Origin of the sequence: Microbacterium sp. cf332, assembly GCF_900102175.1 — a bacterium.
In the GTDB taxonomy this organism is placed as follows: Bacteria; Actinomycetota; Actinomycetes; order Actinomycetales; family Microbacteriaceae; genus Microbacterium.
In genome coordinates, this window is the sequence record NZ_FNKN01000001.1 from 683,018 (window position 1) to 740,062 (window position 57,045).

Here is a 57,045-nt window from a genome sequence, read left to right on the forward strand (position 1 = left end):
GCTCGCCGCCGGCTCGAAGGCCGATCAGTACCTGGGCCTCGGGGCCAACGAGCACGTCGTGGCGATCGTGCCGCTCACCGGCGAGCCGCCGGTCGCGGTGGGAACAGCGCAGGGCGTCGTCAAGCGCGTCTCGGCCAGCGAGCTCGCCCCGGGCAAGCCCGACGCCGAGATCATCTCGTTGAAGCCCGGCGACCGTGTCGTCGGAGCGGCTCCGGCCGCGGACGGCAGCGAGCTCGTCTTCGTCACCTCCGACGCTCAGCTCCTGCGCTTCGACGCTGCGGCCGTGCGGCCGCAGGGACGCGCCGCGGGAGGTATGGCAGGGGTGCGCGTGACCGACGGAGAGCGCGTCGTCGCGTTCACGGCCGTCGCCGCATCCGACGACACCGTCGTGGTGACGATCGCCGGATCGACGCAGTCGCTCGCGGGAGCGGATGCCGGCAGCGGCAAGGTGTCTGCGTTCGCGGAGTTCCCCCCGAAGGGGCGGGCGACCGGCGGTGTCCGCGCGCAACGCTTCCTGCGCGGCGAGGACACGCTGACGCTCGCCTGGGTCGGCGACTCACCGCGTGCCGTGGGCCCCGACGGCGCCACGCGCGCTCTGCCCGAGGCGGGCGCGAAACGCGACGCGTCGGGACAGCCCCTCGAGGGCGTCATCGGCGCCATCGGCACCGTCGTCGGCTAGCCCGGGGGCATGCCGTATTCCGGAGCACGGCGCCGGCCTCGGAAGCTCGGCCGGGAACTCCCCCGAGCTCGCGTCATCCCCGGCGTCCGCGTCATCCCCCGAGCTTCGTGCGTGCCTCCGCGTCGTCGTGGCCGCGACGCCGGGCGGGTCAGGCGTCGATTGCCTCGCGCGAGAGCCGGTCGCTCGACGTGACGATGAAGTCGCGACGCGGGGCGACCTCGTTGCCCATCAGCAGCTCGAATACGGCGTTCGCGGCGTCGGCGTCTTCGACGCGGACGCGGCGAAGCGTGCGGCCCGCCCGGTCCATCGTCGTGGTCGCGAGCTGATCGGCGTCCATCTCGCCGAGGCCCTTGTACCGCTGCACGGGCTCCTGCCACTTGCGCCCCGATTTGCGGAGCTTTGCGAGCAGGCCGTGCAACTCACCCTCGGAATACGTGTAGATGGTCTCGTTCGGCTTCGAACCGGGGTTCATCACGACGACGCGGTGAAGCGGGGGCACCGCGGCGAAGACGCGACCCTCTTCGATCAGGGGGCGCATGTACCGGAAGAAGAGCGTCAGCAGGAGCGTGCGGATGTGGGCGCCGTCGACGTCGGCGTCGCTCATCAGGATGACCTTGCCGTAGCGCGCGGCGCTGAGATCGAACGAGCGTCCCGATCCGGCGCCGATGACCTGGATGATCGCGGCGCACTCGGCGTTCGAGAGCATGTCGCTCACCGACGCCTTCTGCACGTTGAGGATCTTGCCGCGGATGGGGAGCAACGCCTGGTACTCGCTGTTCCGCGCGTGCTTAGCGGTGCCCAGCGCCGAATCGCCCTCGACGATGAACAGCTCCGACTCGGCGACGTCGTTGCTTCGGCAGTCCGCGAGCTTCGCGGGCAACGACGACGACTCGAGAGCGGTCTTTCGCCGCTGCGTCTCTTTGTGGGTGCGCGCCGAGATGCGCGCCTTCATCTCGGAGACGACCTTCTCGAGCAGCTGACCCGTCTGCGCCTTGTCGTCGCGCCGGGTGGACGCGAACAACGCGCCCATCTCTCGGTTCACGACGGACGCGACGATCTGTCGCACCGCCGGCGTGCCGAGGATCTCCTTCGTCTGCCCCTCGAACTGCGGCTCGGGAAGACGCACCGTGAGCACGGCGGTGAGACCGGCGAGGATGTCGTCCTTCTCGAGCTTGTCGTTGCCGACCTTCAGCCGCCGCGCGTTCTGCTCGACCTGGCTGCGAACGACCTTCATGAGGCCCTGCTCGAAGCCCTGCTGGTGCGTGCCGCCCTTGGGCGTCGCGATGATGTTGACGAACGACCGTGTGACCGTCTCGTAGCTGGTCCCCCACCGCAGCGCGATATCGACCTCGCACGTGCGCTCGACCTCGGTGGGCACCATCGCGCCGTTCGCCTGCAGCACCGGCACCGTCTCGGTGAACGTGCCGTCGCCGGTCAGGCGCCAGGTGTCGGTGATCGGCGCGTCGGGCGCGAGGAACTCCGCGAACTCCGAGATGCCGCCGTCGAAGCGATAGGTCGTCTCGACCCGCTCCTCGCCCCGGTCGTCGGCGATGACGATCTCGAGCCCCGGAACGAGGAAGGCGGTCTGCCGAGCGCGCTGCACGAGTTCGTCGAGGTGGAACGCGGCATCCTTCGTGAAGATCTGCCGATCGGCCCAGTAGCGGATGCGGGTGCCGCTCGTGCCCCGCGGTGCCTTGCCGACGATGCGCAGCTCGGACGAGCGCTCGAACGGGGTGAACTCGGAGTCGGGCGTGTCTCCGGCGAAGAGCCCGGGCTCGCCGCGGTGGAAGGACATCGCGTAGGTCTTGCCCGCGCGGTCGACCTCGACGTCGAGGCGCTCGGACAGCGCGTTGACGACCGAGGCGCCGACGCCGTGCAGGCCTCCGGACGCGGCGTAGGAGCCGCCGCCGAACTTGCCTCCCGCGTGCAGCTTGGTGAACACGACCTCGACGCCCGTCAGACCCGTGCGGGGCTCGACGTCGACGGGGATGCCGCGGGCGCGGTCGCGTACCTCGACGCTGCCGTCGGCGTGCAGGACGATGTCGATGCGGCTGCCGAACCCGCCGAGGGCCTCGTCGACGGAATTGTCGATGATCTCCCACAGGCAGTGCATCAGACCCCGGGAGTCGGTCGAGCCGATGTACATGCCGGGACGTTTGCGGACGGCCTCGAGCCCTTCGAGCACCTGGAGGTGGTGGGCGGAATACTCAGCTGTCACGATCTCCAAGCGTATCCGGCGCCACCGACACGACGGGGAGGACACACGCTCCTCGTCATGACCGCACGCCTCGTGCGGGCGCTGAGCGTACGCGTAGAGCGAAATGATCGTCAAATGGGGCATACCCCGGGCTGGTCATGGTTGTATCGAAGGCACTCAGTTGCACGACCCGATCGACCGAGGAGGCACCCGTCATGACCACGAACACTTCCGAGAGCACCGCCGTCCTCGATCACCGCCTGACCGCGGCCGATCGCTGCGATTCGTGCGGCGCCCAGGCCTACATCGCCGCCGAGGTCAACGGCAGCGAGCTTCTCTTCTGCGCCCACCACGGTCGCAAGTACGAGGAGAAGCTCCGCGCCGTGGCCACGAGCTGGCACGACGAGACCTCGCGTCTCGTCGCCGCGGGCTGAACCAGCGGCTTCACGACGAAAGCCCCGAGCATCGCGCTCGGGGCTTTCGCGTTGCCGCGGATGCGTCTCAGAAGCCGACGGCGGCCTGGTAGACGGGCAGCAGTCCCGTACGCACGCCCGAGGCGGACGGCTTGGGCTGGAAGACGCTCGAGTTGTGGTTGCCCTCGATGACGACGGGGCCGTTCGGCGTGATCGCGAGATCCCAACCGACGTAGGGCGCCTCGGGGGTGCGGCGGGCCAGAGACTCCGTCAGCGCCAGCACCTGATCGAACAGCGGCACCGTGAAGCCCACGATCGGGGTGCCCGTGACCGGATGCTCGCGATAGACGTTGGAGTTCTTGTCGACGCCCGGGTACAGCGCCACACCGTGCTCGTCGAGCATCGTGAACATGCCGCCCGAGGCGAAGTTGTCGATGACGTCGCCGTTCCCGATGCGAAGCACACCGGCGAGGAGGCGGACGTCGCCCTCCGGGGTGAGGAACGTGATCATCCGCACCGTGTTGACGCTGTCTGGGTACAGCGACGCCATGTCGGGGTGCTGCACGATGAACTCGTCGACGATCGATTGGCCGGCAGCGGTCGCCTCGGCGCGGAAGGCCGCGGCATCCGTCACGTTCTCGTGCAGGGTGATCCCGCCGCCGCCGTGGCCGTCGAGCGGCTTGGCGAGGACCTTGGGGTGGCGCTCGAGGAAGGCGCCGAGCTCCACGTCGTCGACGTCGCGCAGGTCGAGCGTCTCGCGACCGAGCAGGTCGGCGTACTCACGGGCGAACCGGCGCTTGTCCTCGAGCTTGGCGCGCCCCTCGGGCGTGTTGTGCATGCGCGTGATCCGGAACGACTTGGGATGCGTCATCCACGTGGCCCGCTCGCGGGCGTTGAGCAGGCGGATGTCCCACACGGCGTAGTCGCGGAACCCCATGTCGTACTTGACGGAACACCACAGCATGTCGGCGACGATGACCGGCAGCGGCGCCTTCGACACCTTCTGCACCTGTCGACCGAACTCGACGAGATTGCCGACCCGCACGTTGCGGGCGCGGTCGAGGAGGTAGCCCAGCCGGACGCGTGATCGACCCATTGCTCGTTTCTCCGTGTTCTCCGTGGTGGGGGTGGCGGAGCGACCGCTCAGAAGCGCATCGCGGCGCGGTAGCGCGGCAGCAGTCCGCGCCGGATCCCCGACACCGACGGCTTCGATTGGAACACACCGGTGTTGTGGTTGCCCTCGATGACGACGGGACGTTCCGGCGTGATCGCGACGTCCCAGCCGATGTAGGGCATCTCGGGAACCCGCCGCGCGAGGCGGTCGACGAGCTCGAGCACCTCGGGATACAACGGCACCTGGTAGCCCGTGATGGCGACGCCGGTGATGGGATGCGTCTCGAAGGGATGCCCCTCCTCATCGCTCGCCGCGTGCAGCGCACGACCGTCCGCGTCGAGCATCGTGTACATGCCGCCGTTGGAGAAGTTGTCGATGACGCCGCCGTTGCCGACCTTCAGCACCGCTGCGAGGACGTGCACGACGTCGTCGGGATCGCGGTAGGTCACGACGCGCAGCGAGTTGACGCTGCCCGGGTACAGACGAGCCATCTCGGGGTGCTGCTCGAGCACCTCTTCGACGAGCGTCTCCCCCGTGCGCAGCAGCTCCTCGCGGAACGCCGCCGTGTCGCCGACGGTCGCGACGTCGCGCATCGTGATGCCGTTGCCCCCGACACCGCCGGGGTTCTTGGTGATGACCCGTTCGCGCCCCTCGAGGAATGCCGCGAGCGCCGCCACGTCGGTCGCCGTGACGTCGAGCCAGGCGCGACCGAGCTCGTCGCCGAAACGGTGTGCGAACTGCAGCTTGTCGTCGAAGACGCCGCGGATCGAGTCGTCGTTCAGGCGACGCGAGAGATGGAACGACTTCGGGTCGGTCATGTACGTCCGACGTTCGCGACCACGGAGGATGCGGAAGTCCCACTCCGAGTAGTTCTCGAAGGTCGTCTCGTAGCGGACCGCACACCACGCCATGTCGGCGGCGACCCACCAGACGGGAGCCTTCGACAGCGTCGCGGACTGGCGCGCGAACTGCATCACTCGCTCGCGGTCGAAGGAGGTGACGCGGCGGACGAAGAAGCGCGCACGGCGATAGAGCCGGTTCACCGCCCCCACGTCAGGCCTCGCGGATGACGCCGAGCGGCGTCGACTGGTGACCTTGGCCCAGCGGGTTGTCGCGCAGGATGCGCACCAGCCGCTGCTCCCCGGCCCTGTCGAGCGTCGAGCCGAGGATGTTGCCGCCGATGTCGTTGATGTCGACCACCGCCACCTCGGCGCCACCACCGAGCTGAGCCTTGATGCTCGACGCGACGCCGCCGGGGTCGGCGGGACCGAGGACGACCGCCTTGTTGTACGGCGGGATCGTCCCCGACGTCGGGCCGTCGATCGCCCGCGCCTTGTCGCCCGCCACGCGGTAGAAGTCGCCGCGCCGGCCGAGCACCTTGGTGACGGCGCTGACGGCCGCCGCCAAGAGGATGCGCGGGGTGCCGCACTCGCGCAGCGCCATCTCCATCGTCTCGGGCATGCCCAGACCGATGCCGTAGGGCGTGCGCGTGACGTACTTCGACAGGAGACGCGCCAGCGGGCGCACCCGGATCTCGTCGAGGGTGAACGAGCGACCCTGCGTGATCGCGACGATCTTCTCGGTGACGAACAGCAGGTCGCCCGGCTGGACGACGGCCGCGGCGTACTCCGAGATGATGCTCCCGAGATCGTCGCCGGGCATCACCACGCGCGTGCGGATCGGGATACGCGCATATGCGGTGCCGTCGACGACGACCTCGAGGGCCTTGCCCTCGTTCGCGGCGGCGGTCACTCGAGGTAGTCCCGAAGCGACTGCGACCGCGACGGGTGGCGCAGCTTGGCCATCGTCTTGGACTCGATCTGGCGGATGCGCTCGCGCGTGACGCCGAACGTGTCGCCGATCTGGTCGAGCGTCTTCGGCTGACCGTCGCCGAGGCCGAACCGCATCCGGATGACACCCGCCTCGCGCTCGCTGAGCGAGTCGAGCAGCGACTCGAGCTGACGCTGCAGCATGGTGAACCCGACGGCGTCGGCGGGCACGACGGCCTCGGTGTCCTCGATGAGATCACCGAACTCGCTGTCGCCGTCCTCGCCCAGGGGCGTGTGCAGCGAGATCGGCTCGCGGCCGTACTTCTGCACCTCGATGACTTTCTCGGGGGTCATGTCGAGTTCGCGGCTCAGCTCTTCCGGCGTGGGCTCACGGCCCAGATCCTGCAGCATCTGGCGCTGCACACGCGCGAGCTTGTTGATGACCTCGACCATGTGCACCGGGATGCGGATGGTGCGGGCCTGGTCGGCCATCGCACGCGTGATCGCCTGCCGGATCCACCACGTCGCGTAGGTCGAGAACTTGAAGCCCTTGGTGTAATCGAACTTCTCGACGGCGCGGATCAGACCGAGGTTGCCCTCCTGGATGAGGTCCAGGAACTGCATGCCACGACCGGTGTAGCGCTTGGCGAGCGAGACGACCAGACGCAGGTTGGCACCGAGCAGGTGGCTCTTGGCGCGCTGGCCGTCGCGAGCGACCCACTGCAGATCGAGTCCGAGCTGGTTCGACTTCTCGGCGGCCGTCATGTGCGACAGCTTCTCCTCGGCGAACAGACCCGCCTCGATGCGCATCGCCAGCTCGACCTCTTCGGCGGCGTTGAGCAGGGGCACCTTGCCGATCTGCTTGAGGTAGTCCTTGACCGGGTCGGCCGTCGCTCCGGTGATCTGCGTCGAGTAGACCGGGACGTCCTCCTCGTCGCTCGAGGAGATGACGATGGCGCCGGTCGGTAGCGGCTCGGCTGCCACCGGCTTCTTCGACTCGTCCTCGTCCTCGTCGTCGTCGGCCTTCACGGCGTCGCCCGCGGGAGCGGCGTCGTCGTCCGCAGTGTCGGCGGCGTCGACCTCGACGTCGTCATCGACGTCCTCGTCGTCCATCTCCTCGTCGTCGGCCTTCGCCTTCGCCTTGGAGGCCTTGGCCGGGGCGGCCTTCTTCGCGGTGGTCTTCTTCGCGGGCGCCTTCTTCGCGGCGCTCTTGGGCGCGGCGGCCTTGGCGCCGGTGGCGGGCGCGTCGTCGACGAGTTCGGTGTCCTCGCTCGCGCGGGTGCGGGTGGTCTTCGTGCCTGACGTCACGGTTAGCCTCTCACCGGCGCGAACGCACCGGGTTCTCGGACACTAGTAAGACCCTTGTCAAGTCCCCGCCTCTCGAACGAACGAGGTGCACAGGATCGACAACGGGTCAGGTCCTTCATTGTCTCATATCTCGTGCGCTGTTCCTGCGCAAGCATTCATTCCTATGAGAACGCCGACGGCGCGCGTCGCATTCCCCCGGCGGTCGGAGGGCGAGGGGCGGGAGGGGCGCCGGGCTCAGGCCCGGCCGCGCTTGTCGTCGTCGCCCGGGGGACGCGAGGCGAGGAAGCGCTCGAGCTCGGCCGCGAGCTCGTCCGCGCTCGGAAGATCACCCGTATGGATGATGGGCTGCCCGAGGGCCGATCCCGCCATGTACGAGTCGTAGCGCTCCTCGAGCGTGTGCAGCATCGTCGTCAGCTCCTCGCTGCCCGACACCTGGTCCTGGACCTTCTCGAGGTAGTCGCGGTTCTCGTTGCGGAGCGTGTCGCTGTCGAAGACCAGACCCGTCGCGACGCTCAGGCTGTCGAGACCGGCGATCGCCGCGGCGGGGTACTCGGTGTCGCCCAGGTAGTGCGGCACGAGCAGCGCGAATCCGGCGACACGGGCATCCGCCTCGGCGAGACGGAGCTCGAGCAGGTGCCCGGCCGTCGCGGGGATCTGCGTGCGGGGCTGCCAGACCGAGTGCGCCGCGGTCAGCTCCGAGCGCGTCCCGCTGACGGTCGCGCCGATCGGACGGGTGTGCGGTACCGGCATCGGGATGGCGTGCACCCACGTGATCGAGGCGACCTGCATGCCCTCGGCGAGACCCACGACCGTCTCGGCGAACGCCTCCCACGCGAAGTCGGGCTCGTACCCCGCCAGCAGGACGAACGGCTGCCCGAGCGAATCGTGCGCGAGCGACAGCTCGAGCCGGGGAGCGCGATAGTCGGTCAGATGGTCTTCGTCGAAGGTGACGACAGGCCGACGTGCGCGGTAGTCGAAGAGGACGTCGTTGTCGAACGCGACGACCGCGGTGGGGTCCAGCTCGCCGCGGAAGTACTCCACGATGCGGGTCACGGCACCGCCCGCGTCGGTGAACCCGGTCAGCGCGATGACGAGCGGCAGCCCGGCCGGGACGGGCGGCGACCCGGCGGCACGTGCGTAGAGCGGTCCGGACAGTGGCATGTCACAACTCTACGAGCCCCTCCCCCTCGCGGACGCGGCTCGCCCCTCGCTGACAGCGAACGCCGACGGCGGGCGAACCTAGGATGGGAGGATGCCGTTCCCCGAGATCGCGCACAGCAGCGCGCCCGTCACCGAATCCGACGCCGACGCCCTGGTCCTCGCCCTGCCGCCGCTCGACGAGCAGTCCGCACCCGCCGACTGGCCGGGTCTTCGCGAGATGCTGGCGGCCGTCGGCTTCACCGGCGCGCGGGGATCCGTGCACCGCCTCTTCCTGCCCGCCGTCGCTGCCGCACCCGTCATCGTCGTCGGCACAGGCGACGCCCCCGACGACCACGCACTGCGGGATGCCGCCGGCGCCGCCGTGCGCGTCACGACCGGGTTCTCTTCGCTCGCCGTCGCCGCCCCTCTCGCCCCCGAGTCATGGCGGGCGCTCGCGGAGGGCGCCGTCATCGGCGGATATCGCTTCGCGGGATACAAGGGCGGGACCCCCAAGACACGGGCGGAGCGGATCACCGTGCACACCTCCGCGGCACCGTCCGCAGACGAGGTGGCGGGGGTGGCGGCAGTGGGACGCTCGCTCGCGCTGGTCAAGGATCTCGTGAGCACCCCGGCCGAATGGCTGTCGCCCGCCGACCTCGCGGAACGCGCCGTGGAGGCCGTCGCCGGGCTCCCCATCGAGATCGAGGTGCTCGACGAGGCCGAACTGGAGCGCCAGGGCTTCGGCGGCGTCCTCGGGGTCGGGCAGGGCTCGGACCGCCCGCCGCGCGTGGTCCGGGTGGACTACTCCCCCGCCGGTGCGGATCGCCACGTCGCGCTGGTCGGCAAGGGCATCACCTTCGACACCGGTGGCCTCTCGCTCAAGCCCGCGGCCAGCATGGTCGGCATGAAATACGACATGGCCGGTGCCGCGACAGTGCTCGCCGTGGTCCAGGCGGCCGCCGCGCTTGCGCTTCCGACGCGCGTCTCGGCCTGGCTCTGCGTCGCCGACAACATGCCGTCGGGGCGCGCGACGCGGCCGGGCGACGTCCTGCGGATGCTCGACGGCACGACGGTGGAGGTGCTCAACACCGATGCCGAGGGCCGTCTCGTCCTGGCGGACGGCATCGTCGCCGCGAGCCGGACGCAGCCCGACGCCATCATCGACGTCGCCACGCTCACCGGTGCCGTCATCGTCGCTCTCGGGCACCGTCACACCGGCGTCATGGGCGATGACGACGCGGTGTCGGAGTATCTCGCCGCGGCCGGTCGCGCCGGGGAGGCGGCCTGGCAGCTCCCGCTGCCTGCGCACATGGCCGACGAGCTCGATTCGCCCATCGCGGACATGCAGAACGCCAAGATCGGCGACCCCTCGGGCGGCTCCCTCTTCGCGGGCCTCTTCCTCCAGCGCTTCGTCGGTCGTTCCGGCGACGGCGACGATGCGCCGCGCATCCCGTGGATACACCTGGACATCGCCGGCTCCGGCACGACCAAGACGCCGTTCGGCGGCACCGACAAGGGCCCCACGGCAGCCACGGTGCGCTCCCTCGTCGAGTACCTGCGGGGTTCGCAGCGATGACCGACCACGACGTCGACCTGGTCGTCCTCGGTGGCGGCAGCGGCGGCTACGCGGCTGCGTTGCGCGCGGCGGAACTCGGATCCTCGGTCGTGCTGATCGAGAAGGACAAGGTGGGCGGGACCTGTCTGCATCGCGGCTGCATCCCCACCAAGGCACTGCTGCACTCCGCCGAGGTCGCCGACAGCGTGCGCGCGTCCCAGCACGTGGGCGTGCGCGCCGCGTTCGAGGGCATCGAGGTCGCAGCGGTGCACGCCTACCGCGAGGGGATCGTCGCCAAGAAGCACAAGGGTCTCGAGGGGCTCCTCGCCGCCCGCCGGATCACCGTCGTGAGCGGAGCCGGCCGGCTCCTCGACGACGGTCGGGTCGCCGTCGGCGACGACCGCTACCGCGGGACGAACGTGATCCTCGCGACGGGGTCCTACAGTCGCTCGCTCCCCGGTCTCGAGCTCGACGACCGCGTCATCACGAGCGAGCAGGCGCTCGCGCTGCCCGTGGTGCCCCGACACGCCGTGATCCTCGGCGGAGGCGTCATCGGCGTCGAGTTCGCCAGCATCTGGCGATCGTTCGGCGCCGAGGTGACGGTGATCGAGGCACTCGACCGCCTGCTCCCGACCGAGGACACCGCGATGAGCAAGGCCATCGGACGCGCGTTCCGCAAGCGTGGCATCACCGCGCGGACCGGTGTGCGCTTCGCGGGAGCCGAGAGCCACGCCGACGGCGTGCGCGTGTCGCTGGAGGACGGGAGCGTCCTCGACGCGGACGTGCTGCTCGTCGCCGTCGGTCGCGGGCCCGCGACCGCAGATCTCGGGTTCGAGGCCGCGGGCGTCGAGCTCGACCGCGGATTCGTCCGCGTCGACGAGCGGCTGCGCACGACCCGCGACCACGTCTGGGCCGTCGGCGACATCGTGCCCGGGCTGCAGCTCGCACACCGCAGCTTCCAACAGGGGATCTTCGTGGCGGAGGAGATCGCCGGCCTGCGGCCCACGGTCGTCCCCGACAGCCTCGTACCCCGGGTGACCTACAGCAGCCCGGAGGTCGCCTCCGTCGGGTTGACCGAGGACCAGGCGCGAGCCGCCCACGGCGATGCGATCGTCGTGCGGGAGTACAACCTCGCCGGCAACGGCAAGAGCGAGATCCTCGGGACCGCCGGCCTCGTGAAGGTCGTGCGCCGTCTCGACGGCCCGATCATCGGGGTCCATCTGGTGGGCGATCGTGTCGGCGAGCTCATCACCGAAGGACAGCTCGCGGTCGGCTGGGAGGCCCACCCCGAGGACATCGCACCACTCATCCACGCCCATCCGACGCAGAGCGAAGCTCTCGGAGAAGCATTCCTGGCGCTGGCGGGCAAACCGCTGCATGCGCTCTGACCGGTCGACCGATGCAGATCAGTAAGCTAGACGGACATCGGCATTTCTTGAAGGAGACAGATTCATGAGCACTTCCGTGGTCCTCCCCGCGCTCGGAGAGAGCGTCACCGAGGGTACGGTGACCCGCTGGCTCAAGAAGGTCGGTGACACCATCCAGGAAGACGAAGGTCTTCTCGAGATCTCGACCGACAAGGTGGACACGGAGATCCCGTCGCCCGTGAGCGGCGTCATCGAAGAGATCCTCGTCCAGGAGGACGAGACCGTCGAGGTCGGCGCCGTCCTGGCGAAGATCGGCGATGGATCGGGCGCGCCCTCCAGCGACGCCCCGTCCGAGCAGGCTCCGGCCGAGGAGGCCGCCGCGCCCGCGCAGGAGGCCCCGGCCGCCGAGGCCCCCGCCGCCCCCGCACCCCAGCAGTCGGCGCCCGCCGCATCCGGCGACGCGAAGGACGTCGTGCTCCCCGAGCTCGGCGAGAGCGTCACCGAGGGCACGGTCACCCGCTGGCTCAAGCAGATCGGCGACGATGTCGCGGTCGACGAGCCCCTCCTCGAGATCTCGACCGACAAGGTCGACACCGAGATCCCCGCGCCCTTCGCCGGCACGCTCGTCGAGATCCTGGTGCAGGAGGACGAGACCGTCGAGGTCGGGTCCGCGCTCGCCCGCATCGGCTCGGGCGCTCCTGCCGCTGCCGAGGCCCCCGCGGCGCCGGCTCCCGCAGCCGAGGCTCCCGCGCCCCCGGCTCCCGCAGCCGAGGAGCCCGCACCGGCTCCCGAGGCTCCGGCAGCGGCTCCCGCCCCCGCGCAGCAGTCGGCTCCCGCCCCGGCGCAGCAGTCGGCTCCCGCCGGCGACTCCACCGCCTCCTCCGACAACGACGGTGTGACCTACGTCACCCCGCTCGTGCGTCGTCTCGCGCAGCAGCAGGGCGTCGACCTCGCGTCGGTCACCGGCACGGGCGTCGGCGGTCGCATCCGCAAGGAGGACGTCCTGAAGGCCGCCGAGGCCGCTTCGGCGCAGCCGACCGCCGCGGCCCCCGCCGAGGCCCCTGCGGCACCCGCCGCGGTCGAGGTCTCGGAGCTCCGCGGTACGCGCGCCCCTATGTCGCGTCTGCGCAAGGTTCTCGCCAAGCGCGCCGTCGAGTCGATGCAGCAGACCGCTCAGCTGACGACCGTGGTCGAGGTGGACGTCACCAAGCTGTCGTCGTTCCGCGACAAGGTCAAGGTCGAGTTCAACGAGAAGACGGGCGCGAAGCTGTCGTTCCTGCCCTTCTTCGCGCTGGCCGCCGCCGAGGCACTGCAGACCTTCCCGATCGTCAACTCGACGGTCGACGGCGAGGAGATCGTCTACCCCGCGAGCGAGAACATCTCGATCGCGGTCGACACGGAGCGCGGTCTGCTCACGCCGGTCCTGCGCGACGCGGGCTCGAAGAACCTGGCTCAGATCGCGCAGGACATCGCCGACCTGGCCGCTCGGACGCGCGACAACAAGCTGAAGCCCGACGAGCTCGCCGGCGGCACGTTCACGATCACCAACACGGGTTCGCGCGGCGCGCTGTTCGACACCCCGGTCGTGTTCCTCCCGCAGTCCGCCATCCTCGGCACCGGCATCGTCTACAAGCGCCCCGGCGTCGTGACCGTGGACGGCAAGGAGGCGATCTCGGTGCGCTCGTACGTGTACCTCGCCCTCTCGTACGACCACCGCACGATCGACGGCGCGGATGCCGCACGCTTCCTGAGCGCCATGAAGGCCCGCCTCGAAGGCGCCCAGTTCGAGGGGCAGCTCGGCTACTGACCGACTGAGGCCTCCGCCTCATCACGGCTGGTCCGCGACGTCGTACACGTCGCGGACCAGCCGTTCGTCGTCGTGGGCGACGATCACGACGATCTGGTCCGCGTATCGACCGGCGGAGTCCGAGACGCGCACCACACGGACGCCGCCGAGGTCGTCGACGAGCGTGACCTCGCGCGACGCCGCGACGGTCGCCGCCCCCTTCGGGAGCGGGGCATCGGGACGCTCCAGCACGGCGGCCCGGCACGCCCCCTCCGTGCTCGAGAGGCAGCTCGCGAGTTCGTCGAGGAGGTGCCGGTCGGCCCGCGACCCATCACTCTCGTCGGCGTCCGACATCATCTCGGGATCGTCGTGCGAGACGGTGTCTCCGACTTCGACGGGAGTCTCGGCGCGCTCACCGCGGTCGAGCTCGTCACCTCCCCCGGCGTCGTCGGCTCGCGGCGTGCCGGCGATGACACGGCCGCCCGTGGCGCTCGGGGACGGGGCCGGCGCACCGTCCGGCCAGAGGAGGCCCAGACCGAGCGTGACCGCCAGCGCGGACCCCGCCACGACGATCAGGCGCCGCCGGGGATGCGACGAGGAGCGATCGACCGAGCTCCGCGTGGCCGGCGCGGGCGCCCGGTCGGGCGCCCGGCGTTCGCGTCGGCGGACCACGTGCGCGGCGACGGCTGCGAACGCGCGCGATGCCATGGGCCGCGTCCGGGCGAGACCAGCTGTCACCCGAGCGAGGATGTCCGCATCGACGAGCCCGTGCACCGCGGTGCGCGCGGCGTCCGCCACGGCCCCGCGGGCGGCGTCATCCTCTCCGGCTGGCTGGACCGCCGTGCGAGTCCCCCGACCCGTCGGCGTCGGAGACGCGCTGTCGAGCGGGGCCGGCGTCGCGACTGCGAACAGCTCGTCCTCGAGCGTCGGAACCGCGAACGGGAGCGTTGCCGTGTCGTCGACCGCGGCGACGGCCAGCGCGCGCAGATCGGGTGCGATCGCCGTGTCGGGGATGCGTTCGAGGAGTCGGATGGTCGATCGGCCCCACGACCGATCACCCACGGGTACGAGAACGGGTCGGCCGGCCGTGGTCAGCCACCACTCGCCCTCGCCCCATTGCGCATCCGCAGCCTCGACGCAGCCGCGCAGCGCGCTCACGGCGAGCGTGACCGCCTGGCCGGGCGAGAGGTCCAATGCCGCCTCCCCGCCGCACAGTCTCGCGGTCAGTCGCGGGAGCGCCACGATGGTCCTGCCGTCGACGCGGTCGAGGTCGGTGGCCGCGAGCAGATGACCGTCGGGATCCGCTCGCCACACCCCGGGCGGCAGATCGTCGGCGACGACCCGGTAGGAACGAGCCGACGGCCCCGGGACGAGCTCGCCCGCGAACGGCGCTTCGGGCGGTCCGACGGTCCGGAGCGCGGCGGGCGTCGAGGGGGTGCCGGTGCGGTGCATCCTCCCAGTGTCGCGAGCGTCGTCGAGCCGCATCCGTGAGTGAACGCGCGGGTGTGCACACCGGGCGTCGCGACGTCGCTGTGCAGGCGGAGCGGTGCGGCCGAAAAGGTAGGCTGTGAGCATGTCGTCCCGCAGCACCGCACCCGAGAAGCGCCCCGGATTCTTCTCCCAGCTCCGCTCCCTCTTCACCTTCACGAAGGAGTACTACAGCTGGCTCCCCTGGCTGCTCATCGCGATCGTCGTCGTCGGCGTCGGTCTCGGCGTGCTCGTGGGCTTCCTCATTCCGCCCGGCGCGATCTGGAGCATCATCCTGTGGGGTGTCACGGGTCTGCTCTTCGGCGTCCTGGGCGCCATGATCACGATGACCCGGCTCGCGACGCGCGCGATGTACAAGCGCATCGACGGGATGCCCGGCGCGACAGGCCACATCATCTCGACCAACCTCGGCCGCCGGTGGCAGGCGTCCGAGATGCCGGTCGGTGTCAACCCGAAGACCCAGGAGGCGGTCTACCGCGCCGTCGGCCGCGGTGGCGTCGTCATCATCGGCGAGGGCGCCCGCGGGCGTCTCACCCGACTCATCAACGACGAACGGGGCAAGGTCAAGCGCGTCGCGTCCGGCGTCCCCGTCCACGTGCTCTACGTGGGCCACGGCGACGACGAGGTCCCGATCGCCAAGCTCGCCCCCACGATCAAGGCGCTGCCGAAGGCTATCGACCGCACGACGATGGCCGCCGTCATCAAGCGCATCGAGTCCGTCTCGCAGTCGGTGACATCGTTGCCGATCCCGAAGGGCGTCGACCCGATGAAGGCCCGGGCGCAGCGCCCGCGCTGATCCCCCGCTCTCCGTCAGGCGCGGACGAGGATCGTTCCCGCAGCCTTGTCGTGCAGTCCTCGCTGGTCGGGGTCGAACACGACCGCCGGCAGCACCAGCACGAGCAGCAGCGTGCGGACGATCGGACGCCACAGACCGGTCCAGCCGCCGTGCACCAGCTCGAGGCGCAGTCCGACGATGCGGTGGCCGGGACTGCCGGCGATCACCGGGATGAAGACGACCTGCAATGCCGCGAACACCGTGATGGGCGCGAACTGCGACAGGCCGGCCTCGCCCGGGAGGGCGAACTGGTCGAAACCGAAGAACGCGGTGGCGATCAGGGTGGCGGCTGCGTAGTCGATCGCCAGCGCCGCGATTCGGCGCCCGAGACGGCCGACGCTTCCCGGACCCCGTTCGGGCCTTCCCAACCGCTCGCCGGGGTAGGTGTTCTCACGCAGGGATTCGGGCACCTCCCCAGCCTAAGCGGGGGCCGCTCCGTAACATCCCGGAAACATCCGAGATACTGCCGAGCAACTGGATGCCGATAGGTTCGAAGAGGCCCGGACCATCTCGGGCTGTTCCTCACCCGATCTTGGAGACTCCATGTTCAAAGATTCTTCCGAGGTGCTCAAGTTCATCCAGGACGAGGACGTCAAGTTCCTCGACATCCGTTTCACGGATCTCCCCGGTGTGCAGCAGCACTTCAACATCCCGGCCTCGACCGTCGACGAGGAGTTCTTCACGGTCGGTCAGCTCTTCGACGGCTCGTCGATTCGCGGCTTCGCGAACATCCACGAGTCCGACATGCAGCTGATCCCGGACGTCTCGACGGCATATCTCGACCCGTTCCGCGAGGCGAAGACGCTGGTCATGATCTTCGACATCTACAACCCGCGCAACGGCGAGATCTACGCGAAGGACCCCCGCCAGGTCGCGAAGAAGGCTGAGAAGTACCTCGCCTCGACCGGAATCGCCGACACCGCGTTCTTCGCGCCCGAGGCGGAGTTCTACATCTTCGACGACGTCCGCTACGAGGTGAAGCAGAACTCGAGCTTCTACTCGGTCGACTCCGAAGAAGGCGCGTGGAACACCGGCCGCGTCGAAGAGGGCGGGAACCTCGCGAACAAGACCCCGTACAAGGGTGGCTACTTCCCCGTCTCGCCTGTCGACAAGACGGCGGACCTGCGCGACGACATCTCGCTCAAGCTCATCGAGTCGGGCCTCGTGCTCGAGCGCGCCCACCACGAGGTCGGCACCGGTGGACAGCAGGAGATCAACTACCGCTTCGACACCATGGTGCACTCGGCGGACGACATCCTGAAGTTCAAGTACATCGTCAAGAACACGGCGGAGCTGTGGGGCAAGGTCGCGACCTTCATGCCCAAGCCCCTCTTCGGCGACAATGGCTCGGGCATGCACACCCACCAGTCGCTGTGGCTGAACGGCGAGCCCCTCTTCTACGACGAGAAGGGCTACGGCGGTCTGTCCGACATCGCGCGCTGGTACATCGGCGGTCTGCTCAAGCACGCTGCCGCCGTGCTCGCGTTCACGAACCCCACGCTGAACTCGTACAAGCGTCTGGTCAAGGGCTACGAGGCCCCGGTGAACCTCGTCTACTCGGCCGGCAACCGCTCGGCGGCCATCCGCATCCCGATCACGGGCACCAACCCGAAGGCCAAGCGCATCGAGTTCCGCGCTCCCGACGCGTCGGGCAACCCGTACCTCGCGTTCGCCGCGCAGATGATGGCGGGCCTCGATGGCATCAAGAACCGCATCGAGCCGCACGAGCCGGTCGACAAGGACCTGTACGAGCTGCCGCCCGAGGAGGCCCGGAACATCCCGCAGGTTCCGAACTCGCTGCTCGACTCGCTCGAGGCACTGCGCAATGACCACGAGTTCCTGCTGGCCGGCGGCGTGTTCACGCCCGAGCTGATCGAGACCTGGATCGAGTACAAGATCGAGAACGAGATCCAGCCGATCAACGCCCGTCCTCACCCCTACGAGTACGAGCTGTACTTCGGCGTCTGACTTCTGGACCACGACGAGCCCCGTCGCTCCCCTCTCGCGAGGGGGTCGGCGGGGCTCCGTCGTGCGGGGTTCCGCCCGTCTGCCGCGCTCGGGGGCTTGCGAGCGCAGCAGCCCGCGGGGATGCTGATGGCGTGGATCTCCGCGACATCCCCGGGCCGTTCTACCACGGCACCAAGGCCGCGCTGCGCGTGGGCGAGCTCGTGAGACCGGGCTGCCCCTCGAATTACCGCCCGGAGATCACCATGAACCACGTCTACTTCACGGCGGTGAAGGATGGTGCCGGGCTCGCGGCCGAGATCGCGCCCGTCGATGGTGAGCCGCACGTCTACGTCGTCGAGCCGCTGGGGACCTTCGAGGACGATCCCAACGTCACGGACAAGAAGTTCCCCGGCAATCCGACACGCTCCTACCGCAGCTCGGCTCCCCTGCGCATTGTCGGAGAGGTCTCGGACTGGACGCGCCTCTCCGCCGAGGCGCGCGAGACGTGGCGGGCGCGGCTGACGCGGATGTCGGCGGAGCGGGCAGGGATCATCAACTGACGAGCGTCACTCCGCGAGGCGCACGACCTCGGCGATGACTCGCGGATGCGCGAGGATGCGGAAGTGGCCGCCGGTCTCGAGCCGGACGTTCCGGGCACCGGCGAGTTCGCTGCCACCCGGGATGTGCGGGTCGAACGTGCCGTAGACCGAGACGATCCGCTCGTTCGGCGCGAGCTCCCGCGACAGGGCCCGGATGCCGGGGTCGTTCGGCGAGAATGCCCGCAACGCGGGTGTCAGCATGAGCCGTCCGTAGAACGATCCGGCGAACGGACTCGCGACCGCCACCATGCCGCGGATGCGCCCACCGGCCTCCGTGTCCGCCATGACCTGTTTGCCGACCAGCCCGCCCTTGCTGTGCGCGGCGACGACGACGTCGGACAGGCCGTGCTCCCGCAGGTAGGCGGTGACGTGACGCGCCGCACGAGGCACGGGCCAGCGGTTGCGGCCGAGGGCGGCGATCACGTGCACCGGATGCCCCCGGCCGTGCAGCTCGGTGATCAGCGGCTGAAGGAACCGCCAGGTCTCGTAGATGCCGGGCAGCACCACGATGGGCACGCCGTCACCCGTGACGAAGTCCTCGGGGTCGGTACGGGAGACGAAGGCACGGACCTGCCAGATCACCGCGTAGGTGTAGTCGGCGACCCACCATGCGGCCTCCCGGAGCAGGCGCCGGATCACGACTCCCGCTCCCGCCCCGGTGCCCTCCCGGCGGGGTCGCCGACCGGGGCCGAGAAGGAGAGGATGCCGCATGCCACGGCCCCCGGGTCGGTGCGCGCCGCGTGGTGCGGCGCCCCCGGCACCACCAGCGGCGCCCGGCGCGACGTCCGTGCCGCGAGGCGGTCGACCCGGGCCTGCTCGGCCACCAGATCTCGGGATCCCCAGATGATGAGCGATGCCGCTCCGAGGCGGGCCACGCGTTCTTCGATCGGATACGCGAGCATGTGTCGCACCTGCGCCAAGAACCACGGGACGCCGGTGCGAAGGTAGTCGGCGATGACGCGCGCGTTGGTCCGGGGCGGCTCGCGCAGGCCGTCCCGTGCCAGCGCGAGGGCCTGCGCGATGAGGCTGCGCCGATGATCGTCCACGACGGGTCCGATCAGCGCGACAGCGTGCACCGAGGACGGATGCCGCAACGCGCACTCGACGGCCCACTGGGCTCCCATCGAGTGCCCGACGAGCACTACGGGCCGCTCGGACAGCTGCCTGAGGAGGACGGCGACGGAATCCGCCATCTGCCGCACCGTGAGGTCCCGCCGCGGCGACGGCAGCCCTGCGAACCCCGGAAGGTCGAGGCTGTGGACCCGCGCCGATGCGGCGAGCACCGGCTGCAGACGACGGAAGGAGCGGTGCGACATCCCCACGCCGTGCAGCAGGACGACGGTGGCGTCGGCATCGTCCGGGCCGGATGACCACACCCGGAACGACAGGTCGCCGACGGACGTCCGAACCGGTCGGGGTTCGGCCCGGGGAAGCCCGTGCGGCGTCGTGAGCGTCACGGCCTCAGGCTATGACCCCGCTGCGGCGGAGATAGGCGACTTGACTTCGCGTCGACCGTCGTGACGGCATCCCCGGCGCGACCCCGTGACGCGGGATCAGTGCGCTCCGGCCTCGTCGGCGTGCTGCGGATCGCCGTTCCGCAGACGCCGGATCACCGTCAGGACGCCGACGATGACGAGCCCCGCAAGCAGTCCCGCCACCGCGGAGACGGCGGTCTCCCCGATCCACGCGACGACTCCCCCAGCGGGCTCGAGCGCATGCTCGATGCCGTGCAGCAGGTCGAGGGTGAAGGCCACGCCGACCTCCCCGAGGTTCGCGAGCACGAGGTGACCGCCGACCCACAGCATCGCGACCGTGCCGACGACACTGATGACGCGGAACACCGCAGGCATCGACCGGACGATGCGGGTGCCGGTGTGGCGAACCCGCGAGGACGGGCTCTTCGCCATCCGCAGCCCGATGTCGTCGATCTTGACGAGCAGGGCGACGGCGCCGTAGACGACGCCCGTCATCAGCAGCGCGATGACCGCGAGCACGGCGAGCGTCTGCCAGATGCCCATACCGTCGTCGAGGTTCGACAGGGAGATGAGCATGATCTCGGCCGACAGGATGAGATCCGTGCGCACGGCCCCCAGCACGAGCTTCTTCTCGTCGCGCGGCCCGTCGTCACCGGCTCCGTGGTGCACGCCGAACCACTCGAGCACCTTCTCCGCGCCCTCGTAGCAGAGGAACAACCCGCCGAGGATCAGGAGGAAGGGCAGGACGACGGGCGCGAACGCGGTCAGCAGCAGGGCGACCGGGATGATGATCAGGAACTTGTTGGCGATCGAGCCCAGCGCGATCTTCGCCACGACGGGCAGCTCGCGCGCGGGAGTGATGCCCTGAACGTACTGCGGGGTGACCGCCGCGTCGTCGATGACGACGCCCGCGGACTTCGCGGATGCGCGCAGCGCCGCGCTCAGGATGTCGTCGACGACAGCCAGCAGACCAACCGACATGTTTCCCCTTAGCCGTAGAAGAGCTTCTCGAACACGCGTCGGGCTTGGCGCGCGGCGCGCATCCAATCCTCCTCCACGGCGGTCGCGGAACGTGCCGGATAGCCCAGCAGACGACCGATCCCGTCGAGGCGCCCGCGATCGGTCGGCAGGACGTCGCTCGTCTGGCCCGACAGCAGCGTGTTGGCCGAGCGCAGCCGGCTGGCCAGCCGCCAGGCCGCGGCGAGCTTGTCGGCTGCCTCCCCCGGGATGAGCTCGGCCGAGACCGCCGCCTGCAGCGCTCCGACGGTCGAGGTGGTCCGCAGGCCCGGCACCCGGTGGCCGTGCTCGAGCTGCACGAGCTGGACGAGCCACTCGACGTCGCTGAGCCCGCCGGGGCCGAGCTTGAGGTGACGCGATCGATCTTGTCCCTGCGGCAGCCGCTCGTTCTCGACGCGCGCCTTGATGCGGCGGATCTCGCGCAGACCCTGCGGGTCGGCCGTGACGGGGTACCGCAGGTCGTCGGCGAGCGCGAGAAACCGCGTGATGAGCGACACGCTCCCGGCGACGCCGCGGGCCCGCAGGAGCGCTTGCGCCTCCCAGGAGAGCGACCAGCGGCGGTAGTACTCGGCGTACGAGTCGAGCGAGCGCACGAGGGGGCCGTTCCGTCCCTCGGGGCGCAGCCCGGCATCGAGCTCGAGCGGCAGTCGGTGGTCTTCGGAGTACCGCCGGATCCCCTGCACGAGAGCGAGCGCGAGCTCTTGGGCCCGCTGCGCGGGAACGCCGTTGGCGTCGTAGACGTAGATGATGTCGGCGTCCGAGCCGAAGCCGAGCTCGGCGCCGCCGAAGCGGCCCATCGCGATGACCGAGAAATCGAGACGCTCGTCCTCGGGCGGGACGATCTCGCGACGGACCGCGCGCAGCGTCGCCTGGATGGTCACCTCGGTGATGGTCGTCAGCCCCTCGGCGAGCTGTTCGATCGACAGCTCCCCCACCACCGCCGCCATCGCCAGGCGCAGGAGCTCGCGTCGGCGCAGCGCGCGCACCGCCGACATGGCGTCGTCGATCGACGCGTGGCGGGTCTGGATCGCCCGCGCCTCCTCCTGGAGGACGATGCCGGGCCGGGGTCGCAGCTGATCGTCGGAGTCGAGCCAGGCGATGGACTCGGGGATCCACTCCATCAGCTCGCCGACGTATCGCGAACCCGAGAGCAGCCGGGTCAGGCTCTCGGCCGCTCCCGACGAGTCGCGGAGCATCCGGAGGAACCAGGGCGTGTTCCCGAGTCTCTCGCTGACGCGCCGGAAGGCGAGCAGCCCGTAGTCGGGATCGACGCCGTCGGCGAACCAGCGGATCATGACGGGCATCAGGTGTCGCTGGATGACCGCCTTGCGGCTGAGCCCGCTCGTCAGCGCCCCCATGTGGCGCAGCGCGCCCGCGGGGTCGCGGAACCCGATGGCGGCCAGGCGCGCCTTCGCCTGCTCCGGCGAGAGGGTGTGCTCATCGGCCGGGAGCGCGGCGACCGCCGACAGCAGCGGCCGGTAGAAGAGCCGTACGTGGATCTCGCGCACCTCGCGCTTGATCTCCTCCCACGCCGCGACGACGCGGTCGCCGCCGTCGCCGACACGGGACGATCGAGCGAGGGTGCGCAGCGAGGCGCCGTCCTCGGGCATGAGGTGGGTGCGCCGCAGCTCGCGCAGCTGCAGACGGTGCTCCATGACGCGCAGCCGCCGGTAGTCCAGCGCGAAGCGCGCGGCATCCTCCCGGCCGATGTACCCCTCGGACACGAGCGCGTCGAGGGCGTCGAGCGTGGACCGCTCCCGGATGCGCTCGTCCGACGCCCCGTGCACGAGTTGCAGCAGCTGCACGGTGAACTCGATGTCGCGGATGCCACCCGGCCCCAGCTTGAGCTGGCGGGCGACCTCGCCCGACGGGATGTGGTCGGTCACGCGCTCGCGCATCCGCTGCACGCTCTCGACGAAGTTGTCGCGCGCCGAGCTCGCCCACACCTTCGGCTGCACCGCCTCGACGTACTGCTCGCCGAGCTCGACGTCGCCCGCCAGCGGCCGGGCCTTCAGCAGAGCCTGGAACTCCCAGCTCTTCGCCCACCGGTCGTAGTAGGCGATGTGCGATTCGAGCGTGCGGACGAGGGCACCCTGCTTCCCCTCGGGACGCAGGTTCGGATCGACCTCCCAGAGGGGGGGCTCGATCTCGACCTCGGAGATGCCGCGCATCGTCTGGATCGCGAGTCGCGTCGCGATCTCGATCGCGCGGGCCTCCGGCGCAGCGGCGTCGTCGGCCGTCCCGCCGACGAAGATGACGTCGACGTCGCTCACGTAGTTGAGCTCGCGCGCCCCGGACTTGCCCATGCCGATGATGGCGAGCCGGGTCGCGGCGACCGCCTCGCGGTCGAAACGCCCGGCGCCGGGCACCCCGGCCACGAGCCGGCTGCGCGCGACTGCGAGCGAGGCCTCGAGGGCGGCTCCCGCGGCGTCGGCGAGGGCGGCCGCGACGGCGTGGAGCACGAGCGTCGGATCGGACGACGAGAGGTCGAACCGCGCGATCCGCGCCAGCATGCGGCGGTACCGGACCCGAAGCGCGACCCAGGCCTCGTCGCCCGATCCGGTGGCGAAGCCGTCACGCGCGCCGACCGCCTCGAGCATCGACGTGGCGAGCTCGTCGCGGGTCGGGAGCCCGTCGCCCTCCGACGCGAGGTCGGCCAGTTCCGCCGGGTGGCGGAGGTAGAAGTCGGCGAGCCCCGTCGAGGCGCCGAGGACCGTCCACACCGCTTCCGGCCGACGGCGCAGGGCGTCACCGACGACGGATGCATCCCGGCGGGCGATGCGCAACAGTGCGGCGACCGCGCCGTCGGGGTCGGCAGCGACCTCGGCCGCACCCACCAGCTCGTCGCGGTCGACACCCGTCAGCTCCGCGAGCTCGACGAGGTCGGCATCCGCCCGCCCGAGATCGTCGAACCCCGCTCGCGCCAGCCCCGTCAGTCCGGTCGAACGAAGTGACCGGGTCATGGCGTCAGAGCATCTCCAGGTTGCTCTTGAGCTCGAACGGCGTCACCTGGGCGCGGTAGTTCTGCCACTCGCGACGCTTGTTGAGCAGGACGTAGTTGAAGACCTGCTCGCCCAGGGTCTCGGCGACGAGCTCGGACTCCTCCATGTACTCGAGGGCGTGGTCGAGGCTCGCGGGCAGCGGCGCGTAGCCGAGGGCGCGACGCTCGGAGTCCGTCAGCGACCAGACGTTGTCCTCGGCCTCGGCGGGCAGCTCGTATCCCTCCTCGATGCCCTTGAGCCCGGCAGCGAGCAGCAGCGCGTACGCGAGGTACGGGTTGGCCGCCGAGTCGAGGGCGCGGTACTCGACGCGCGACGACTGGCTCTTGTTGGGCTTGTACATCGGCACGCGCACGAGGGCCGAGCGGTTGTTGTGGCCCCAGGTGATAAAGCTCGGGGCCTCGTCGCCGCCCCACAGCCGCTTGTACGAGTTGACGAACTGGTTCGTCACGGCCGAGATCTCGTTCGCGTGGCGCAGGAGGCCGGCGATGAAGTGCCGGCCGGTCTGCGACAGCTGGTACTGGCCGCCCTCCTCGTAGAACGCGTTCACGTCGCCCTCGAAGAGCGACATGTGCGTGTGCATGCCGCTTCCCGGGTGGCCGCTGAGGGGCTTCGGCATGAAGGTCGCGTACACGCCCTGCTCGATCGCCACCTCCTTGATGACCGTGCGGAAGGTCATGATGTTGTCGGCTGTGGCGAGGGCGTCCGCGTAGCGCAGGTCGATCTCGTTCTGGCCGGGACCGCCCTCGTGGTGGCTGTACTCGACGGAGATGCCCAGGTCTTCGAGCATCCGCACCGAGCGACGTCGGAAGTCGTGCGCCGTGCCGCCGGGGACGTTGTCGAAGTAGCCGGCCGAGTCGACCGGCTCGGGCCCGTCGGGCCCGTAGGACGACGACTTCAGCAGGTAGAACTCGATCTCAGGGTGCGTGTAGAAGGTGAAGCCCGCGTCGGCCGCCTTCGCGAGCGTGCGCTTGAGGACGTGGCGCGGATCGGCGACCGCGGGCTGACCGTCGGGCGTCGTGATGTCGCAGAACATCCGGGCGGTCGGGTCGATCTCACCGCGCCAGGGCAGCAGCTGGAACGTCGACGGATCGGGATGGGCCAGCAGGTCGGACTCGTAGCTGCGGGTCAGCCCTTCGATGGCCGAGCCGTCGAAGCCGAGCCCCTCGGCGAACGCCCCCTCGACCTCGGCCGGCGCGATGGCCACCGATTTGAGGGTTCCGATCACATCGGTGAACCAGAGCCGGACGAACTTGACGCCCCGCTCCTCGATCGTTCGCAGTACGAAGTCCCGCTGCTTGTCCATCGCGTCCTCTCCGAGACAGGGTCGGTTCCAGACTACTGGCGGCGAGCGTCCTCCGACGGCGGCGTGCCCCAGTCGTCCTCCTGGGCTTCGTCCTCGCGCCAGGCCTGCGCGCGATCCGCCATGAGCTGCGGAGCCCGCGCCGCCTCGTCGGCGGAGCGGAACGGGCCGGCTCGGTCGGCCCCCGGGGACTGCTTGCCGTGCTCCACCTCGTGCGTCACGAGGTTGTACCAGAACTCGCCGTCGGCATCGGGCATGATCGCTCCTGACTTGCGCCTGCGCCGGCGCTCAGCCCGAGCCTAATCGGCGGGGCGGACGGTCGATAGGCTGGGTCGCATGAGTGCGAGTGCGACGCGGGCCGTCGGGGTGGACATCGGGGGAACCGGGATCAAGGGAGCCGTCGTCGACCTGTCGACGGGCGACCTGCTGACCGACCGCATCAAGGTCGCGACGCCGAAGGGCGCCGTACCCGAAGACGTGCTGGACGCCGTCAAGGTCGTGCTCGACCGGCTCGAGGTGACCGACGCGGGCGACGTGCCGCTGGGAGTCGCGTTCCCCGCGATCGTCAAGAACGGACGCACGCTCTCAGCCGCGAACGTCGCCGACACCTGGATCGACTTCGAGGCGGAGCGCTTCTTCGAGAAGGGCCTCGGGCGTCAGATCCATTTCGCCAACGACGCGGACGTCGCCGGTGTCGCCGAGCTGCGCTACGGCGCCGCTCGCGACCGCGACGGCCTGGTGATCCTGACGACGCTCGGCACCGGCATCGGCTCGGCCATGATCTACAACGGCGTGCTCATCCCGAACTCCGAGCTCGGTCACGTCCACCGCGCCAAGCACGGCAAGGATGCCGAGGCGTGGGCCGCGTACTCGGCGATGGAGCGCGACGAGCTCGACTGGGCCGAGTGGGCCGAGCGGCTGCAGTGGTACTACAGCCACATCGAGTTCCTCTTCTCCCCCGACCTGTTCGTGGTGGGGGGCGGCGTCTCGAAGCACGCCGACAAGTTCCTGCCCCTGCTCGACCTGAAGACGCCCATCGTGCCCGCCGTCCACCGCAACAACGCCGGCATCATCGGCGCGGCCGCGCTCGCGCTCGCGGGCGAACGTCCCGGTGTCCTGGACGAGACCACGGAGGACCTCGCCGGCACCACGGCGCACTGACGGCGCGTCGGTCGAGCGCCGTCGGATATGGGGGCGAATGGGCCGGCCTGTACGCCGGGTTCTGTGGCGCAACATGTAGGCCCTGTATGGCTTTTGCGACTGAGTAATGTTCTTCCCGGTCAGCGGCCAGGATCTGACGATGGGGGTACCAGTGTGCTGACGGCGTCTGCGGGCACTTCTGCGGACTCTTTGCGGACTGCGTTGCCGCCAGGAACCGCCAAGATGAGACCCCCGCCGGCAGATCACTTAGGCCCTGCTTTCGGATTGCGTGCCGGCCGGCCTCGCCGCAGCATCTAGTTCGCCCGAGGGAGGGGGTTTCCGCGCTCCATCCCTTGCCCTCTGTAGCTCAGTGGATAGAGCAGCGGTCTTCTAAGCCGCTGGTCGCAGGTTTGAACCCCGTCAGAGGGACTGTAACGAGCGAAGAGCGCCGCGCGCACGACGCACACGCGCACACTGGCTCGAAGAGGCGCTAACGTGCGGGGGTGGAGACTTTCCTCAGAGGACTCGCCATCGTTGCAGATGTGCTGACAGTGATGGCCGCTATCGTCACCTTTGCGACCGTTTTCTCTTACTGGCGCAGCAGGCCACGCCTTGAGTTTCAATCCTTGCCAAGTAACCGTCCATATCCCCCACAAAACACTTTCGTGAACGTCAGCAATCGCGGCACAGGACGGCCGGTCCGACACATCTCAATCGGCTGGGCTTGCCTAGACGCCGATGGGAGAGCCATCCACGGGACCGGGGCGGATCCATGGATAGATGAACTTGCTCCACGTCGCGAAGCCTTGATCGAGATAAACCAAACGCCAGTTTTCGGCGCCATCCCTTCCCCCACGCGTTACGAGATCCGTCTCGAAGGTGATGACGCCGGGGCGCTGTGCGAGATTTACGTCGCTGGTTCGCTGGTGACCTGGCGGCGTCATCGGCACTTCGTCTGGTGGACCTATGCCGATCGCATGGCCGGCCACGCCCCATCAGTTCTTTCCGGGAAGCGGATTTCGGCCCACTACGACGCAGTCGTCAACGGTCAGCAGACAGCCAAGTCGCAAGCCGAATTAACCTGACGGGTTTGCTGCCCTACCTTTTCACGGCGGGCACAGCATAACGAGCGCGTCGGCGAGTTCGGTGGTTGGTCATCATGGGAGGATGCTTGTGACCACAGGAAAACGGAGGTGCGTGTTCTGCGGGGCAGGCGAACCCACCAAGGAACATGTGCTTCGGCGGAAGTTCCAGGATCTTCTGAAGTCCAAGCCGGAAACCATCACGTTTACGTCAAATCGGACGACGGCGTTCGGAAACCGAGAGCTGGACTTCCGCTCTCATAGAGGTAAACCGTTCGACTGGCAAGTAAGAGCTGCTTGTGGCGCCTGTAACAACGGTTGGATGAACGCGCTCGAAAACGCCGTCGAAGACGATCTCCTCGCCATGGTCGAGGGGCGGCACCGGGTCATACCCCCCGACCGCGCACGGACGCTAGGGAGATGGGCGCTCAAGACCGCGCTGATCCGTCAACTCATGAACGGCACGAGTATCGCAGATTGGACGACGCCCCGGTTTCATGAGATCTACCAAGACGATCTCAGCGGACCCGTTTGGGTGGCTGTCGGCTCGGTTCCCGACTCGACCAAGTGGCCCCAAATGCCCTCGGCTGTGTACTACCAGCGCGATGCCTTCGGCGAATTTCGAGTGCTTCACAGCACCACTCTGATGAAGCGACTCGTGGTCCACTCCGCGATGGCGCTCGACCGCGGCGGACCACCTACGAGATACCCGGAACTTGGTTCGCTTCACAGCGAAGGCCACCATCGGAATATGTTGCGGTCTCTCGTGCCGTCGGCGTCCTCGACCACATGGCCGATCGAGCCGCCCCTGTCAGACTGGCGGTACGCGGTCAACATCACGCCCCACCTGTTGTTGGCATCCGGATTGGTCTCGCTCAGCGAGGCGACCTTCGTATAGCCGACAGCGACCCGGTAACGTCATATGGACAAGCTGTACCGCATCCCCGCCAGCGGCAGCGGGTCGTGATCGGGTCAGCGTCGAGTGGCTCATCGCTCATCGACGCACGAAACGCAGTGTGCACCGCGCCATTGACGACGGCGCAGCTGACGAGCAAAAGCAGCCGACTTTCTGGCCTTGGCGGGTTTCCCACGTCATCGGCATGCCGCGGGCCCGCCAGTACTCAATGGCTCGACGTTTCCGCATCAGAATCACCTCGCTGACGGGTCGCGTTAGGCCGGACAGTCCGCTCCGGTCACGGGGCACACATCGACAGACCACGCACGTTCGCTGAGGAACTGCAGGAGCGATACAGCGGCCGAGTAAGAGGTATTGACGATGCGGCCAACGGGAATCACTGTGACCTCAGACGCCCCCTCTCGCCGCGCGGCCATTACTACGCCCTCGGCTTTCGACCCGGTGGTCCATGCATCGTCCAGAACCACGAGGTGCCGTCCCTCGAGACTTCCTACGTTCACGAAACCCACAGAGTCGGGATCGCACTCGCGTCCGATCTCGTAGCGACGTTCCGTCTCCACCCGCTCCCAGCTAGCAGGAGCGAACTGAGCGACCCGTTCAAACGGATGCGACCCCTCTCTCGGGTGCCCGGACGGCACGACCGCTACCGCCGTCGGCTCACTCTGCGACACCGCGCTGAGGCACTCGCTGTGATGATAGCTGAAAGACCACATCAGCGCCTGGAGATTGCGGAGCGCAGGAGTCTGACCGCTCGGACGCGCCGCATCCTTATACGCTCGCAGCTCCAGCCTGAACTGCGTGTTGTAGATCGCGTAGGCCAACGGCAGGACTCTGGCGGCCTCGCCACCTCGCATCGTCCACTCGCGGCACTTGTAGCACATGCCGTCTTCAGCACCCGAGCAGCGGGGGCACGTGATTCCCGCGATCTTGACGGGATTATGAATACGTGCGCCGAGCTCCGTGAGTGCTTGCCGACGAACCGTGAGGTTCACATCGAGGCGCTTCGCCTCAAGCAAACGCCAGCTCCGACGGGCCAGCTGTCAGCCGTGTGGATGCGAGGTTCGCCGCCTCATCGGCAGACCCGAACTCCTGCGCGAGACACCTGCTCACCATGTCCCGCCCCCAGCTCGTTCCTGAAGCGACGCTCTCATGCAGCAATACATGATGACCGTGATGTACTGCTGCCTGAGCCTGGTGGCGCGTGCCACTTGCCTCAGCCGCCTCCACGATGATTGTGATGCCGCTAAGTCCGCTCATGGTGACGTTGCGCATTGGAAAGGTCTGCTTCGTAGGCGGGCTCCCCGGCCAGAACTGTGTGAGAATCTCACCGCCGCGAGTGCGGATTCGCTCGAGAAGAGGCGCGTTCTCCCGAGGATAGATCTGCCCGGCACCGTGACCGAGCACCGCCACCGTCCGCCCACCCACTCGAAGCGCCGCCTCATGAGCCGCCGTGTCGATACCCCTCGCGAGTCCCGAGGCGATGGTTACTCCCTGAGCCGCAAGTGTGGCGCTCAGCTCCGAAGCCATCTGGACGGCACGGGGGCTTGCATTGCGAGACCCGACGACCGCCACCGTGCACTCGTCCGCCGCACGGGTACCGGTTCCGAAAAGCACCAGCGGGTAGTCGTACACGTTCCGCAGTGACTCCGGATAGTCCGGACTAGACGAGAACATCACCCTGATACCCGATGCCCGCCATCCCTCGATCTCGGTCGAGATGGCTTCGAGGGCGGACGGGTCGACCTCGATGAGACCGGTGATGCGACTGAAGTACACACCTGTCGGCAGCTCACCGTCTTCGAGCCGAGCCCGCAGATCCTTCGGCCGCATCTTCGTGACATCCGCTGTTCCGCGGAGGAGGGCGACGATCGCCGCTTCCTCCCGAGAGTCGTGAAGAGGCATGTTGCCCATATTAGGCAACCGGGTCAGACATTCATACGGAGCCACGACGACGCGCGGGAGCATCACACTCGGTCCCGCCCACCCTCGTGGGCTGACCACCCCGTCGGCAGAACGTCGCGGCGCCAGGGGCGAATGATGCTCCGCGAGCGACCCACTCTCCGTGCCGGTTCTCGGTAGGTCAGCTCCTTCATCACTCGTGCAGGGGATGCTCTGACTCCAGTTACTCGTCCAGACGCTCGAAGGTGTCGCGCGGGCACCGTGCTCACGGGGAAGACCGCTCGACGAGCTCAGCACCCGCAGCCGTCAGCCTGCGCTGCATCGCAGGGCGATCCTGGATCACGGCCTTCACCTTCGCAGCGAGAGCGTCGCCCTCGCCAGCGTCGTGCAGTCTCCCGATTTCGCGGAGATCCTCCTCGGGCATCTGAAACCACTCCTCCCCCTAGATCCGGCTCGCGACCTCATGGCCGCGGTAGGCCCAGCTCTCGGCACGGGCCGCGACGGCCCGGCAACGGCGATTGATGTCGGCGATCATGACGAAATCGCGGGACTCCGCGTAGTGCGCGACGACTGCGGCGGACGCCTCGGAGAGTGTGATGTTGCTGTCGATCCCTGCCTGCCACGCCATCTCGGTAGTGAGGCCGGGGTCGTGACGGTTGTCACACCCCATGATTACGACGAACAACGAACGGATCTCCTCGATACTCACGACGCCTCCCTCCGAGCAAGAGCCTCCAGCTCGGCGATGCCCTGCATCTGCTCTCGTTCGCTTCGTGCGTTTCTGGCCAGGATGGTCCGAGCCTTCTCATCGGCGTTGGTGACGCGGCCTGGCCGTCCCGCGCCGGCTCTGCGTATCCAGTTCCGATGGGTAGCCGCCCAGTCGACCTTGCGCCCCCTCTGCCCGGGCTGAGCGATCCAGTAGTCCGTGAACTTCGCATGCTCCGCCTTCTGATCGACACCAGGGAACTGCGCTCGCAGACGCTCGACCTCTTCTGTCGCCGGCATCCACCCGTCAGGCAGTCGAGTTCCCCTACTGAGTGATCCTCTGGATGATCTCTGGTGATCTCTTCTGCTACCGCTGGCGTCTGGGTAGGTCCGTGCTCTGAGCGGGTTAGGTCGACGCTGTCGGCCTTATTGGCTACGCGCCTAGTTGGCTCCTGGCCTACTTGGCTACGGGCGGTAAAGGCGTGGTTGACGGTGATGAGATCCGACGACCGATAGCCGCCAGCACCAGACCGCCGTTCGCGGACGATCGCTCCGACCTTCTCGAGCTCACGGAGAGCTCGCAGAACATAGTCCGTCGACGCACCCAACATGGTGGCCAGGGTCGCCTGGGACACGAATACGAATGTCTGGTGCGAACGGTCGTCAGTTCGGAAGCAGAGAGCTGCTAGAACCGTCCTCTCGCGCATCTTCAGGTCGCCAAGCCCGTAGGCCCACTCCGCATCGTGAAACCCCATCACCGGTTCCACCTGACCAAAGCCAAGACTCGATCCGCGACGGCCGCGGCTGTCACTTTGTCGAGACGAGAGGAATCAGGCAGATCGAGATGGACCGCGACAGTCTTTCCTCTCTCGAAAATGGGGTCGACGATGTCCTCGGCGCGGTCCACCGCCGCATCTGCCTCCTCGAATCCCGGCGTCGACATTGCGCGTTCGGTCCCCCATTCGGGACGTTCCGCCTCCACGACATCGCGATGAGCAGCACCGAGCACATCCGCCAGCCAGAAGCCTTCGGATCGCCCGAGTTCCCGCGTGAGAAGGGAACTCGCGATGAACATCCGACTTCGGTGATAGTCCCCGATCTTCCCAACATAATCACCACTCGCCGCGACGCGTACGGTGACCACCTGGCACGCATAGGCGCAGACAACTCCATCGCCACGGGCGTCATGCTCCTCGCCACGGAACTCGATCCAGACCTCCCCATCGCTCAGCGGGCCCCGTATGACCCTCACCGCCCACTCCGGAACTGCAGAGCGAGGCAGGACAGGCACTGGCACCGCACCAACCCCGCCCGCCCCATCGTCAGGTCGCGAAAGATCCCGCTCCTGGCTCAGCTCCGCCTCCAGATGCTCAGCCTAGGTGGGCCGCCGGCTGACCGCGCCCCTCGCCCTGACGATCTCATTCCCGTAGATGGTCGCCCATTCACGCAGAGCCTCCCGCACCTCGTCCGGTTCCCGGGACGCGTCGGCGTTCTGATCGTTCCTGCGGCCCCTGCTTTCACTCTGGCGAGAGCCATGCCCACAGTTCCTTGATGCGCAGACACAGCCTCCACGGTCGGGCGCAGCGTGTCGTCGTGGATGTCGACATAGATCTGGGTCGTCGCCGGCGACGCGTGACCGAGTAGACGCTGAACGGTGAAGGTGTCTTGCTCGACGTTGTACGCAATCGTCGCGAACCGACGCCGAAGCATGTGCATTGTGACACCGGCCGGCAGAAGGTGGTTCACCCGCTTGCCGAGGTAGTGCGGGCTGATGTGTCCGTTGTAGTCCCCGGGGAACAGGAATCCGGCGCCTCTGACTCGGATCGCCCGAGCGAGGTCGGCCGGCACCAGCACGATCCGCTCCATAGAGCCCTTCCCACGCACGCGGAGCGAGTGCTCCTCATCGCGCTCCCGCAGGTCCGTGCTGTGCAGCCCCGCGACCTCCGCATAACGGAGCCCGAGGTCCGCCGCTCGAGCCGCGCAGCTCACCGACGCGACAGGGACGAGCATGCACGCCCTCCGGCACTACTACGCGAGCCTGCTGATCCGGTACGGCGAGTCGGTGAAGACCGTGCAGGGGCGTCTCGGGCACAAGTCCGCGGCAGAGACGCTGGACACCTATGGCCACATGTGGGCAGACTCCGACGACCGCACGCGCGAGACCGTGGACAGCGTTCTCGCGCGTGCGGTCTCCTCGCGGACCGCGGACGGCACGAACGCCTGAAAGGGCAGATCAGAGGCGATAAGGCGAATGGGCCGGCCTGTACGCCGGGTTCTGTCCGGGGGCGTGAGCCCCGTGGACGGCCATCTCTCTCGGCGACACGTTGCCGTGCCGCTCCAGCGGTCTACCCGGGGACTCGGCGGACCGCGTCTGCATCCCCTGTCTGACCTTGCTCCGGACGAGGTTTACCGTGCGGGCCGTGTCACCACGACCCCGGTGGTCTCTTACACCACCCTTTCACCCTTACCGGCGCGGACGCCGGCGGTCTGCTTTCTGTGGCACTATCTCGCGGATCACTCCGGGTGGGCGTTACCCACCGTCCTGTCCTGTGGAGCCCGGACGTTCCTCGGTGCGGTCTCCCGCCACGCGACCGTCCAGCCGACCCATTCGCCCGTCGAGTCTACCGGCGGGTCGCCCATCCTCCGTCGTCAGCTCTTGTCGGCCGACTCCGCGATGCGCACGTCGAGCAGGAAGTCCAGCGGGAACGAGCCGAACAGCAGGCGTCCGGCGGCATCGGCCGCATCGCCGACTGCCTCAGCCGCGGCCTCGGCCTGATCGGCGGGGACGTGGACGATGATCTCGTCGTGCAAGAAGAACGCCAGGTGCGCGCGCCCCGTCACGGGGTGGTCGCCGACGGCCGGGAATCCGACGAGCCGCCGACGGAGATCGGCGAGCCAGGCGAGCGCCCATTCGGCGGCCGTCCCCTGCACGACGAAGTTGCGGGTGAAGCGGCCGCGCTCCCGCGCCCGCGACCGGGCGAGCGAGCTCACGGCGTCGGAGGCCTCGGACTCGGCGGCATCCGCCTGCAGGTCGCGCCAGGCGGCGGAGGGCGCGGGGCTCGTGCGGCCCAGCAGGGTCCGGACGGATCCGCCCTCCTCGCCCACCCGCGCCGCGTCGTCGACGAGCGCCATGGCCCGCGGGTACGCCCGCCGCAGGGTCGGCACCAGACGGCCGCTGTCTCCGGTCGTGGCACCGTACATCGCCCCGAGCAGTGCCATCTTCGCCTCCTGCCGCGAGGGCACGGTGCCCCGGGCGACGATGCCCTCGTAGAGGTCGCGCCCGCGTGCCGCCTCCGCGAGGGCGAGGTCGCCGGACATGGCGGCGAGGATGCGGGGTTCGAGCTGCGCCACGTCGGCCACGACGAGGCGCCACCCGTCGTCGGCACGGACGGCGGGACGCAGCATCCGGGGCAGCTGCAGAGCTCCCCCACCGGACGATGCCCACCGCCCGGTGACGACGCCGCCGGGCACGTACACCGGACGGAAACGGTCGGCCGGGATCCACTCGTCCATCCAGGCCCAGCCGTTGGCGCTGAGCAGACGCATGGCGCGCTTGTACGCGAGCAGCGGTTCGATGACGGGATGCTCGTGCCGCCGGAGCTCCCACTTGCTCGTCGACTCGACGAGAACACCCACGCGATGCAACGAGCGCAGCAGACGCGGCTGCGAGTCGAGGCTGGCGGCGGGATCGGCGAGCTCGACGCGTACGGCCTCGGCCAGCTCGCCCACCCGGCTCGGCAGCTCGCCGGGTCGGGGCCGCGGCCCGAGGATGCCGGCGAGGATCGCGTCGTGCGTGTCGCGGCTCCAGGGCACGCCTGCATGATGCAGCTCCACCGCCACGAGCGCCCCCGCCGATTCCGCCGCCGTCAGCAGACGCAGCCTGCCGGGATCGGCGGATCCGCGGATCGCCTCGACCTGGCGCGCGTACTCGGCCACCGTCGCGTCGAGGTCGTGCGGGATCGCGTCGGGTGCGGGCTCGAGCGCGAACAGCGCATCACTGTCATCGGCGGGGGCGGCGGACGCCGCGTCCCAGACCGTCGCGGAGCGGAGCCCCGTGGCGTCGGCGACCAGCGAGCTGTCACGCAGGATCGCGTGGCAGAGGCGGACGTCGTGGCAGCGCGCGATCCGGACACCGGCGGCGAGCACGTCGTGGTACCAGGCCGTCGTGTCGGACCAGATCCAGCGCGTGTCGGGATCGTCGGCGAGCTCGGCCGCGAGTCGCTCGCGGGCGATCGTGCGTCGTTCGAGCACCGCTCCGCCGGCGTCGACGACCGCGACGTCGACCGCACCGTCGCTCCGACGCCCGACTGCGCGCCACGGGGCGCGCGCGTCGGTCATCGCCCGGTCACAGGCCGGATTCGTCGGTGCGCACCAGGATGCAGCCGCACTGCGGGCACGTGACGACGTCGTCGTCCGCGGCCCGCGCGATCGTGCTCAGATCGGTCCCCGACAGCTCCATGTTGCAGCCGCCGCACGTGCGCCGCTGCAGGAGGCCCGCGCCCGGCGAACGCTCGGCGAGGGCGTCGTAGCGGGCCAGGAGGTCGGCCGGGATCCGGGCGGCCACGGCAGCGCGATCGCGGGTGGCCGCGTCGAGGCGGGACTGCGCGTCGGCGACGGCTGCCTTTCCCTCGGCGCTGAGCCGTCCGCCCTCGTCGTTGACCTCGGCGATGAGGGCCTGCTGCGCGGAGATCGCCGCCTCCGCGATCTCCAGACGCTCCATGGCCTCGAGCTGACCGTCCTCAAGCTCGCTCTTGCGACGGGCCAGAGACGCGATCTCGTGCTCGAGCCCCTGAGCGTCCTTCGGGTTGGCGGTCGACGCGAGCCGCTCGACATCGCGGGCGGAGCGCGCGTCGACCACGGCGACGTCGGAGGCGATGCGCTTGAGCTCGGCCTCGATGTCGTCACGGGTGCCGAGCAGGCCCGTCAGTTCGACGGACAGCGCCTGGCGCCGTGCGAGCAGCTCGTTCACGCGCGCGGCCTGAGCCGGATTGCGCTTCGCCGCCTCCGCACCGCGCGCCTGCGCGTCGAGACGGGCGATGTCGAGCAGCAGCAGCTGATCTGCGGGGGTGGCTTTCATGTGGGCCCAGAGAGACTCGAACTCCCGACTCCCTCGGTGTAAACGAGGTGCTCTAACCAACTGAGCTATAGGCCCCCGCTCTCAGTGTACGAGAGCGCCGACTCGTCCGAGCGTGGGTAGGCTGTCGTGCGGTGCTTGTGCGCGCCCGACAACGCCCGCGCACTGCCCGTGGTGATTACCTGGCACGATCTGCCATACGAGAAAGGTCGCCCGTGACTGTCAACGATCAAGACCCCTACTCCCAGGACGCCCTGGACAGCGACCCGGAAGAGACCGGTGAATGGCAGGAGTCGCTGCGCCAGCTGGTCGACGCGAAGGGCTCGGGTCGCGGTCGCGAGATCATGCTGAGTCTGCTGCAGGCGTCGCACGAGCTGCAGCTGAACGTCCCGCAGGTGCCGGTGACGGACTACATCAACACCATCGCGCCCGAGAACGAGCCGGAGTTCCCGGGTGACGAGGAGCTCGAGCGCCGGTATCGCCGGTGGATCCGCTGGAACGCGGCCGTCACGGTGCACCGCGCGCAGCGCCCCGGCATCGGCGTCGGCGGTCACATCTCCACGTACGCCTCCTCGGCATCCCTCTACGAAGTCGGCTTCAACCACTTCTTCCGCGGCCCCGACCACGCGTCGGGCGGCGACCAGATCTTCATCCAGGGCCACGCGTCGCCGGGCATCTACGCGCGCTCGTACCTCGAGGGTCGTCTGAGCGAGAGCCAGCTCGACGGATTCCGCCAGGAGGCGTCGAAGGCGCCCGACGGCATCCCGTCGTACCCGCACCCGCGCCTCATGCCCGACTACTGGCAGTTCCCCACGGTCTCGATGGGCCTCGGCCCGATCAACGCCATCTACCAGGCGATGAACAACAAGTACCTGACCAACCGGGGCATCAAGGACCTCTCCGACTCGCACGTCTGGGCCTTCCTCGGCGACGGCGAGATGGACGAGGTCGAGAGCCGCGGTCAGCTGCAGGTCGCGGCGAACGAGGGACTCGACAACCTCACCTTCGTGATCAACTGCAACCTCCAGCGGCTCGACGGCCCGGTGCGCGGCAACGGCAAGATCGTCCAGGAGCTCGAGGCCTACTTCCGCGGTGCCGGCTGGAACGTCATCAAGGTCGTCTGGGGCCGCGGGTGGGACGAGCTGCTGTCGCAGGACGACGACGGCGCGCTCGTCCGCCTCATGAACACCACGCCGGACGGCGACTTCCAGACCTACCGCGCCGAGGACGGCGCCTTCATCCGCGAGCACTTCTTCGGGCGCGACGAGCGCACCGCGTCGCTCGTCAAGGACTGGTCGGACGATGACATCTGGGGCAAGCTGCGCCGCGGCGGCCTCGACTACCAGAAGGTCTACGCCGCGTACAAGCAGGCGATGGAGCACAAGGGACAGCCGACCGTCATCCTCGCGAAGACGATCAAGGGCTACGGTCTCGGTCACCACTTCGAGGGCCGCAACGCGACCCACCAGATGAAGAAGATGACGCTCGAGAACCTCAAGCAGTTCCGCGACTCGATGCGCATCCCCATCACCGACGCGCAGCTCGAGGAGAACCCCTACCTGCCGCCGTACTACCACCCCGGCGCCGACGACGAGACGATCCGCTACATGCTGGACCGCCGTCGCGACCTGGGCGGCTTCCTGCCCCAGCGCCGCACGGAGCACGCGCCTCTCACGCTCCCGGGCGACGAGTCGTACGCGCTGCCGAAGAAGGGCTCCGGCACGCAGGAGATCGCCACCACCATGGCGTTCGTCCGCCTGCTCAAGGACCTGCTGCGTTCGAAGGACTTCGGCCACCGGATCGTGCCGATCATCCCCGACGAGGCCCGCACGTTCGGCATGGACGCCTACTTCCCGACCGCGAAGATCTACAACCCGCACGGCCAGAACTACACCTCGGTCGACCGCGAGCTGCTCCTGGCGTACAAGGAGAGCCCGCAGGGTCAGATCCTGCACGTCGGCATCAACGAGGCCGGCGCCCTCGCCGCGTTCACCGCGGTGGGCACCTCGTACGCGACCCACGGCGAGCCGCTCATCCCCGTCTACGTCTTCTACTCGATGTTCGGGTTCCAGCGCACGGGTGACGCTCAGTGGGCGGCGGGCGACCAGATGGCGCGCGGCTTCATCATGGGCGCGACCGCGGGTCGCACCACGCTGACGGGCGAGGGCCTGCAGCACGCCGACGGACACTCGCACCTCCTCGCGTCGACGAACCCGGCCACGGTCTCGTACGACCCCGCGTACGGGTACGAGATCGCGCACATCGTCCGCTCGGGCATCGAGCGCATGTACGGCGGCAACCACCCGGATCCGAACGTCATGTACTACATCACGCTCTACAACGAGCCCCTGGTGCAGCCCAAGGAGCCCGAGGATGTCGACGTCGAGGGCATCGTCCGCGGCATCCACCGCGTCAGCGTCGGCGAGGGCGACGGCCCTCGTGCCCAGCTGCTCGCGTCCGGCGTCGGTGTGCCGTGGGCGTACGAGGCCCAGAAGCTCCTCAAGGAGGACTGGGGCGTGATCGCCGACGTGTGGTCGGTCACGAGCTGGACCGAGTTGCGCCGCGACGGCCTGACGGCCGACGAGCACAACTTCCTGCACCCGACCGAGGAGCCGCGCACCGCGTTCGTCACCGAGAAGCTCAACGACTCCGAGGGTCCGGTCGTCGCCGTCAGCGACTTCATGCACGCCGTGCAGGACCAAATCCGACCGTGGGTGCCCCGTCGCTTCGCAACGCTGGGCGCGGAGGGCTTCGGCTTCTCCGACACGCGTCCCGCTGCGCGCCGGTTCTTCAAGATCGACGGACCCTCGATCGTCGTCCGGACGCTGCAGGCGCTGGCCGAGGACGGTGTCGTCGACCGCGGTCTGTCGGCGCAGGCGATCGAGCGCTACCGCCTGCACGACGTGACCGCAGGAACGAGCGGAAACGCGGGCGGCGAGAGCTGACACGTCGGTGACCGACGACAGCTCGAAGGCGGAGACGCTCGCGTGGCTCCGCCGGATCTCGGGTGATCTGGCGACGGCCACGATCAATCGGCTCGAGGAGACGCTGCCCTGGTACGCCGAGATGCCGCCTGCGCGCCGGTCCTCCGTGGGACTGGTCGCGCAGGCGGGCATCACCTCGTTCATCCAGTGGTACGAGGATCCGACCTCGACGCCGCGGATCGCCGCCGACATCTTCGCGGCGGCGCCGCGCGAGCTGCTGCGGAGCGTGAGCCTGACGCAGACGCTGCAGCTCGTCCGCGTGACGGTCGAGGTCACGGAGGAACGCGTCGCCCACCGTGGTGACGACGTGCGCGAGGCGATCCTGAAGTACTCGCGCGACGTCGCCTTCGCCGCCGCCGACGTCTACGCGCGGGCGGCCGAGGCTCGCGGACTCTGGGACGCCCGTCTCGAGGCCCTGGTCGTCGATTCGATCCTCACGGGCGAGACCGACGAGGAGCTGCCGAGCCGCATCGCTGCCCTCGGCTGGCACGGCCACGGCGCAGTCGCGGTCCTGGTGGGAACCGCGCCCCCGCAGTTCGACGTCGACCAGCTGCGTCGCGCGGCACGGAAGATGGGCGTCGACGTGCTCGTCGGCGTGCAAGGGCTGCGTCTCGTGCTGGTGATCGGGCGCGCCGAGCTGCCGGGGCGCATCGAGCCCGTGCCGGAGCTGACCTTCCTCGAGATCGCCGCGCGCCTCGAGCCCGGCTTCGGCGCCGGGCATCTCGTGCTGGGGCCCACGGTGCCGGCGCTCGTCGACGCGAGCCAGAGTGCTCGCGCAGCTCTCGCCGGATTCGCCGTCGCCGGCGCGTGGCGGCACGCCCCGCGCCCGGTCGACGCCGACGACCTGCTGCCCGAGCGCGCCCTTGCGGGCGATCCGGTCGCGAAGGCGACCCTCGTCGAACGGATCTACCGGCCGCTCCTCGCCCACTCGGCAGACCTCGTGGCCACCCTCTGGAGCTACCTCGACAACGGGCGCTCGCTCGAGGCCACCGCCCGCGAGCTGTTCGTCCATCCCAACACCGTGCGCTACCGCCTCAAGCGCGTCTCGGACGTCATCGGATGGGATGCCACCGGACCCCGCGAGGCGCTCATCCTCCAGACGGCGCTGATCCTGGGCTCGATCGGCAACGACCTCACCCGACGCCGCAGCCCCCAGTCACGCCGCGGCTGACGAGCCTCGCGGCGGGTCGGCCCCCTCTCACCCGCTCCGTCGGCTGTACGGTCGACACAAAGGTTCACCGCATTGTTGTGACGTTGTCGCCAGCGGACGAACTGCTGAACTTGGAAGGATGTAACAGTGATCATCGCCGTGTTCCCCGGGCAGGGTTCCCAGACCCCCGGCTTCCTCGCCCCGTGGCTCGAGCTGGACGGAGCGCGAGAGCGCCTCGAACGATTCTCCGACCTCGCAGAGGTCGACCTCGTCGCCGCGGGCACCGAGTGGGATGCCGATCGCATCCGCGACACCGCGGTCGCGCAGCCCCTCATCGTCGCGGCGAGCCTGCTCTCGTACGACGCGCTCAGCCGCACCGGCGCGCGCCCCGCCGGCGTCGCTGGACACTCGGTCGGCGAGATCGCGGCCCTCGCCGCGGCGAATGTCCTCGACACCGACGACGCACTGCGTCTGGTCGGCCTGCGCGGGCGGGCGATGGCGGATGCCGCGACCCGCGAGCAGACCGGCATGAGCGCTGTCATCGGCGGCGACCAGGATGCCGTCGTGGCGCGGCTCGACGAGCTCGGCCTCACCCCTGCGAACTACAACGGCGGCGGACAGATCGTCGCCGCCGGGGCGCTCGAGGCTCTCGCCGGGCTGGCAGCCGAGCCCGTCACGGGTACCCGCGTCATCCCCCTGCAGGTGGCAGGCGCCTTCCACACCCGGTACATGGCGCCCGCTGTCGAGGTGCTCACGAGCGCGGCCGCCGACACCGAGGTACGCGACCCCGAGGCGACCCTCTGGTCGAACCGCGACGGCGCCGTCGTGTCCGACGGGCGCGACGCGCTCGACCGGCTCGTGGCACAGGTCGCCTCCCCCGTGCGCTGGGACCTGTGCATGGCGTCCTTCGCCGAGCACGCGGTGACGGGGATCATCGAGTTCGCACCCGCGGGCACCCTCGTGGGCCTCGCGAAGCGGGCGCTGCGCGGCGTTCCCGCGGTCGCCGTGAAGACCCCCGACGACCTCCTCGCCGCATCCGCTCTCATCTCCGGAGGTGCCGCATGACCGCCGCCATCCGCCAGGCCACGGGCCCGGCTCACACCCGCATCTACGCCTACGGCGCCGCCCGCGGCGAGAACGCGGTGCCGAACGACGACCTCATCGGCCCGATCGACTCGAGTGACGAGTGGATCCGTCAGCGCACCGGCATCGTGACGCGCGTGCGCGCCGACAAGGACACCACAGTCATCGACCTCGCCGCCGACGCCGTCGCCGAGGCGATCGCGCGCAGCGGCGTGCCGGCCGACCAGGTGGACGCGGTCATCGTCTCGACGATCTCGAACCCGAAGCAGACGCCCTCGGTGTCCGCCATCGTCGCCGACCGCGTCGGCGCGAACCCCGCGGCGGCGTACGACGTGAACGCGGCGTGCGCAGGCTTCTCATACGGCGTCACGCAGGCCGACGCGCTCGTCCGCGCGGGAGCGGCCCGCTACGTCGCGGTCGTGGGCGCCGAGAAGCTCAGCGACATCGTCGACCCGACTGATCGGACGATCTCGTTCCTGCTCGGAGACGGCGCCGGCGCGGTCATCGTCGGACCCAGCGACACCCCCGGCATCGGCCCGACGGTGTGGGGCTCGGACGGATCGAAGGCGGACGCCGTCGGCATGAACCACACGCTCGTGGAGTTCCGCGACGGCACCGCACCCTGGCCCACGCTTCGTCAGGAGGGCCCCACGGTCTTCCGGTGGGCGGTCTGGGAGATGGTCAAGGTCGCGCGACGCGCGATCGAAGAGGCCGGCATCCAGGCGACGGATCTGGCCGCCTTCATCCCCCATCAGGCCAACATGCGCATCATCGACGAGTTCGCGAAGCAGCTCGGTCTGCCCGAGAGCGTCGCGATCGGTCGCGACATCGAGACGACCGGCAACACGTCCGCCGCGTCCATCCCGCTCGCGACCCACCGCCTGCTCGAGGAGCAGCCCGAGCTCAGCGGCGGCCTCGCCCTGCAGATCGGCTTCGGTGCCGGTCTCGTGTTCGGCGCGCAGGTCGTCGTCCTTCCCTGATCCGGCGAGCCCCCGCACCTAGACTGAACAGCGGCCCGCGTCCGGGTCGGTCCAGAGATAACAAGGAGAATCCCATGGCATTCAGCAACGACGAGGTCCTCGCAGGACTCGCCGAGCTCATCACCGACGAGACCGGCATCTCGGCCGACGAGGTCGCCCTGGAGAAGTCGTTCACCGACGACCTCGACATCGACTCCATCTCGATGATGACGATCGTCGTCAACGCCGAGGAGAAGTTCAGCGTCACCATCCCCGACGAAGAGGTCAAGAACCTCAAGACCGTCGGCGACGCCGTCACCTACATCACGTCCAACCAGGCGTAACCCGCACCGGCGGGGGCGCACGCCCCCGCCGGGGTTCCACCGAGGAGATCCATGAGCACCCCGCGTATCGTCGTCACCGGCATCGGCGCGTCATCGCCCCTGGGCGGCACGGCGCCCGAGAGCTGGGAGGGCCTGCTGGCCGGCCGATCCGGCTCCCGCACACTCGAGCACGAGTGGATCGAGAAGTATCAGATCCCGGTCCACTTCGCCGCTGAGGCGATCGTGCGTCCCGAGAGCGTGCTCGAGCGTCCCGTCGCCAAGCGCCTCGATCCGGCCTCGCAGTTCGCGATGGTCGCCGCGATGGAGGCCTGGGCGGATGCCGGCAGCCCCGATGTCGACCCCGAGCGCCTCGGCGTCGACTTCGCGACCGGCATCGGCGGCGTGTGGACGCTCCTCGACGCGTGGGACACCCTGCGCGAGAAGGGTCCGCGCCGGGTGCTCCCGATGACGGTGCCGATGCTCATGCCCAACGCGGCCGCCGGCAACCTCTCGCTGCACTTCCGCGCCCGGGCGTTCGCGCGCACCGTGGCCAGCGCGTGCGCGTCGAGCACCGAGTCGATCGTCAACGCGATCGAGCACCTGCAGGACGGCCTGGCCGACATCGTCATCGCGGGCGGCACCGAATCGGCCATCCACCCCATCACGATGGCGTCGTTCGCGTCGATGCAGGCGCTGTCGCGTCGAAACGACGACCCCGCGACCGCATCGCGTCCGACGAGCGTCGACCGCGACGGCTTCGTCATGGGCGAGGGTGCGGGTGTGCTCATCCTCGAGACGGAGGAGCACGCTCGGGCTCGCGGCGCCAAGATCTACGCCTACGCCGTCGGCGGCGGCGTCACCGCAGACTCGTACCACATCACCGCGAACGATCCCGAGGGCGCGGGTGCCTCCCGCGCCGTCCGCGCAGCGCTCGAGCAGGCCGACGCCTCTCCCGACGAGGTCGCGCACATCAACGCGCACGCCACGTCGACGCCGGTGGGCGACCCGAACGAGTACCAGGCGCTGCGCAGCGTCTTCGGCGACCGGGTCGACGAGATCCCGGTCTCGGCGACGAAGGCGTCCACCGGTCACCTGCTCGGCGGCACCGGAGCGCTCGAGGCGATCTTCACGATCCTGGCGCTCCGCGAGCGCATCGCGCCGCCGACCATCAACATCACCGAGCAGGACCCCGCTGTCCCGTTCCGGGTGTCGGGCGAGACGCAGAGCCTCGGCGAGGGCGACCTGCTCGCCATCAGCAACTCGTTCGGTTTCGGCGGCCACAACGCCGTCGTGGCGTTCCGATCGGCCTGATCGACGCACGCGGCACGAAGGAACCCCCGGGGACGTCCCCGGGGGTTCTGTTCTTTCTTCGGTCAGCCGGTGCCTACGTGCTCTCGTCCCCCGGGATCGCGCCACCGGGGTCCGGTACGGACGCACGCATCGGCTGAGGCCAGTGCGGTGGCGGCGTCAGCCCACCTTGTGCAGCCAGACCACTGCGGCGTCATCACCCGCGTGGCGGAACGGCTCGAGCTCCTCGTCCCAGGCCGCGCCCAACGCGACGTCGAGCTCGCGCTGCAGCTCGCGCACATCGCCCGCCGCGATCTCCATCGCGTATCGGATGCGATCCTCGGCGATGACGACGTTGCCGGAGGCATCCGTCTGCGCGTAATGGATGCCGAGACTCGGGGTGTGCATCCACCGCCCGCCGTCGCTTCGCGGCGTCGGGTCTTCGGAGACCTCGAAGCGAAGGTGCTCCCACCCGCGGATGGCGGTCGCGAGGGCTGCGCCCGTACCCGCCGGGCCCTCCCAGTAGAACTCCGCGCGGCGGCTGCCGTCGAGCACCGGCTGGTCGTCCCAGTCGAAGCTGACGGCGCGTCCGAGAGCGCGTCCTGCCGCCCACTCGAGGTGCGGGCACAACGCGCGCGGCGCGGAGTGGATGAAGATCACTCCACGCGCTTGTGGTGTCGCCATGACTTCTCCGTTTCATCAGGTACGTCTTCCCCTACGACCTGTGACCGGATGCCGGCGATTGTTCGGTTATGGCGTCGATTATCGCCTACGAAGCTGAAGAATCACAAGCGTGTCACGGTTTCGCATCCGAGCCGCTGTCAAGCGGGTTATGCGCGCCTGCGGAGACGGCCATCGTGGGCGGGGACGAAAGGATGCATCATGACCGACAGCACTCCCCACCACCGCGATGCCGACGACGCCCACGCCGATGACGGTGCCCCCACCGATGCCGTGAGCGACGAAGTAAAGACCGACGCTGCTCTCGCGGAGACCGACCTGGCCGGGTCGGACGACGACCCCGACCTGCCCGAGGAGCCCGCCCTCACGCACCCGTGACCGCGGCGCCCGGACCTGCGCGAATGGCCGCCCGCGGGCGGCCATTCGTCGTGTAGGGCGGGTGGGACTTGAACCCACGATCGTCGGGTTATGAGCCCGCTGCCTTGACCAGCTTGGCCACCGCCCCCTGCGATGACGAGCCTATCGCGCGGCGTCCGCCGGCCGCGCGTGGGGCTCAGTCGTCGATCGGGCGGCCCTTGCTCCCCCGCGGTATCGGCAGCTGCTGGCTGTCGAGGATGACCTGCGGGTGGTTGCGCGCGAGCGACGTGACACCGTAGACCGCGACCGCACCGGCCACGACGAATCCGACGAACGCCGGCCACGGAGCGGTCGCCGCCTCACGGAGGATGGCGATGCCGATGATCACGGCGACGATCGGGTCGATGACGGTCAGCCCGGCGATGACGAGGTCGGGCGGTCCGACGGAGTACGCCGTCTGCACGAAGTACGCGCCCACAGCCGTCGCGGCGATGAGCCCGACGAGGCAGAGCAGCGTCAGCCACTCGAAGTCGCCGTTCTGGATGCGCGAGATGACGACCTTGGCGAGCGTCGCGACGAAGCCGTAGATGATGCCCGACGCAGCGATGTAGAAGAGCGGCTTGGCCCCCTTGCGGACGAGCAGCCACACACCCCCCGAGATGACGAGGACGCCCGCCAGGAGGGCGAGGATCGTGATCAGCTGCCCCTCGTCGATGGGCTCCTCCGTCGCGACCAGCGCCGCGACGGTGACGAAGGCGAGGATGCCGCCGACGCACAGGATGATGGAGCGGACCGAGCGCCGCGTGGGCTTGACTCCCGTGATGCGTGTGTTGAGGAGTGTCGTGATCACGAGCGAGATCGCGCCGAGCGGCTGCACGAGGATGAGCGGCGCGAAGGTGAGCGCCGCGAGCTGGCACACGATGGCGAGGCCGAGCATCACGGTGCCGGCGACCCAGGACGGGCGCGCGAGGAGGCTCTTGAGCTGAGCGCCGCTCAGGCCTGCGCTCCCCGACGAGTTGGTGAGACGTTCGACCTTCTGCACTCCGCGGTGCTGGTACAGCGCGCCGAACGACATGAACACGGCGCCGAGCAGTGCCAGCGGGATGCCGATGAGGATCCTGGGTTCGCGGAAGACGCCGATCAGCTGATCGGTGACGTCATCGAGGGACGCGACAAACGGAATCACCTCTCGACCATAACGGCGAAGCAGGCTCGATTAGGCTCGCAACGTGCCCGTTCTTCCGATTCGCATCATGGGCGACCCCGTGCTGCACGCCCCCGCCGAGCCCGTCACCGAGATCACGGACGAGGTCCGCCGGCTCGTGGCGGACATGTACGAGACGATGGATGCCGCTCCCGGCGTCGGGCTGGCCGCCCCGCAGGTCGGCGTGGGCCTGCGCATCTATGTGTACACGTACCAGGACGACGACGGCGCGCCGTGGCGCGGCGAGATCATCAATCCGGAGCTCTGGATCCGGCCGCTCGAGCCGGGAGCCCCCGACCCCGACGAGGAGTCCGAGGGGTGCCTGTCGTTTCCCGGCGAACGGTTCCCGCTGCGGCGGTCGGAGGAGGTTCTGGTAACGGGAACGGATCTCGAGGGCTCCCCCGTCGAGATCCGTGTCGACGGGTGGCGCGCTCGCATCATGCAGCACGAGTTCGATCACCTCGACGGCATCCTGTACATCGACCGGCTCGACGACTCCGACTGGAAGACGACGCAGAAGATCGCTCGCAAGCGCGGGTGGGGCCGGCCGGGGAGCGCGTGGATGCCCGGCGTCGACGACCTGGACGCCTGAGACTCCGTGGGCACCGCCATCGACCCGCGAGGGTACGACATCGATGCGCTGCGCGAGCGCGTCCTGCCCGAACGCGCCGGTGAGCGGGCGACCAGCATCCCGCAGCTCGCCGACGCCGACCCCGAGCTGTGCGCCATCGCGCTCGCACTCCCCGACGGTTCGGTACGTTCCACGTCCGGTGGCCGCACCCCGTTCAGCATCCAGTCGGCGGTGAAGCCCTTCCTGTTCGCGCTCGCTCTCGCCGACACCGATGGCCGAGCGCTCGAGCGGGTCGGCATCGAACCGACGGGTGAGGCCTTCGACGCGATCAAGCTCGAGAGCGACACCGGTCGCCCGCCGAATCCGATGGTCAACGCCGGCGCGATCCTCACCTGCGCCCTCGTGCAGGGAGGAAGCCCCGACGCGCGGACCGACCGCATCCTGACGGGTCTGTCGCGCTTCGCGGGGCGCCGGCTCGACATCGACGACGCCGTCGCGCGCAGCGAGCATCTGCTCGGCGACCGCAACCACGCCCTGGCCCATCTGATGCGAGCGGAGGGCACCCTCGCCGTCTCCGCCGACGACGCCGTCGCCGTGTACGCGAGCGCCTGCGCCGTCCTGGTGGACGCCGAGACCCTCGCCGTGATGGGCGCGACCCTGGCCCTCGGCGGTGTGAACCCGGTCACCGGCGAGCGCGTGGTGTCTGCGGAGATCGCGCGCGACACGGTCGCGGTGATGGCGACGTGCGGTGTCTACGACGGCTCCGGCCGGTGGATGCGCGCCGTCGGGGTGCCCGCGAAGTCCAGCGTGTCGGGTGCCATCGTGCTGTCGGCACCCGGCTCCCTCGGGGCGGCACTGGTCAGCCCGCCGCTCGACGAGCAGGGGACGAGCGTTCGCGGTCGCATCGCGGCGGCGGAGCTGAGTGCCGGCCTCGGGTTGCACGTCTTCGGCTGAGCGACTCCCCGCCGTGCACCCCGAGCGGCTCGGGCACCGCGCGGCCCGGGCAGGAAAAAGGCCCGGGGTGGAAGCCCGGGCCTTAGGTGAGAGCCGCGGTAGATAACGCGGGTCTCTCGCTCCCCGGCTTGGACTCGAACCAAGAACCTATCGGTTAACAGCCGATTGCTCTGCCAATTGAGCTACCGAGGATCAGTCACCCGCTCGCGCTGGGCAACCCGTCCATATTAGCAAAGCTCGGGGGGTGCTCACGACACGGGATGCGTGCCGGGCGGGTCGCACCGCTCACGACGCGCGCGAGCGGCCATCCGGCGTCCAGACGACATCCGACGCACTCTGCCCGTACCCCACCGGGCGACCGGCGTGCAGAACGAGCGCGGCGGCGTCCAGCTCGTCCGCGGTCTCCGCGTCGTTCGTCGCGATCACGATCGCCATGCCCGTGTCGTCGCGGCGAGAGAGCAACGCCTCGCGCGCCGCTATCCGCACCTCGATGTCGAGGTTCGCGTAGGGGTCGTCGCCGATGAAGATCTTCGGGTCGAGGACGAGCGCACGTGCGAGCGCGACGCGCTGGCGCATGCCTGCGCTGAGCTCGTACGGATACTGCGAGGCGACCCCGAGCGGCAGGTGCAACTCGTCGAGGAGCGACGCGACGCGCAGCGACAGCGCTCGCTGGCTCACCCGCCGATCGCGCGCCGTGATGGGCTCGGCGATGACCTCCGAGACGGTGAGGCGGGCCGGCAGGGCAGCACCCGCCGCCTGCGGCATGTGGCCCGCGTAGTACGTGAGCATGCGACGGGAACGACCGCCCTTGCGCACCGACAGCCCCGCGACCTCGGCGGAGCCGCCCACGACGCCCACGTCGGACGGCGCCGTGCCCGCGAGGACGGCGAGCAGGGTCGACTTGCCCGACCCGGTCGCGCCCATGACCGCGAGCGCTTCGCCGGCCCGGACCGTCAGGCTGACCCCCTCGACCACGCGATCGGAGTCGCCCGTCCGCGCGATCGAGAGATCGTCGCAGCGGACCGCGATTTCCGCGTCGGGGCGTCGAGACATGCGCTTCATCCTGCCTGTTTCGTCCCTCGACCGCTACTCGGACGAGACCGTGCCTATTCGGCTTCCATGAGCTGGCGGAGGCGCAGATCGAGATCGCGGATGGCGACACCGATCGACCGGAAATCGGGCGAGCCGGGCTCCAACCGCTGCTGCGCACTCCGGAGCTCCGCCTTCTCGCGCTCGAGCGCTCGCTGCCGCAGCTTGCGCAGCGACTCCATCGCGGTCGTCTGAGCGATGCGCTCCGTGCCCGCGGGGAAGTCCGCCGTCAACAGCTCGATGGCGAGCGTGCGGTACGGCTCGCGCGTCGCGTCGACGGCGGCGGAGGTCCAGCCGGGCCGGGTCATGTCGGATTGCATCGACACCGCCTGACGCACCGCCTCGAGCGCGGGATGCGGCATCGGGAGCCCCAGGGCGATGTCGACCGCCTGCTTGTCGAGGAGGTGCCCGTACTGCAGCACCCCCATCAGGGCGCGCTTCTCGAGCTCGAGGGCCGGCGGCAGCGATGCGAGAGTCACCCGGACCGACGCCGGGGCGGAGTCGGTCGACGGCGCGCCCCCGCCCGGAACACCACCGCCGGTGGTGGGCGACGTCTCCCCGCGTCCGCGCTCGGCCGGGCCCGCAGGGGCCGCCGAACGACGTGCCGCGCGCTCGACCTCGGGCTGCACCTCGGCGAGGTCGAGCCCGAGCTTGCCGGCGAGCACGCGGGTGTACCCCGGCCGCAACGCGGCATCGCGGATGTCGGCGACGATCGGCGCCGCCGCGCGCAAGGCCCCGATACGGCCCTCCACCGTCGACAGGTCGAAGGTCGACAGCCGCTGGTCCATGACGAACTCGAACATCGGGGCCTTCGCCTCGACCAGAGCACGGACGGCGGCATCGCCTCGGTTCAGCCGGAGGTCGCAGGGGTCGTAGCCGTCGGGCGCGACCGCGACGTACGTCTGAGCGGCGAAGCGCTTCTCGTCGCCGAAAGCGCGCAGCGCGGCCTTCTGGCCGGCAGCATCCGGATCGAAGGTGAAGACGACCTCGCCCGAGCTCCCCTCGCTGTCGCCCATCACCCGCCGGAGGACGGTGATGTGGTCGGAGCCGAAGGCGGTGCCGCACGACGCGATCGCGCCGGTGACACCGGCGAGGTGACAGGCCATGACGTCGGTGTACCCCTCGACGACGACCACGCGGTGCTCGCGCGAGATCGACTTCTTGGCGAGGTCGAGCCCGTATAGCACCTGCGCCTTCTTGTAGATCGGCGACTCCGGCGTATTCAGGTACTTCGGGCCTTGATCGTCGTCGTAGAGCCGCCGGGCGCCGAAGCCGATCGTCTGCCCGGCGACGTCGCGGATGGGCCAGACCACGCGCCCGCGGAAGCGGTCGTACACCCCGCGCTGGCCCTTGGAGACCAGTCCCCCCGTGAGCAGCTCCTCGTCGGTGAAGCCCTGCGAGCGCAGCGCATCGCGCAGCGCCGACCACCCCTGGGGTGCGTAGCCGACACCGAAGTGCGCCGCCGCCCCCGCGTCGAAGCCCCGCTCGCCGAGGAACTGACGGGCGGCCTGCGCGTCGGGGGACGACAGCTGCGAGCGATAGAACTCCGCCGCAGCGGTGTGGGCGGCGTACAGGCGCGACCGGCCGCTCGTCTCGGGGGCGGCCGCCCCGTCCTCGTAGTGCAGCTGGTAGCCGATCCGCGCCGCGAGGCGCTCGACCGCCTCCGTGAACGACAGGTGGTCCATCGCGCGCAGGAACGAGTAGACGTCGCCCGACTCGCCGCATCCGAAGCAGTGGTAGTACCCGACCTGCGGGCGGACATGGAAGCTCGGGCTGCGCTCGTCGTGGAACGGGCAGAGGCCCTTGAGCGACCCGACGCCGGCCGTCTTCAACGCGACACGCTCGCCGACGATGTCGCCGATGTTGATGCGTGCCTTGACCTCTTCGATGTCGGTCTGTCGGATCCGCGCCATCAGAGCCCTTCGATGGGCTCGGGCAGCGCGAAATGGCTCGGCGCGGTGGCCCGGGGGTCGGACGACCACAGCCCGAGTTCGCGCAGGTCGACCGGACCCACCAGGCGTCCGTGCCACTCGATGGCGAACCGGTCGGTCAGCGTCGCCACCTGATCGACGATGACACGACGACGAGCGGCATCCGTCACGGCCGCCGCGAAGTCCTCGGCGTGCAGCGCGTCGAGGTGCTCGGGGCGGTCCCACAGCGCGTCCGCGAGACGCCGCAGCACGCGGCGCTGCTCCTTGTAGAGACCCTTCCGCCCCTCGATCGATACCACGAAGGCGCCGATGACGCCCTTGAGCACCGCCATCTCGACCTCGATCACGCGCGGGACGATGACGCGGCCGCGGAAACGCGTCAGAACGGGGATGTCGTAGTGCTCGCGGGTCGCCGCCGTGGCGGCGCGAGCGAAACGTCCGATGAGGTCCGACGTGAGGTTCTTCAGGCGCGCCATGGCGGACCGCGAGCCGTCGTACGACGTGAGCCATTCGGGCAGGCGGGTGAGGCGGTAGAGCGCGTCGCCGAGCTCGTCCTTCGTGAACCCGTACCCGACCCAGCTCTGGATGGCGGTCAGCAGCGCCTCGCGCTCCCTCGGGTCGGCGAGACGCGCGGGGTCGAGGTAGCCGTTCAGCACGGCGTCCTCGAAGTCGTGCACGGAGTAGGCGATGTCGTCGGAGAGGTCCATGACCTCCGCCTCGATGCATCGCAGCCGGCCCGGCGCGCCCTCGCGCATCCACCGGAACACCGCCTCGTCCTCGGGGTAGACGCCGAACTTCTGGCGCCCACCGGGGTCGGGAATGGCGTGCTCGACGGTCCAGGGGTACTTGCACGTCGCGTCGAGACTCGCGCGCGTGAGATTCAGACCCGCGCTCTGACCGAACGCGTCGACGACCTTCGGCTCGAGCCGCGAGAGGATGCGCAGCGATTGCGCGTTGCCCTCGAACCCCCCGATGTCCTCGGCCCAGTCGTTGAGTGCCCGCTCACCGTTGTGACCGAACGGCGGGTGGCCCAGGTCGTGGCACAGGCACGCCGTGTCGACGACATCGGGCGAGAGTTCCAGGGCGATCGCGAGCTCGCGCCCGACCTGTGCGACCTCGAGCGAGTGCGTCAGCCGGTTGCGGGCGAAGTCGGCGGGGCTCGCGGGGCTCAGCACCTGCGTCTTCGCGGCGAGACGGCGCAGGGCGCCGGAATGCAGCACACGCGCACGGTCGCGGGCAAAGCTGTCGCGGTGCGAGCGGTGCTCCTCGTGGTGGAAGCGGGCGGCGTCGTGGTCGGCGTAGCCGGTGGGCCGTCCCGCCGAGACGCCGACACCGCTCGTGATCTCAGCCCCCACTGTTCTCGATCTCCGCTGCGGCGATGGCCGACGACTCCGCCGCGTCGACGTCGCGCGACTCGAGCCAGCGATCGGGGAGTGCGGGCCGCTTCGGCGTGCCCGCACGGCCGCGCTGCCCTTCGGCCGCCGCACCGGGGTACGGGGCTGACATATCGAGGGTCGCGAAGATCTCGTCGATCTCGGCGAGGCTCGAGGCGGTGGCCAGACGCGCCCGGGTGTCGCCGCCCACCGGATAGCCCTTGAAGTACCAGGCGACGTGCTTGCGGATGTCGCGACACCCGCGCCCCTCGTCCTCGAAGAACTCCACGAGCAGCTCCGCGTGCCGGCGGAACGCCTGCGCGACGAAACCGAGGGTGGCGTCGACCTCCGGGCCGGCGGAACCGGGCTCGCCGAGTGCGCGGGCGAGATCGCCGAACAGCCACGGGCGTCCGAGGCACCCACGGCCGACGACGACTCCGTCGCAGCCGGTCTCGGCCATCATCCGCACCGCGTCGTCAGCCGACCAGATGTCGCCGTTGCCGAGCACCGGCACGCTCGTCACGGCCTCTTTGAGAGCGGCGATCGCCGACCAGTCGGCGTGACCCGAGTAGAACTCCGCCGCGGTCCGGGCGTGGAGGGCGACGGCGGACACTCCCGCGTCCTCGGCGATGCGCCCGGCGTCGAGATAGGTGAGGTGGTCGGAGTCGATGCCCTTCCGCATCTTGACGGTGAGGGGGACGTCACCCGCCGCCCGCGCGGCGCGGGTGACGATGTCGCGGAAGAGGTCGAGCTTCCAGGGCAGGGCCGCTCCCCCGCCCTTGCGCGTCACCTTGGGCACGGGGCAGCCGAAGTTCAGGTCGATGTGGTCGGCGCGGTCCTCCTCGACGAGGAGGCGGACGGCCGCCTCGGTGGTCGCGGGGTCGACGCCGTACAGCTGGATGGATCGCGGCTTCTCGGACTCATGGTGCGTGATCAGACGCATCGTCGTCGCGTTGCGCTCGACCAGCGCGCGCGTCGTGATCATCTCGCTCACGTACAGCCCGGCTCCGTACTCGCGGCACAGACGCCGGAACGCGGTGTTCGTGATCCCCGCCATGGGAGCGAGGACGACGGGGGTGTCCAGGGCGATCGGGCCGATCCGCAGGGGCGGGGAGGCGGACAGGACGGTACTCACCCGACCATTCTCCCAGAAGGACGACGACCGGAAGGCGGCCGGGCGTAGCCTGGGGACGTGACCGAAGCGACCACCGACATCCGATCGATCCCGTTCTCCGCAGCAGACGGCAGCGCGACCACGCTCGGCGACCTCGGCGACGGTGTCCTGCTCGTCGTCAACGTCGCATCCAAGTGCGGTCTCACCCCGCAGTACGAGCAGCTCGAGCAGTTGCAGCGCACCTACGGCGAGCGGGGCCTGCAGGTCGTGGGCTTCCCCTGCAACCAGTTCATGGGCCAGGAGCCGGGGACGATCGACGAGATCCTCGACTACTGCGCGATGACGTGGGGCGTCAGCTTCCCCGTGATGGACAAGATCCGGGTGAACGGCTCGCACGCGGCTCCGCTCTACAAGGCGCTCAAGAAGATCCGCAACGCCGAGGGCGCGCGAGGACCGGTCATGTGGAACTTCGAGAAGTTCGTCGTCACCCCGGACGGCGACGTCCACCGCTTCCGCCCGCAGACCAAGCCGGACGCTCCCGAGATCGTCTCGGTGATCGAGGCGAATCTGCCTCGCTGACGACGTCGCGTCAGCCCGCGGCCTCGACGGAGCTGCGCTCGGCCCAGACCTGGCGGGCGATCTGGGCGAACGCTTCGGCGGGCTGAGCGCCGGACACGCCGTAGCGACCGTCGATGACGAAGAACGGCACGCCGTTGATGCCGTAGGCGCGAGCCTGGTCCTGATCGGCGCGCACCGCTGCGAGGTGCTCGCCCGACTCGAGCGCGGAGCGCGTCGCGTCGGGGTCGAGACCGACCTCCGCCGCGAGCTCCACCAGGTCGTCGATGCGACCCACGTGCCGGCCCTCGGTGAAGTAGGCCGCCATGAGACGTTCGGCCATCTCGTGCTGGCGTCCCTGCTCCTTGGCTGCGTGGAGCAGCTCATGGGCCTTGACGGTGTTGGTGTGCTTGAGGATGTCGAAGTGGTAGTCGAGTCCGGCGTCCTTCGCGACGCCGGTGACGTTCTCGAGCATCTGCTGCACCTGCTCGCGGGGCATGCCCTTATGGGTCGACAGGAAGTCGAGCTCGTCGCCCTCGAAGTCGACGGGGGTGTCGGGCGACAGCTCGAACGAGTGGAACGTCACCTCGACGCGCGGGGCGTCGTCGTCGTCCGCCGTCGCCGCGAGGCCCGACTCGAGGTTGCGCTTGCCGATGTAGCACCACGGGCAGGCGATGTCGCTCCACACGTCGATCTTGATTGCGTCCGTCACACCCGGTGCAACGTCCGCGTCGCCGCGAGGTATTCCCGCCGCTCAGGCCGTGGGCGCGTCGATCGCTCCGCCGAATCGGCGGTCCCGCGAGAGGTACAGCTGGATCGCCCCCCACAGGTCGGTGCGCGAGAAGTCGGGCCACAGGGTGTCGAGGAACACCATCTCGGCGTAGGCGGCCTCCCACAGCAGGAAGTTCGACGTGCGCTGTTCGCCGCTCGAACGGATGAACAGGTCGACATCCGGCATGTCGGGCACGTACAGGTGACGTCGTAGCACCTTCTCGGTGATGGCCGACGGCTTCATCCTGCCCGCCGCGATCTGCTCGCCCATCGCCCGCATCGCGTCGATGATCTCGTGACGTCCCCCGTAGTTGACGCACATCGTCAGGGTCAGCGTGTCGTTGCCCCGCGTGAGCTGCTCGGCGAACTGAAGCTCCGAGATGACCGAACCCCACAGGCGCGGCTTGCGCCCGGCCCAGCGGACGCGCACACCCCACTCGTTGAGCTGATCGCGACGCCGGTGCAGCACATCGCGGTTGTAGCCCATGAGGAAACGGACCTCGTCGGGAGAACGCGACCAGTTCTCGGTCGAGAACGCGTAGACGCTCAGATGCTTGACCCCCGCCTGGATCGCCCCGGCCACGACGTCGAGCAGGACCTCCTCGCCCGCACGGTGCCCCTCGATACGCGTGAGGCCGCGGCGGTTCGCCCACCGACCATTGCCGTCCATCACGATCGCGACGTGGTTCGGCACCCCGCCTCGCGGGAACGTCGGCGGGTGCACCCCGGTCCAGTCGAGGGGGCGATAGGGAACCGCGTCGCGGTGCGTGTACGGCTGGGGACTCATCGGTTCGAGCCTAGGCCGTCGAACCGCGCGCCATCACAGCGTTCAGCGTGCCGCGCCGATGTGACCGAGCGAACGGATGCCGCGCTCGAGATGCCACTGCGCGTAGGCCGCGATGAGCCCGGACGCCGCGTTCGCGGTGCCGGGGCTCGCAGCGTCGACGGTCTCCCACTCGCCGGCGATCAGCGCGCGCAGACGCACTCCGGTCTCGGGAGCGATGCGGGCCGAGCCGGCCGGGGCGCATGCGTTGCAGACCGATCCCCCGAGCGGCGCGACGAATCCGTCGTGCGGTCCGGGTCGGCCGCAGCGGGCGCAGGCATCGAGCGACGGCGCCCATCCGGAGAGCGCCATCGCACGCAGCAGGTACGAGTCGAGCACGGCGCGGCTGTCGTGGTCGCCGCGGGCGAGCGCGCGCAGCCCGCCCACGAGCAGCAGGTACTGCTGCGGGGTGGTCTCGGCCTCGTTGAGGCGATCGGCGGCCTCGACCATCGCCGACGCCGAGGTGTAGCGGTCGTAATCGGTCGCGATGTCGGCGCCGTAGGAGCCGAGCGACTCGGCCTGCTGCACGATGTCGAGGCTGCGCCCTTTGTACATCTGCACGTCGGCGACCATGAAGGGCTCGAGGCGCGCGCCGAACCGGGACGACGTGCGACGGACGCCCTTCGCGACGCCTCGGAGCTTGCCGTGACGACGACTGAGCATCGTCACGATGCGATCCGCCTCGCCCAGCTTGTGGGTTCGCAGGATCACGACCTCGTCGCGGTAGGTGGGCACGCATCGATTATCCCGCCGACCGACGACAATGGACCCGTGACGCAGTCTCAGTTCGTGATCCCCCTCTGGGCGGACCTGACCGCGGTCGGACTCGGCGGCGTCCAGGGCGCGCTCTTCGCCTCCGGATTCGTCGGCAAGCGACGGCTCGATCCGTTGGGGGTCGTCATCATCGGCATCCTCATCGGCATGGGCGGCGGACTCATCCGCGACCTGCTGCTCGGACTGCCGCCGGTGACCCTGCAGAGCAACTGGTACCTCATCACCGCGACCACGGCCGCTCTCATCGGCATGCTGCTGTCGAACCTGTTCCAGCGGCTGAATGCCGTCATCATCGGCCTCGACGCGGTCGTGATCGGCCTCTTCGGCGCCTTCGGCACGAGCAAGGCGCTCGTCCTGGGCGTGCCCGTGGTGCCGGCGATCTTCATCGGGTCGTGTGCCGCGGTGGGCGGCAGCATGCTGCGGGACGTCATCCTCGGCCTGCCGGTCGCGATCATGCATGTCGGCTCGCTCTACGCGGTCGCGGCCGCCGCCGGATGCGCCGTGCTCGCGGGAGCGGCGTCGCTGGGTGCACCGATCGTCGTCGCGGCCGTCGTGGGCATCGCCGTCACGACCGTCATCCGGCTCCTCGCCGTCGTCTTCGACATCTCCCTGCCGGAGCAGCGCGCGCTGCACCGTCGGAAAGTCGCCGTCGAGACGGCCGCCATCCCGATCGTCAAGCCCTGACGTCCCGCACGGCGCAACGACGAAGGCCCCGCCGAAGCGGGGCCCTGATCGAAGAACGGCTTACTTGGAGCCGAAGTTCTTGAAGCGCTGGTTGAACTTCTCGACGCGGCCGGCCGAGTCCATGATGCGCTGCTTGCCCGTGTAGAACGGGTGCGAGGCCGACGAGATCTCGACGTCGATGACCGGGTAGGTCTCGCCGTCCAGCTCGATCGTCTTGTCGCTCGAGACCGTCGAACGGGTCAGGAAGGTGTCGCCGGAGCCAAGGTCGCGGAAAACGACGGCACGGTACTCGGGGTGGATGTCAGTCTTCATGGGATTCCTTACGTGGTGCCCTGGATTTTGCCAGGGCGAGGGAAGTCTGTGGCGCGTCTGCACCAAGGAGCGATCTTATCAGGTTCAGGATGCCGCCCGAGCCGCGTAGCGACCGGCGTCCTCCGTGAGGGTGATCGGCATGCCGAACGTCTCGGTGAGACTCTCGGCCGTGAGCGTCTGCGCTAGGGGCCCGGCGGCCACGACACGGCCCTCGCGCAGCAGCAGCACGTGCGTGAAGCCGACCGGGATCTCCTCGACG

The 57,045-nt window shown here is 69.4% G+C and carries 53 protein-coding genes, 4 tRNA genes, 1 other RNA gene and 1 pseudogene (2 of these 59 only partly in view); 24 read left to right on the forward strand and 35 right to left on the reverse strand.

Features of this window, described 5'->3' with window-relative positions; genetic code table 11:
• Positions 1-679: the 3' portion of a DNA gyrase/topoisomerase IV subunit A gene (locus BLT21_RS03220; protein ID WP_091499156.1), read on the forward strand. It extends 1,781 nt beyond the left edge of the window; only the last 679 of its 2,460 coding nucleotides appear in the window; its start codon lies beyond the left edge, outside the window; the stop codon is at positions 677-679.
• A 148-nt stretch (positions 680-827) separates the two neighbouring features.
• Here BLT21_RS03220 and BLT21_RS03225 read toward each other — a convergent pair whose 3' ends face one another.
• A complete protein-coding gene (locus BLT21_RS03225; protein WP_371113416.1) occupies positions 828-2,897 on the reverse strand; it encodes a DNA gyrase/topoisomerase IV subunit B in 2,070 nt (689 codons plus the stop codon).
• Positions 2,898-3,091: 194 nt separating this feature from the next.
• Here BLT21_RS03225 and BLT21_RS03230 point away from each other — a divergent pair, with 194 nt between their 5' ends.
• On the forward strand, positions 3,092-3,310 hold the full coding sequence (locus BLT21_RS03230; protein WP_023951321.1) for a DUF7455 domain-containing protein: 219 nt from the start codon (positions 3,092-3,094) through the stop codon (positions 3,308-3,310).
• Positions 3,311-3,377: 67 nt separating this feature from the next.
• Here BLT21_RS03230 and BLT21_RS03235 read toward each other — a convergent pair whose 3' ends face one another.
• The 5 genes from BLT21_RS03235 to BLT21_RS03255 all read right to left on the reverse strand — a co-directional run bounded on the left by BLT21_RS03235 (position 3,378) and on the right by BLT21_RS03255 (position 8,641).
• Positions 3,378-4,385 (reverse strand): sugar-transfer associated ATP-grasp domain-containing protein, encoded by a 1,008-nt coding sequence (locus BLT21_RS03235; protein ID WP_091499160.1) that lies wholly within the window; start codon positions 4,383-4,385, stop codon positions 3,378-3,380.
• A 47-nt stretch (positions 4,386-4,432) separates the two neighbouring features.
• Positions 4,433-5,446, reverse strand: a complete 1,014-nt coding sequence (locus BLT21_RS03240; protein WP_256335895.1) for a sugar-transfer associated ATP-grasp domain-containing protein — start codon at positions 5,444-5,446, stop codon at positions 4,433-4,435.
• A 10-nt stretch (positions 5,447-5,456) separates the two neighbouring features.
• Complete coding sequence (locus BLT21_RS03245) at positions 5,457-6,155, reverse strand: coenzyme F420-0:L-glutamate ligase (RefSeq protein ID WP_091499166.1); 699 nt, start codon at positions 6,153-6,155, stop codon at positions 5,457-5,459.
• A complete protein-coding gene (locus BLT21_RS03250) occupies positions 6,152-7,480 on the reverse strand; it encodes an RNA polymerase sigma factor (protein WP_091499169.1) in 1,329 nt (442 codons plus the stop codon). The genes BLT21_RS03245 and BLT21_RS03250 overlap by 4 nt, the downstream gene beginning before the upstream one ends.
• A gap of 234 nt (positions 7,481-7,714) precedes the next feature.
• Positions 7,715-8,641 carry a proteasome assembly chaperone family protein gene (locus tag BLT21_RS03255; RefSeq protein WP_091499172.1) on the reverse strand — a complete coding sequence of 309 codons (927 nt, stop codon included), beginning with the start codon at positions 8,639-8,641 and terminating at the stop codon, positions 7,715-7,717.
• A 91-nt stretch (positions 8,642-8,732) separates the two neighbouring features.
• Here BLT21_RS03255 and BLT21_RS03260 point away from each other — a divergent pair, with 91 nt between their 5' ends.
• From BLT21_RS03260 to sucB, 3 genes are all read left to right on the forward strand, one after another.
• Positions 8,733-10,196 (forward strand): leucyl aminopeptidase, encoded by a 1,464-nt coding sequence (locus BLT21_RS03260; RefSeq protein ID WP_091499175.1) that lies wholly within the window; start codon positions 8,733-8,735, stop codon positions 10,194-10,196.
• Positions 10,193-11,563: a dihydrolipoyl dehydrogenase gene (gene lpdA / locus BLT21_RS03265; RefSeq protein WP_091499178.1), complete on the forward strand. Its 1,371-nt coding sequence runs from the start codon at positions 10,193-10,195 to the stop codon at positions 11,561-11,563. The genes BLT21_RS03260 and lpdA overlap by 4 nt, the downstream gene beginning before the upstream one ends.
• Before the next feature lie 64 nt (positions 11,564-11,627).
• Positions 11,628-13,349 carry a 2-oxoglutarate dehydrogenase, E2 component, dihydrolipoamide succinyltransferase gene (gene sucB, locus BLT21_RS03270; protein ID WP_091499181.1) on the forward strand — a complete coding sequence of 574 codons (1,722 nt, stop codon included), beginning with the start codon at positions 11,628-11,630 and terminating at the stop codon, positions 13,347-13,349.
• 21 nt (positions 13,350-13,370) lie between these two features.
• Here the strand turns inward: sucB and BLT21_RS03275 are convergent, their stop codons facing one another.
• Complete coding sequence (locus tag BLT21_RS03275; protein ID WP_091499184.1) at positions 13,371-14,780, reverse strand: hypothetical protein; 1,410 nt, start codon at positions 14,778-14,780, stop codon at positions 13,371-13,373.
• 121 nt (positions 14,781-14,901) lie between these two features.
• Between BLT21_RS03275 and BLT21_RS03280 the strand changes: the two genes are divergently transcribed.
• Entirely contained in the window at positions 14,902-15,612 is a 711-nt protein-coding gene (locus tag BLT21_RS03280; RefSeq protein WP_091500665.1) for a DUF4191 domain-containing protein, read from the forward strand.
• A gap of 14 nt (positions 15,613-15,626) precedes the next feature.
• Here the strand turns inward: BLT21_RS03280 and BLT21_RS03285 are convergent, their stop codons facing one another.
• A complete protein-coding gene (locus tag BLT21_RS03285; RefSeq protein WP_256335896.1) occupies positions 15,627-16,061 on the reverse strand; it encodes an RDD family protein in 435 nt (144 codons plus the stop codon).
• 133 nt (positions 16,062-16,194) lie between these two features.
• Between BLT21_RS03285 and glnA (BLT21_RS03290) the strand changes: the two genes are divergently transcribed.
• Both glnA (BLT21_RS03290) and arr read left to right on the forward strand, forming a co-directional pair.
• Positions 16,195-17,619, forward strand: coding sequence for a type I glutamate--ammonia ligase (glnA, locus tag BLT21_RS03290; RefSeq protein WP_091499187.1), 1,425 nt, complete (start codon positions 16,195-16,197; stop codon positions 17,617-17,619).
• A gap of 131 nt (positions 17,620-17,750) precedes the next feature.
• Positions 17,751-18,158: an NAD(+)--rifampin ADP-ribosyltransferase gene (gene arr, locus BLT21_RS03295; RefSeq protein WP_091499190.1), complete on the forward strand. Its 408-nt coding sequence runs from the start codon at positions 17,751-17,753 to the stop codon at positions 18,156-18,158.
• A 6-nt stretch (positions 18,159-18,164) separates the two neighbouring features.
• Here arr and BLT21_RS03300 read toward each other — a convergent pair whose 3' ends face one another.
• From BLT21_RS03300 to BLT21_RS03325, 6 genes are all read right to left on the reverse strand, one after another.
• The gene (locus BLT21_RS03300; protein WP_091500667.1) at positions 18,165-18,833 is read right to left on the reverse strand and encodes an esterase/lipase family protein; all 669 of its coding nucleotides are present in this window, start codon (positions 18,831-18,833) and stop codon (positions 18,165-18,167) included.
• Positions 18,833-19,654, reverse strand: coding sequence for an alpha/beta fold hydrolase (locus tag BLT21_RS03305; RefSeq protein ID WP_091499193.1), 822 nt, complete (start codon positions 19,652-19,654; stop codon positions 18,833-18,835). The genes BLT21_RS03300 and BLT21_RS03305 overlap by 1 nt, the downstream gene beginning before the upstream one ends.
• 96 nt (positions 19,655-19,750) lie before the next feature.
• On the reverse strand, positions 19,751-20,653 hold the full coding sequence (locus BLT21_RS03310; protein WP_091499196.1) for a DUF808 domain-containing protein: 903 nt from the start codon (positions 20,651-20,653) through the stop codon (positions 19,751-19,753).
• 8 nt (positions 20,654-20,661) lie between these two features.
• Positions 20,662-23,652, reverse strand: a complete 2,991-nt coding sequence (locus BLT21_RS03315) for a bifunctional [glutamine synthetase] adenylyltransferase/[glutamine synthetase]-adenylyl-L-tyrosine phosphorylase (protein ID WP_091499203.1) — start codon at positions 23,650-23,652, stop codon at positions 20,662-20,664.
• 4 nt (positions 23,653-23,656) lie between these two features.
• Positions 23,657-24,994: a type I glutamate--ammonia ligase gene (gene glnA / locus BLT21_RS03320; protein ID WP_091499207.1), complete on the reverse strand. Its 1,338-nt coding sequence runs from the start codon at positions 24,992-24,994 to the stop codon at positions 23,657-23,659.
• Positions 24,995-25,026: 32 nt separating this feature from the next.
• The gene (locus BLT21_RS03325; protein WP_091499210.1) at positions 25,027-25,248 is read right to left on the reverse strand and encodes a hypothetical protein; all 222 of its coding nucleotides are present in this window, start codon (positions 25,246-25,248) and stop codon (positions 25,027-25,029) included.
• A gap of 79 nt (positions 25,249-25,327) precedes the next feature.
• Here BLT21_RS03325 and ppgK point away from each other — a divergent pair, with 79 nt between their 5' ends.
• The 4 genes from ppgK (at position 25,328) to BLT21_RS03340 (ending at position 28,111) form a co-directional block, all read left to right on the forward strand.
• Complete coding sequence (gene ppgK / locus BLT21_RS03330; RefSeq protein ID WP_091499213.1) at positions 25,328-26,152, forward strand: polyphosphate--glucose phosphotransferase; 825 nt, start codon at positions 25,328-25,330, stop codon at positions 26,150-26,152.
• Positions 26,153-26,487: 335 nt separating this feature from the next.
• Positions 26,488-26,560, forward strand: a tRNA-Arg gene (locus BLT21_RS03335).
• Between the two features lie 74 nt (positions 26,561-26,634).
• Positions 26,635-27,216, forward strand: coding sequence for a hypothetical protein (locus tag BLT21_RS15500; RefSeq protein ID WP_143024932.1), 582 nt, complete (start codon positions 26,635-26,637; stop codon positions 27,214-27,216).
• Positions 27,217-27,298: 82 nt separating this feature from the next.
• Positions 27,299-28,111 carry a hypothetical protein gene (locus BLT21_RS03340; protein ID WP_143024933.1) on the forward strand — a complete coding sequence of 271 codons (813 nt, stop codon included), beginning with the start codon at positions 27,299-27,301 and terminating at the stop codon, positions 28,109-28,111.
• Between the two features lie 1,026 nt (positions 28,112-29,137).
• Here BLT21_RS03340 and BLT21_RS03350 read toward each other — a convergent pair.
• The 4 genes from BLT21_RS03350 to BLT21_RS15935 form a co-directional block, all read right to left on the reverse strand.
• A complete protein-coding gene (locus BLT21_RS03350) occupies positions 29,138-30,031 on the reverse strand; it encodes a DNA-processing protein DprA (RefSeq protein ID WP_176786799.1) in 894 nt (297 codons plus the stop codon).
• A gap of 439 nt (positions 30,032-30,470) precedes the next feature.
• Positions 30,471-30,737, reverse strand: coding sequence for a hypothetical protein (locus BLT21_RS03355; RefSeq protein ID WP_091499231.1), 267 nt, complete (start codon positions 30,735-30,737; stop codon positions 30,471-30,473).
• A 750-nt stretch (positions 30,738-31,487) separates the two neighbouring features.
• Positions 31,488-31,808: a hypothetical protein gene (locus BLT21_RS15505; protein WP_143024934.1), complete on the reverse strand. Its 321-nt coding sequence runs from the start codon at positions 31,806-31,808 to the stop codon at positions 31,488-31,490.
• 275 nt (positions 31,809-32,083) lie between these two features.
• A complete protein-coding gene (locus tag BLT21_RS15935) occupies positions 32,084-32,743 on the reverse strand; it encodes a tyrosine-type recombinase/integrase (RefSeq protein ID WP_091499244.1) in 660 nt (219 codons plus the stop codon).
• On the opposite strand from BLT21_RS15935, the pseudogene BLT21_RS03375 reads away from it, so the two are divergent.
• Positions 32,718-32,957, forward strand: a pseudogene (locus tag BLT21_RS03375) (tyrosine-type recombinase/integrase); the annotation flags it as partial. The gene BLT21_RS15935 and the pseudogene BLT21_RS03375 sit on opposite strands and share 26 nt — an antisense overlap.
• Positions 32,958-32,981: 24 nt before the next feature.
• Here the strand turns inward: BLT21_RS03375 and rnpB are convergent.
• The 4 genes from rnpB to BLT21_RS03395 form a co-directional block, all read right to left on the reverse strand.
• Positions 32,982-33,340, reverse strand: an RNA gene (rnpB, locus tag BLT21_RS03380) — RNase P RNA component class A.
• A gap of 42 nt (positions 33,341-33,382) precedes the next feature.
• Positions 33,383-35,071, reverse strand: coding sequence for a bifunctional 3'-5' exonuclease/DNA polymerase (locus tag BLT21_RS03385; RefSeq protein ID WP_091499248.1), 1,689 nt, complete (start codon positions 35,069-35,071; stop codon positions 33,383-33,385).
• A 7-nt stretch (positions 35,072-35,078) separates the two neighbouring features.
• A complete protein-coding gene (locus BLT21_RS03390) occupies positions 35,079-35,810 on the reverse strand; it encodes a zinc ribbon domain-containing protein (RefSeq protein ID WP_091499253.1) in 732 nt (243 codons plus the stop codon).
• Between the two features lies 1 nt (position 35,811).
• A tRNA-Val gene (locus tag BLT21_RS03395) sits at positions 35,812-35,885 on the reverse strand.
• A gap of 137 nt (positions 35,886-36,022) precedes the next feature.
• On the opposite strand from BLT21_RS03395, the gene aceE reads away from it, so the two are divergent.
• From aceE to BLT21_RS03425, 6 genes are all read left to right on the forward strand, one after another.
• Positions 36,023-38,752: a pyruvate dehydrogenase (acetyl-transferring), homodimeric type gene (aceE, locus tag BLT21_RS03400; RefSeq protein ID WP_091499257.1), complete on the forward strand. Its 2,730-nt coding sequence runs from the start codon at positions 36,023-36,025 to the stop codon at positions 38,750-38,752.
• A gap of 7 nt (positions 38,753-38,759) precedes the next feature.
• On the forward strand, positions 38,760-39,962 hold the full coding sequence (locus BLT21_RS03405) for a PucR family transcriptional regulator (RefSeq protein ID WP_091499262.1): 1,203 nt from the start codon (positions 38,760-38,762) through the stop codon (positions 39,960-39,962).
• A gap of 126 nt (positions 39,963-40,088) precedes the next feature.
• Positions 40,089-41,006, forward strand: coding sequence for an ACP S-malonyltransferase (locus BLT21_RS03410; protein WP_091499267.1), 918 nt, complete (start codon positions 40,089-40,091; stop codon positions 41,004-41,006).
• A complete protein-coding gene (locus BLT21_RS03415; protein ID WP_091499271.1) occupies positions 41,003-42,004 on the forward strand; it encodes a beta-ketoacyl-ACP synthase III in 1,002 nt (333 codons plus the stop codon). Before BLT21_RS03410 ends, BLT21_RS03415 begins: the two co-directional genes overlap by 4 nt.
• 74 nt (positions 42,005-42,078) lie before the next feature.
• Complete coding sequence (locus BLT21_RS03420) at positions 42,079-42,327, forward strand: acyl carrier protein (protein ID WP_091499275.1); 249 nt, start codon at positions 42,079-42,081, stop codon at positions 42,325-42,327.
• A gap of 51 nt (positions 42,328-42,378) precedes the next feature.
• On the forward strand, positions 42,379-43,617 hold the full coding sequence (locus BLT21_RS03425) for a beta-ketoacyl-[acyl-carrier-protein] synthase family protein (protein ID WP_091499279.1): 1,239 nt from the start codon (positions 42,379-42,381) through the stop codon (positions 43,615-43,617).
• A 156-nt stretch (positions 43,618-43,773) separates the two neighbouring features.
• Here BLT21_RS03425 and BLT21_RS03430 read toward each other — a convergent pair whose 3' ends face one another.
• Positions 43,774-44,277 carry a DUF3145 domain-containing protein gene (locus BLT21_RS03430; RefSeq protein ID WP_091499284.1) on the reverse strand — a complete coding sequence of 168 codons (504 nt, stop codon included), beginning with the start codon at positions 44,275-44,277 and terminating at the stop codon, positions 43,774-43,776.
• Between the two features lie 198 nt (positions 44,278-44,475).
• On the opposite strand from BLT21_RS03430, the gene BLT21_RS15605 reads away from it, so the two are divergent.
• Positions 44,476-44,652 (forward strand): hypothetical protein, encoded by a 177-nt coding sequence (locus tag BLT21_RS15605; RefSeq protein ID WP_176786800.1) that lies wholly within the window; start codon positions 44,476-44,478, stop codon positions 44,650-44,652.
• A gap of 53 nt (positions 44,653-44,705) precedes the next feature.
• Here the strand turns inward: BLT21_RS15605 and BLT21_RS03435 are convergent.
• Both BLT21_RS03435 and BLT21_RS03440 read right to left on the reverse strand, forming a co-directional pair.
• Positions 44,706-44,779, reverse strand: a tRNA-Ile gene (locus tag BLT21_RS03435).
• A 48-nt stretch (positions 44,780-44,827) separates the two neighbouring features.
• The gene (locus tag BLT21_RS03440; RefSeq protein WP_371113428.1) at positions 44,828-45,814 is read right to left on the reverse strand and encodes a DMT family transporter; all 987 of its coding nucleotides are present in this window, start codon (positions 45,812-45,814) and stop codon (positions 44,828-44,830) included.
• 46 nt (positions 45,815-45,860) lie between these two features.
• Here BLT21_RS03440 and def point away from each other — a divergent pair, with 46 nt between their 5' ends.
• On the forward strand, positions 45,861-46,427 hold the full coding sequence (gene def, locus BLT21_RS03445; protein ID WP_091499292.1) for a peptide deformylase: 567 nt from the start codon (positions 45,861-45,863) through the stop codon (positions 46,425-46,427).
• Positions 46,428-46,433: 6 nt separating this feature from the next.
• Positions 46,434-47,360: a glutaminase A gene (gene glsA / locus BLT21_RS03450; protein WP_091499296.1), complete on the forward strand. Its 927-nt coding sequence runs from the start codon at positions 46,434-46,436 to the stop codon at positions 47,358-47,360.
• Between the two features lie 119 nt (positions 47,361-47,479).
• Here glsA and BLT21_RS03455 read toward each other — a convergent pair.
• From BLT21_RS03455 to dusB, 5 genes are all read right to left on the reverse strand, one after another.
• Positions 47,480-47,552: transfer RNA gene (locus BLT21_RS03455), tRNA-Asn, on the reverse strand.
• A gap of 93 nt (positions 47,553-47,645) precedes the next feature.
• Positions 47,646-48,413: an ATP-binding cassette domain-containing protein gene (locus BLT21_RS03460; protein WP_091500668.1), complete on the reverse strand. Its 768-nt coding sequence runs from the start codon at positions 48,411-48,413 to the stop codon at positions 47,646-47,648.
• Between the two features lie 53 nt (positions 48,414-48,466).
• Positions 48,467-50,362, reverse strand: coding sequence for a DNA primase (dnaG, locus tag BLT21_RS03465; protein ID WP_091499300.1), 1,896 nt, complete (start codon positions 50,360-50,362; stop codon positions 48,467-48,469).
• Positions 50,362-51,735 (reverse strand): deoxyguanosinetriphosphate triphosphohydrolase, encoded by a 1,374-nt coding sequence (locus BLT21_RS03470; RefSeq protein WP_091499304.1) that lies wholly within the window; start codon positions 51,733-51,735, stop codon positions 50,362-50,364. The genes dnaG and BLT21_RS03470 overlap by 1 nt, the downstream gene beginning before the upstream one ends.
• Positions 51,725-52,888 (reverse strand): tRNA dihydrouridine synthase DusB, encoded by a 1,164-nt coding sequence (gene dusB, locus BLT21_RS03475; protein WP_091499308.1) that lies wholly within the window; start codon positions 52,886-52,888, stop codon positions 51,725-51,727. The genes BLT21_RS03470 and dusB overlap by 11 nt, the downstream gene beginning before the upstream one ends.
• A 57-nt stretch (positions 52,889-52,945) precedes the next feature.
• On the opposite strand from dusB, the gene BLT21_RS03480 reads away from it, so the two are divergent.
• On the forward strand, positions 52,946-53,446 hold the full coding sequence (locus tag BLT21_RS03480) for a glutathione peroxidase (protein ID WP_091499312.1): 501 nt from the start codon (positions 52,946-52,948) through the stop codon (positions 53,444-53,446).
• Positions 53,447-53,456: 10 nt separating this feature from the next.
• On the opposite strand, the gene BLT21_RS03485 is transcribed toward BLT21_RS03480, so the two are convergent.
• The 3 genes from BLT21_RS03485 to recO are packed head-to-tail and all read right to left on the reverse strand — an operon-like array spanning position 53,457 to position 55,751.
• Complete coding sequence (locus BLT21_RS03485) at positions 53,457-54,134, reverse strand: DsbA family oxidoreductase (RefSeq protein WP_091499316.1); 678 nt, start codon at positions 54,132-54,134, stop codon at positions 53,457-53,459.
• A 42-nt stretch (positions 54,135-54,176) separates the two neighbouring features.
• Positions 54,177-54,980: an isoprenyl transferase gene (locus tag BLT21_RS03490; protein ID WP_091499320.1), complete on the reverse strand. Its 804-nt coding sequence runs from the start codon at positions 54,978-54,980 to the stop codon at positions 54,177-54,179.
• Between the two features lie 42 nt (positions 54,981-55,022).
• Entirely contained in the window at positions 55,023-55,751 is a 729-nt protein-coding gene (gene recO, locus BLT21_RS03495) for a DNA repair protein RecO (protein WP_091499324.1), read from the reverse strand.
• Positions 55,752-55,787: 36 nt separating this feature from the next.
• Between recO and BLT21_RS03500 the strand changes: the two genes are divergently transcribed.
• The gene (locus tag BLT21_RS03500) at positions 55,788-56,474 is read left to right on the forward strand and encodes a trimeric intracellular cation channel family protein (RefSeq protein WP_091499327.1); all 687 of its coding nucleotides are present in this window, start codon (positions 55,788-55,790) and stop codon (positions 56,472-56,474) included.
• A 60-nt stretch (positions 56,475-56,534) separates the two neighbouring features.
• Here the strand turns inward: BLT21_RS03500 and BLT21_RS03505 are convergent, their stop codons facing one another.
• Positions 56,535-56,786 carry a type B 50S ribosomal protein L31 gene (locus BLT21_RS03505; RefSeq protein WP_091499332.1) on the reverse strand — a complete coding sequence of 84 codons (252 nt, stop codon included), beginning with the start codon at positions 56,784-56,786 and terminating at the stop codon, positions 56,535-56,537.
• 84 nt (positions 56,787-56,870) lie between these two features.
• On the reverse strand, positions 56,871-57,045 hold the final stretch of the coding sequence (locus BLT21_RS03510; protein ID WP_091499337.1) for an ABC transporter ATP-binding protein. Its footprint extends 611 nt past the window's final position; the window shows 175 of its 786 coding nt (coding positions 612-786); the start codon falls outside the window, past its right edge — the gene reads right to left on this strand; its stop codon occupies positions 56,871-56,873.

Bases quoted from the DNA above. Each gene is read 5' to 3' on its own strand.
- BLT21_RS03230 (WP_023951321.1), top strand. From the start codon at position 3,092: ATGACCACGAACACTTCCGAGAGCACCGCCGTCCTCGATCACCGCCTG.
- BLT21_RS03235 (WP_091499160.1), bottom strand. From the start codon at position 4,385: ATGGGTCGATCACGCGTCCGGCTGGGCTACCTCCTCGACCGCGCCCGC.
- BLT21_RS03255 (WP_091499172.1), bottom strand. From the start codon at position 8,641: ATGCCACTGTCCGGACCGCTCTACGCACGTGCCGCCGGGTCGCCGCCC.
- BLT21_RS03260 (WP_091499175.1), top strand. From the start codon at position 8,733: ATGCCGTTCCCCGAGATCGCGCACAGCAGCGCGCCCGTCACCGAATCC.
- lpdA (WP_091499178.1), top strand. From the start codon at position 10,193: ATGACCGACCACGACGTCGACCTGGTCGTCCTCGGTGGCGGCAGCGGC.
- sucB (WP_091499181.1), top strand. From the start codon at position 11,628: ATGAGCACTTCCGTGGTCCTCCCCGCGCTCGGAGAGAGCGTCACCGAG.
- BLT21_RS03275 (WP_091499184.1), bottom strand. From the start codon at position 14,780: ATGCACCGCACCGGCACCCCCTCGACGCCCGCCGCGCTCCGGACCGTC.
- BLT21_RS03280 (WP_091500665.1), top strand. From the start codon at position 14,902: ATGTCGTCCCGCAGCACCGCACCCGAGAAGCGCCCCGGATTCTTCTCC.
- glnA (WP_091499187.1), top strand. From the start codon at position 16,195: ATGTTCAAAGATTCTTCCGAGGTGCTCAAGTTCATCCAGGACGAGGAC.
- BLT21_RS03310 (WP_091499196.1), bottom strand. From the start codon at position 20,653: ATGTCGGTTGGTCTGCTGGCTGTCGTCGACGACATCCTGAGCGCGGCG.
- BLT21_RS03315 (WP_091499203.1), bottom strand. From the start codon at position 23,652: ATGACCCGGTCACTTCGTTCGACCGGACTGACGGGGCTGGCGCGAGCG.
- glnA (WP_091499207.1), bottom strand. From the start codon at position 24,994: ATGGACAAGCAGCGGGACTTCGTACTGCGAACGATCGAGGAGCGGGGC.
- BLT21_RS03325 (WP_091499210.1), bottom strand. From the start codon at position 25,248: ATGCCCGATGCCGACGGCGAGTTCTGGTACAACCTCGTGACGCACGAG.
- ppgK (WP_091499213.1), top strand. From the start codon at position 25,328: ATGAGTGCGAGTGCGACGCGGGCCGTCGGGGTGGACATCGGGGGAACC.
- BLT21_RS03340 (WP_143024933.1), top strand. From the start codon at position 27,299: ATGCTTGTGACCACAGGAAAACGGAGGTGCGTGTTCTGCGGGGCAGGC.
- BLT21_RS03350 (WP_176786799.1), bottom strand. From the start codon at position 30,031: ATGCCTCTTCACGACTCTCGGGAGGAAGCGGCGATCGTCGCCCTCCTC.
- BLT21_RS15505 (WP_143024934.1), bottom strand. From the start codon at position 31,808: ATGTTCATCGCGAGTTCCCTTCTCACGCGGGAACTCGGGCGATCCGAA.
- BLT21_RS15935 (WP_091499244.1), bottom strand. From the start codon at position 32,743: ATGCTCGTCCCTGTCGCGTCGGTGAGCTGCGCGGCTCGAGCGGCGGAC.
- BLT21_RS03385 (WP_091499248.1), bottom strand. From the start codon at position 35,071: ATGACCGACGCGCGCGCCCCGTGGCGCGCAGTCGGGCGTCGGAGCGAC.
- BLT21_RS03390 (WP_091499253.1), bottom strand. From the start codon at position 35,810: ATGAAAGCCACCCCCGCAGATCAGCTGCTGCTGCTCGACATCGCCCGT.
- BLT21_RS03415 (WP_091499271.1), top strand. From the start codon at position 41,003: ATGACCGCCGCCATCCGCCAGGCCACGGGCCCGGCTCACACCCGCATC.
- BLT21_RS03420 (WP_091499275.1), top strand. From the start codon at position 42,079: ATGGCATTCAGCAACGACGAGGTCCTCGCAGGACTCGCCGAGCTCATC.
- BLT21_RS03425 (WP_091499279.1), top strand. From the start codon at position 42,379: ATGAGCACCCCGCGTATCGTCGTCACCGGCATCGGCGCGTCATCGCCC.
- BLT21_RS03430 (WP_091499284.1), bottom strand. From the start codon at position 44,277: ATGGCGACACCACAAGCGCGTGGAGTGATCTTCATCCACTCCGCGCCG.
- BLT21_RS15605 (WP_176786800.1), top strand. From the start codon at position 44,476: ATGACCGACAGCACTCCCCACCACCGCGATGCCGACGACGCCCACGCC.
- BLT21_RS03460 (WP_091500668.1), bottom strand. From the start codon at position 48,413: ATGTCTCGACGCCCCGACGCGGAAATCGCGGTCCGCTGCGACGATCTC.
- dnaG (WP_091499300.1), bottom strand. From the start codon at position 50,362: ATGGCGCGGATCCGACAGACCGACATCGAAGAGGTCAAGGCACGCATC.
- BLT21_RS03490 (WP_091499320.1), bottom strand. From the start codon at position 54,980: ATGAGTCCCCAGCCGTACACGCACCGCGACGCGGTTCCCTATCGCCCC.
- BLT21_RS03505 (WP_091499332.1), bottom strand. From the start codon at position 56,786: ATGAAGACTGACATCCACCCCGAGTACCGTGCCGTCGTTTTCCGCGAC.